The 40,607-nt window shown below is 60.2% G+C and carries 34 protein-coding genes and 1 tRNA gene; 11 read left to right on the top strand and 24 right to left on the bottom strand.

The annotated features are described in order from the left end of the window. Window positions 1-202: 202 nt before the first annotated feature. Window positions 203-1,393: a site-specific integrase gene (locus tag SGJ19_05085; GenBank protein ID MDZ4779607.1), complete on the bottom strand. Its 1,191-nt coding sequence runs from the start codon at window positions 1,391-1,393 to the stop codon at window positions 203-205. Window positions 1,394-1,714: 321 nt separating this feature from the next. Here SGJ19_05085 and SGJ19_05080 point away from each other — a divergent pair, with 321 nt between their 5' ends. Together SGJ19_05080 and SGJ19_05075 are read left to right on the top strand one after the other, a co-directional pair. Beyond that, window positions 1,715-1,942 carry a hypothetical protein gene (locus SGJ19_05080; GenBank protein MDZ4779606.1) on the top strand — a complete coding sequence of 76 codons (228 nt, stop codon included), beginning with the start codon at window positions 1,715-1,717 and terminating at the stop codon, window positions 1,940-1,942. After that, a complete protein-coding gene (locus tag SGJ19_05075) occupies window positions 1,939-2,145 on the top strand; it encodes a hypothetical protein (protein ID MDZ4779605.1) in 207 nt (68 codons plus the stop codon). Before SGJ19_05080 ends, SGJ19_05075 begins: the two co-directional genes overlap by 4 nt. A 4-nt stretch (window positions 2,146-2,149) precedes the next feature. Here SGJ19_05075 and SGJ19_05070 read toward each other — a convergent pair whose 3' ends face one another. Further along, on the bottom strand, window positions 2,150-2,884 hold the full coding sequence (locus SGJ19_05070) for a winged helix-turn-helix domain-containing protein (protein ID MDZ4779604.1): 735 nt from the start codon (window positions 2,882-2,884) through the stop codon (window positions 2,150-2,152). A gap of 413 nt (window positions 2,885-3,297) precedes the next feature. Between SGJ19_05070 and SGJ19_05065 the strand changes: the two genes are divergently transcribed. From SGJ19_05065 to SGJ19_05050, 4 genes are all read left to right on the top strand, one after another. Continuing rightward, the gene (locus tag SGJ19_05065; GenBank protein ID MDZ4779603.1) at window positions 3,298-3,687 is read left to right on the top strand and encodes a hypothetical protein; all 390 of its coding nucleotides are present in this window, start codon (window positions 3,298-3,300) and stop codon (window positions 3,685-3,687) included. 92 nt (window positions 3,688-3,779) lie between these two features. Next, window positions 3,780-4,397, top strand: coding sequence for a hypothetical protein (locus tag SGJ19_05060; protein ID MDZ4779602.1), 618 nt, complete (start codon window positions 3,780-3,782; stop codon window positions 4,395-4,397). Continuing rightward, window positions 4,394-4,891, top strand: coding sequence for a hypothetical protein (locus SGJ19_05055; protein ID MDZ4779601.1), 498 nt, complete (start codon window positions 4,394-4,396; stop codon window positions 4,889-4,891). Before SGJ19_05060 ends, SGJ19_05055 begins: the two co-directional genes overlap by 4 nt. Before the next feature lie 182 nt (window positions 4,892-5,073). Beyond that, window positions 5,074-6,810 carry a hypothetical protein gene (locus SGJ19_05050; protein MDZ4779600.1) on the top strand — a complete coding sequence of 579 codons (1,737 nt, stop codon included), beginning with the start codon at window positions 5,074-5,076 and terminating at the stop codon, window positions 6,808-6,810. Window positions 6,811-6,848: 38 nt separating this feature from the next. On the opposite strand, the gene SGJ19_05045 is transcribed toward SGJ19_05050, so the two are convergent. From SGJ19_05045 to SGJ19_04985, 13 genes are all read right to left on the bottom strand, one after another. Beyond that, on the bottom strand, window positions 6,849-7,079 hold the full coding sequence (locus SGJ19_05045) for a hypothetical protein (GenBank protein ID MDZ4779599.1): 231 nt from the start codon (window positions 7,077-7,079) through the stop codon (window positions 6,849-6,851). A gap of 108 nt (window positions 7,080-7,187) precedes the next feature. Next, entirely contained in the window at window positions 7,188-7,844 is a 657-nt protein-coding gene (locus SGJ19_05040) for an HK97 family phage prohead protease (protein MDZ4779598.1), read from the bottom strand. Window positions 7,845-7,853: 9 nt separating this feature from the next. Beyond that, window positions 7,854-8,396, bottom strand: a complete 543-nt coding sequence (locus tag SGJ19_05035) for a hypothetical protein (protein MDZ4779597.1) — start codon at window positions 8,394-8,396, stop codon at window positions 7,854-7,856. Then, window positions 8,396-9,700, bottom strand: a complete 1,305-nt coding sequence (locus SGJ19_05030) for a phage portal protein (protein ID MDZ4779596.1) — start codon at window positions 9,698-9,700, stop codon at window positions 8,396-8,398. Before SGJ19_05030 ends, SGJ19_05035 begins: the two co-directional genes overlap by 1 nt. A 31-nt stretch (window positions 9,701-9,731) precedes the next feature. Beyond that, window positions 9,732-10,286, bottom strand: coding sequence for a hypothetical protein (locus tag SGJ19_05025; GenBank protein MDZ4779595.1), 555 nt, complete (start codon window positions 10,284-10,286; stop codon window positions 9,732-9,734). Then, entirely contained in the window at window positions 10,286-10,627 is a 342-nt protein-coding gene (locus SGJ19_05020; protein MDZ4779594.1) for a P27 family phage terminase small subunit, read from the bottom strand. Before SGJ19_05020 ends, SGJ19_05025 begins: the two co-directional genes overlap by 1 nt. Window positions 10,628-10,972: 345 nt before the next feature. Further along, a complete protein-coding gene (locus tag SGJ19_05015; protein ID MDZ4779593.1) occupies window positions 10,973-13,297 on the bottom strand; it encodes a phage/plasmid primase, P4 family in 2,325 nt (774 codons plus the stop codon). Then, a complete protein-coding gene (locus tag SGJ19_05010) occupies window positions 13,294-13,578 on the bottom strand; it encodes a hypothetical protein (protein MDZ4779592.1) in 285 nt (94 codons plus the stop codon). Before SGJ19_05010 ends, SGJ19_05015 begins: the two co-directional genes overlap by 4 nt. Before the next feature lie 79 nt (window positions 13,579-13,657). After that, the gene (locus SGJ19_05005) at window positions 13,658-13,945 is read right to left on the bottom strand and encodes a DUF1580 domain-containing protein (protein ID MDZ4779591.1); all 288 of its coding nucleotides are present in this window, start codon (window positions 13,943-13,945) and stop codon (window positions 13,658-13,660) included. A 110-nt stretch (window positions 13,946-14,055) separates the two neighbouring features. Beyond that, a complete protein-coding gene (locus SGJ19_05000) occupies window positions 14,056-14,694 on the bottom strand; it encodes a hypothetical protein (GenBank protein MDZ4779590.1) in 639 nt (212 codons plus the stop codon). Window positions 14,695-14,853: 159 nt separating this feature from the next. After that, window positions 14,854-15,198 (bottom strand): hypothetical protein, encoded by a 345-nt coding sequence (locus SGJ19_04995; protein ID MDZ4779589.1) that lies wholly within the window; start codon window positions 15,196-15,198, stop codon window positions 14,854-14,856. A 109-nt stretch (window positions 15,199-15,307) separates the two neighbouring features. Continuing rightward, entirely contained in the window at window positions 15,308-16,528 is a 1,221-nt protein-coding gene (locus SGJ19_04990; protein ID MDZ4779588.1) for a site-specific integrase, read from the bottom strand. 120 nt (window positions 16,529-16,648) lie between these two features. Beyond that, a tRNA-Asn gene (locus tag SGJ19_04985) sits at window positions 16,649-16,721 on the bottom strand. A gap of 277 nt (window positions 16,722-16,998) precedes the next feature. Here SGJ19_04985 and SGJ19_04980 point away from each other — a divergent pair. Together SGJ19_04980 and floA are read left to right on the top strand one after the other, a co-directional pair. Next, the gene (locus SGJ19_04980; GenBank protein MDZ4779587.1) at window positions 16,999-18,105 is read left to right on the top strand and encodes a formylglycine-generating enzyme family protein; all 1,107 of its coding nucleotides are present in this window, start codon (window positions 16,999-17,001) and stop codon (window positions 18,103-18,105) included. Between the two features lie 358 nt (window positions 18,106-18,463). Further along, complete coding sequence (gene floA / locus SGJ19_04975) at window positions 18,464-19,492, top strand: flotillin-like protein FloA (protein ID MDZ4779586.1); 1,029 nt, start codon at window positions 18,464-18,466, stop codon at window positions 19,490-19,492. A gap of 113 nt (window positions 19,493-19,605) precedes the next feature. Here floA and SGJ19_04970 read toward each other — a convergent pair whose 3' ends face one another. Then, entirely contained in the window at window positions 19,606-21,444 is a 1,839-nt protein-coding gene (locus SGJ19_04970) for a hypothetical protein (protein ID MDZ4779585.1), read from the bottom strand. 280 nt (window positions 21,445-21,724) lie between these two features. Further along, window positions 21,725-22,918, bottom strand: a complete 1,194-nt coding sequence (locus tag SGJ19_04965) for a PQQ-dependent sugar dehydrogenase (protein MDZ4779584.1) — start codon at window positions 22,916-22,918, stop codon at window positions 21,725-21,727. A 406-nt stretch (window positions 22,919-23,324) separates the two neighbouring features. Here SGJ19_04965 and SGJ19_04960 point away from each other — a divergent pair, with 406 nt between their 5' ends. After that, entirely contained in the window at window positions 23,325-23,810 is a 486-nt protein-coding gene (locus SGJ19_04960; GenBank protein ID MDZ4779583.1) for a response regulator, read from the top strand. Here the strand turns inward: SGJ19_04960 and SGJ19_04955 are convergent. The 4 genes from SGJ19_04955 to SGJ19_04940 all read right to left on the bottom strand — a co-directional run bounded on the left by SGJ19_04955 (window position 23,789) and on the right by SGJ19_04940 (window position 30,698). Further along, a complete protein-coding gene (locus SGJ19_04955; GenBank protein MDZ4779582.1) occupies window positions 23,789-24,328 on the bottom strand; it encodes an STM4011 family radical SAM protein in 540 nt (179 codons plus the stop codon). The genes SGJ19_04960 and SGJ19_04955 overlap by 22 nt on opposite strands. 6 nt (window positions 24,329-24,334) lie before the next feature. Then, a complete protein-coding gene (locus tag SGJ19_04950; protein MDZ4779581.1) occupies window positions 24,335-27,055 on the bottom strand; it encodes a response regulator in 2,721 nt (906 codons plus the stop codon). Between the two features lie 324 nt (window positions 27,056-27,379). After that, window positions 27,380-27,706 (bottom strand): DUF971 domain-containing protein, encoded by a 327-nt coding sequence (locus tag SGJ19_04945; GenBank protein ID MDZ4779580.1) that lies wholly within the window; start codon window positions 27,704-27,706, stop codon window positions 27,380-27,382. Between the two features lie 127 nt (window positions 27,707-27,833). Then, on the bottom strand, window positions 27,834-30,698 hold the full coding sequence (locus SGJ19_04940; GenBank protein MDZ4779579.1) for a matrixin family metalloprotease: 2,865 nt from the start codon (window positions 30,696-30,698) through the stop codon (window positions 27,834-27,836). A 373-nt stretch (window positions 30,699-31,071) separates the two neighbouring features. Between SGJ19_04940 and SGJ19_04935 the strand changes: the two genes are divergently transcribed. After that, complete coding sequence (locus tag SGJ19_04935) at window positions 31,072-36,441, top strand: beta-propeller fold lactonase family protein (GenBank protein MDZ4779578.1); 5,370 nt, start codon at window positions 31,072-31,074, stop codon at window positions 36,439-36,441. A gap of 19 nt (window positions 36,442-36,460) precedes the next feature. On the opposite strand, the gene SGJ19_04930 is transcribed toward SGJ19_04935, so the two are convergent. The 3 genes from SGJ19_04930 to SGJ19_04920 form a co-directional block, all read right to left on the bottom strand. Continuing rightward, on the bottom strand, window positions 36,461-37,645 hold the full coding sequence (locus SGJ19_04930) for a hypothetical protein (protein ID MDZ4779577.1): 1,185 nt from the start codon (window positions 37,643-37,645) through the stop codon (window positions 36,461-36,463). A gap of 234 nt (window positions 37,646-37,879) precedes the next feature. Next, window positions 37,880-38,443: a hypothetical protein gene (locus SGJ19_04925; protein MDZ4779576.1), complete on the bottom strand. Its 564-nt coding sequence runs from the start codon at window positions 38,441-38,443 to the stop codon at window positions 37,880-37,882. A gap of 10 nt (window positions 38,444-38,453) precedes the next feature. Continuing rightward, window positions 38,454-39,026 (bottom strand): sigma-70 family RNA polymerase sigma factor, encoded by a 573-nt coding sequence (locus tag SGJ19_04920; protein MDZ4779575.1) that lies wholly within the window; start codon window positions 39,024-39,026, stop codon window positions 38,454-38,456. A gap of 418 nt (window positions 39,027-39,444) precedes the next feature. Between SGJ19_04920 and SGJ19_04915 the strand changes: the two genes are divergently transcribed. Beyond that, the gene (locus SGJ19_04915; protein MDZ4779574.1) at window positions 39,445-40,377 is read left to right on the top strand and encodes a hypothetical protein; all 933 of its coding nucleotides are present in this window, start codon (window positions 39,445-39,447) and stop codon (window positions 40,375-40,377) included. Window positions 40,378-40,607 lie beyond the last annotated feature (230 nt).

Raw genomic sequence — 40,607 nt, 5'->3', positions numbered from 1 at the left:
GTCTTGCCGTCGCAAGTCTCGGTCACGAATCCGCGGAAGGGAAAATGAGCACTACACTTTTCGACCGACCATCGGTAACCCGCCAAGCGCTGCACTCTTCGAGCGCCGTTTACAATTCTGCCTTGCCAACCAAATGCACCGTTTCGCTTCAAGCATTAGTTGTTGGTATCGTTCCATGAGTTTGCACTCCCTTCTGGTGATTCTAGCCGATTGTCATGACAACCTTGATTGCGCGAGCGGCATCAGTTTCTGCGTAATGCTCCGTCATTGACACCGATCGATGTCCCAAGATCACCCGGGCGACCTCAGTGCCGAAAAGCCGCTTGTACTCCGTCGCCGCGGCATGTCGAAGTTGGTGCGGATGCCAGTGCGGAACTGTTGCTTTCTTACACGCCCGAGCAATCGCTTTAGCGTAGCTCGGAACTGTGTAGTGGTCCGCGGGCTGCCGCTTAGGATTCGCCTTTGGTTTCCGCGCCAATTGACTTGGTGTCCGGCCGCGCTGCCTGGCGTCTCTGGCCGCTCGGCGTTCCGCGTCACGCTGCACTTCGGCTTCGGCCGGGGAAAACAAATAGGTATTGGCGTCCCCTTTAAGAAACGCACGAACGATCTCTTGCGCCTGAGGACCGAGATAAATTTCCCGTGCGTGCCCACGCCAGGCATTCTTATGCTGAACTGGTCGAAAGACCCAGACCGTCCCCGAACGGTCCAACTCCGTACCGCGCATTGCCAGCACTTCCCCAGGACGTGCGCCGGTGAGTCGTTGTAAACGAATCATCGCTGCCACTTGCGGGCGCACGAGCGGCAACACGGCGTCGACGTCGACGTCGGGTACGGGCTTTACATCACCCGTTTCCTTTGCGTCCGAACGTCCCTTTTGAAGTCCTTTCACGCACTTTAGTCCGTGATAGATGTTGGGTTTGACGAATTCGTGCTGGCACGCCCATTGAAAACAGAGCACGACGCGTCGCACCGCTCGATTGATATTCCCCCGGCTCCAGCCGCGCTCAATCATCGCCTGTCGGACGGCTTGCAGCTTGAGCGGCCCGAAGTCGTTGGCGTTCGTCGAGCCAAAAAGCTCGCGCAGGACTCGGAGAGCCTGACGGATGTTGTTGACTTCGTGGGTTGGTGATCCATCCGAGCGGCGATAATAGGTCTCGGCATGGCGGAAAAACCGCGCCGCCAGCTCGGTAACGGTCACTTCGTCAGGCTTGTCCGCTGAGCATGGAACCGCTGTACCGATGCGCGCTCGATCGGCCAGCAATCGGTGGTAACGCTCCCAAGATTCGGGAGAGTCGTACATCCCCAGGTAGTGGTCGCGCCCATTGATGCGGACCACCGCGAGATTGCGGGGCTTGAAGTGCCGATATTTCGGCGGCGAGAACGATTTCGGCATGGGTGCATACTCCGTCGGACCGCAAAGTAGTACATGTACTACTGATTCACGGTCGTTTTGAGCCGCACTGCCTACGTCGGCAGGTAACACAAAAGCTTGTTTCGGCAGGACTTACGTCCAGCTCCCCCGGTAGGACTCGAACCTACGACAAAGCGGTTAACAGGGAGACTCTGACGAGCGCCGAAAACTCTGAAAGAACCTTGATTTCAAGCATTTTATCAACATCAGCGCCTTTTGCAAACCAGCTCGCACCGTGTTATAAGTCCTTATTCGATAGCGGTACGGAGGGCGTACCGCGGTACATTCCTGGAGCATGGCCCAATGGACGACGAATCGCTTCGAAAGCAGCAAATGAACATCGAGTCGCGGCTCGATCCGACGCGGCCCGAATACGTCGTGATGCTCCAGACCATGCCCGATTCCGGTCCTCAACGGTTGCTTGTCCACTACACGGCGATCGACGATCTCGTTCGACTGTTGCAAAACTTCAAGCAAGAAATTGAAGTGGAGCTAAAACAGAGTGACGATCAGCGGCAACTGGGCTTATGAGTTTGACTGTTGACCAACGCAACCGCGACGTACGCGACCCGCTCGAAGCCATCATCGCCCGATGCCAAGAATCGTCAGATCCTCCGGCGCTACTGGTAGAGCAACTGACGCAGCTACGCGGCGAGTTTGATCGAGCCGACCTTGCGCGGATGTATCGCGAGGCGGTGCGGCGATTGAGGCTCTATGAAGATTTGCGATTATAGCCAGTCATTCGGCCAATCTGCTTTGAGCCAAGGACTCTCGAAGCTCGTCCAATGAATACGGTCTTCCCTTTCGCCGGTGTGCCATTGAATGACAATTCGCACAAAGCACGACCAAATCAGTCGCTGCGTCAACCTGTCTGGGGGATTCAAGCTGGCTAATCGGGTTCAAATGATGAACTTCGATATACCCTTCTCCGAGTTGGCCATACGCAACGCTGAAAGAAAAACCACATGCCATGCAATTCACGCCATGAATTCGAATTGCAGCGGCGCGTAATTGCTGATTGCGCTCGTAAGTGACCGTCCACACCAACTTGTGTTCGCCCTCGATCGCAACGGAACTCAGCGGCATCTTCTCAATATTGGCTGACGAGTAAAGATTCACTTGAACGACGGCCGCCGCATCTTTCAACCGCACATGCCGACCGTCGCTGCTGTTGATCGCGCCAGCTGCAAGATGCATTGCATACTCGCGGCCACTGTCAGTGATAGCCCATAGGTTCCGCGTTCCCTTTGCACAACATCCTTCCAGCGAAAGGTGATGCTTTGTGTACGCAAGTTCATTGCGCCATACGACTTCTGGGCGATTGTGCTTTAGTTCTTTCTGTCGGTTGGTCAACTTCATGAGTTCAAGATCCGCAACCGCGTCGAGCACTTCCTTCTTCGTGCCACTGCCACCAATGTGCAGCAATGCCGCGAGTAATGCGAGCCGATGCTCGTCCTCCTTTCGCAATTGCATGTTTTGTGCTCCCCTGGTTTTTTCCAAAGCCATTCTGAGAGGAATCTATTGGCATCTGACCAATGTTTGCAAACATTCTTCCACCATGTTATAAGTCTTTGGTTTTGGGCGGTGCAGAGAGCATATTGCGGTGCAATTGTGGTCGGCAAGCAAACTAAACCAGGATTCAGGCGTTCCTTATGACAGCGATTCAAGTGAACGACAATCCGGAACGGCTAGCAACCCATGAGGCGGGGCACAGTGCAATGCAATGGTTCGTGGGTTGGGGACCGCTACTAGAAATGATTCAGATTAGGATCGTTGGCGGACTCGGGTCAGACCCTCGGATGTTTGCGACGCCTCCAACAAGTGCGGAACTACTACAGTCGTCCGTGGTGAAAAGTCGACTCTTGGTTCTCTTTGCAGGAGCCGTAGTGTCCGACATTCGTTACAGCACCGACAATGCCGAGTTTCGTGACGATTGGATTGAAATTCTGTTCGCGGCGCGAGTCCATCTTGGGTTAACCACAAGTTCATGGAACCCAAAGGATCGCTGGAGCGTACCACATATGCCAGACGTGAATAGACTCGTTCAAGAAGCACGTAAGAAGACGTCTGAAGTTGTTCAGACTGATGGAATTGCATCTGCCATTGATGCTGTAAAGGACGCGCTGCTCGAATCACGTCCAAATAGTGACGGATTGCGCACGCTTCCTGGCGAAGAAGTAGTTGGCCTTTGCGTTGAGGCATGCGGCGCAGAGTTTCCTCAGGACAATCAATGGCGACGTTGGATTGACGGCACCGACATTGCGGCGGCCGAATGATTGATTAAGACACTTTAGTTTCTCACCGTTCCCTTGCCGCAGCCAGCGAATTAGCGCAGAATGTTCGGAACTCTTATCGGAACGGAGAAGCCATGTTAGCCGTAGTGGCCTGCGCAATGTTGCTCATATCGCCTCAGTCGATGAAGCCGTCCGAATGGCCGGACGACTACCGCGAGTGTGTCGAAGCTCACACGCAAGCGTATGTTGCGGGCGAAAAGCAGAAGCTCAAAGACGTGACGTCGGAAGCACTGCGCAATCGAGGCAGCAAGGAATATGCCGAGCGACTCAGAGTACTCAAACGCCGAGTTAAAGCAGTCTCCCGCAAGAGTTTCTACGTTGAGCCCAGTTTGTGGAATGACAAACCACTCAAAAAGGGCAAAATGGGAGTGCTTAATCTGTCGCTTGTAGTGCAGCAGGTCATCGACGAGCAATCGGCTCTGCTGTCGCCCATTAGCACGCAAACTTACGCTGACGTGATTGGCTCCGGTCCAGCCCAGCAAGGAAACTTCGTTACACGCCAAAAAGAAGTAGTTGGCAAACCATTCATGTTGCGCGGAATTGACACTGATGAATGGACCGACGGCGACAGAATCAAGCCGATTCGGGGCGCGTATCGAGTCGAGGGCACCGAGACGTATGACACGGCAATCGGTGGAACTAGCACGGTCTTCGTTGTAAAACCAATCGAGCCAGCAAAGGCCGACAAATGACCCGCCTCATCCGCTGCACTCACAAGTCGCTATCGCTAATGCTCCGGCAGCTGACGGCCGCCATGTTGGTTGCGTGCTGCCTGGCCGGATGCACTGACAACAGGAGCAATCCGCCGCCTGTGACGGTGCCAACAGACGAGATTAATATCAGTCCACCCATCAGCCACCTCTCGCTCGACGAACTCACTGCGCGGCAAGTTGAGGCAGTCACCGCTTGCCGTATGCTGTTGAAACCGGTTTTTGCCGCAGAGGGCCGTACGGCGCTCGCCCTGACAACAGTCGCAATGCGCGGCAGTGCGAATGGAGATTTCACGACTCGTGTGGTATGGGAAGGCACTGGCTTCGTTGATGGGCATCCGTTCTACAGCCAATTCTGGCACGACATGCGAGTAAATGACTGCGGCCGTCCCGATTGGGGCCTCGCATATCTGGAAGTGGAGGGCCAGCTATCGAGCGAATACATAATGCCCTTGGTTCCACTGCGCGGCGACTGAAAGTCTCGCGGTGCGCTGACCGAATGGAGAGTGCTACTTCATTCGTCAATATAGCAGAACCGAATGACCTCACAACATGCTGTTGCGCAATACCAGCTGGAACTACTCGCAGCACAACTAACTTGCAGTCGCGATCGGCGAATGCCAACTACGCCACCCGGCCCTCAAATGTGCAATCTGCCATGAACAACCTTGATCTTCGAATTGCTCCATATCTTTCGTATGCGGAAGTATTCAAGACAAGCGCAACGACGAGAGACGTCGTAAGCACCGTTCGTTCCGTTCCTCGTCGTGAATTGCTTCGCGCTATCTGCGTGATGTCACGCTACCTATACTCGCCAGCAGCCAGTGATGCTGATCAGCAAATTGGCTGGGCGCGCCAACTGCTGCCGCCCGACTGGGCAAATCAAATCATAAAGCTTCGTGAAAGCGGGGCACGGTCGAATGCAATCATTTTTCATCGACGTGCGTTGTGGCTCGTTTTGCAACTGTCCGTCCTTTGCGGCGACGACGGCGCTGACTTCCCAAACAAAGCGGATGCAGAACGGCAAGTAGCGAAGGCTATGTTCATGGCGAGCGACCTGTTGAATGAGCTTAACGCAAGCTTTCAAAGGTCGCTGATCGATGTCCCTCCATTGGAATGGATGATTGCTGTCGTAGTTCCGCTACTTGATTTTTCGAGTACTCGCATCAATGTTGAGGTAGTTGGCAGAGCCTGCCTGCTTTGGGACGAAGTCCTGAACGATACTGCCTTCATGCGGCGAGCCAAGCGACTCGGAGTGCCAAGTGCGCATGACGTATTCCAAAAGGAGTTTTCATTTTCATTGGCGGCTCTGCTTCGTTCACTTGTCGCAGTCTTCACGAAGTTTGCTGGGCACCATGCGACTAAAGTAGCTTCGCCAATTCTCTTTGAGTTCAAGTACGAGAGCGACGCCGGCATATCGGAGGATGAATGGATCAAGAGCCTGGGGATGTTATCGCAAACCCCGGACGACCTTGCACTTCAACTGCTTCGAAGCAGGCAGTCGTGGTCGTACGATGTTACACCGCTTTCTGAACGTCCTCTGATCGAGGTTGAGGCAGGTAAGTATTGTTGTCCGGACTTAAACCTACTCGCCCACGCATGCATCGACCGTGTCTATTACCTGCTGCAGCGTGCCTACGGAAAGCAGTTTGGCGCGTTCATCGGCGTAATCTTTGAGTCGTACGTCGAGCGTGTCCTCGCTGAGTTCTTGCCCTGCGATGGGCCTCTACGAACGTTTTTGCGTCGTCCGCGCTTTCAAGGTTCAAAGGATGAAGCAGCTGACGGAATGCTGCTTTGGCATCATTCAGTCGCGGTGATGGAATACAAGGCGTCGCTTCTGACAACTCGGCAACGTATGGCAAACTCAACAGCCGAAGTGCTGCAGGGCATTGGCTCCATCGGTGCTGGAACATCGAGTTCCGACAAGAAGGGCGTCGTCCAGATTGCAGCAAATATCCGTAGGCTTCTTGATGGTGAGCATTTCATCCAAGTCCAAAACGATGGGTACGATTTGACGGCCGTGCAGCGCATCTTTCCAGTGCTCGTTTGTCTCGAAGAGAGATTGTCGCCAAACGCAGTTCGACGGTGGCTACAGAGTAAATTTTCGGAGGCGATGGGAGAATATGCGTCGGATCACCGAATCCAACAACTGATTGTGTTGACGATTGGCGATCTGGAACTGTTGACGATGATATCGCATGCACGGCCAATCGAGTCTCTGCTTTGGGACTATTCATTGCACCTGGTGGCCGAAGCGGATAATTTCACGGGTACTTTCTATCAATATGTTCTTCGTAATCTAAAGAATGAACTCGACCTGGACAAACTGCTCACCAAAAAGTACTTTCGTAAGTTTGGCATTTCACCTTTGCCGATCGATGCGGAAGATGCTTAGTATCGACAGGGAGTGGCATGTACTTAGCCCAACGGAGGTCAACGCTTCATCAACATTCGTCCTGCGTCAATGGCAAGTTGGATAGCGCCGCGCGTTTCATTGAGCGCCACCCGGTGGTAGTCTTCGCTCAGGTGCTTGTCGGACATTTCATCTTGCTTGCGCAGCCATTCTTCCGCTTCCAATAGCCGCGCACGAGCAATCAAGAGTAAATTGCGGGCGCGCTGGTTTTCCGGAGGCATCGTTGCGCTCTCTTTCAAGAAGGCGATCATTGCATCAGTTCCTGAAGTGTGACCCGAAGCGCCTCCGCTTCGTCGAGTAGGTGGCGAGCGTTGGCGAATTCCGCATCGGTCAAATCGCGATACTCGGCCTCTGCCCGTTCAGCCAAAGAACGGAACCGAGACAGGCGCGCGTCGATAGATCGCTTGAGACTTTGCAGTGTTTGTTGGCTTGCTTGGGGCATATACCTTTCCCGTGAGTTTGGCAATTGTCGCCCGCGCCATGGCGAGCGTGGTGCGCCTGGCGGGGCGAACGTAGGTTTCGCGACATGCTGGCCACGTCACGAGCGACACCTCATCAATCCAGGCCCGGCTGATGACGCGCGTCGATTTGCCGTTGACGACTTCCCAACTGTCTTCCAGGAAGTCGAATCCGATGGACATTTGTCGTAAGTCGCCACGTTCGACGCTCGTCCAGGTATCACGCCCGATCGCTGTGTTAGGCAGCTTGATGGAGCAACACAATCCCTGACTGGATTCCCACAACTTGAGCGTCTCGGCACTCTGCCGCCCGAGAAGCTTATCGCTTTCGTGCTGCAGAAGTGCCACGGCGTCGCAGCGCTTCGAGCGCAGGCATTCGGCGAACGCGCCTTTGCGGAAGAGAAGTTGGTGCTTGGTACGGGGAATCATCACGTCATAGCAGGTCGCCAGACCGTCGAGGGTCATCGGCCGCAACTCCCCCTCCGGCTCGCCAGCGGGGCGAGCCTTCGGGGAAATGCCGCGAGTCTCCGGAGCGGAGTTGTAGTACAGTTTTTCCACGGGCGTCTCCTAAGTGATGTGGAAGTAGGGCACGACGGGTTGACCCGGGTCCGGCGGCACGCGAGAGAATTGCGGTACTGGGCGCGGAGGGGACAACGCCCGGTCGATGTCGTCGGCAAACAGTCTCGGGTTCGCGGCCGAATGTTGGTTGGCTTGGCCTTCCAAAGCAGCAATCATTTGCCCCTCGTGCGCCGTCACCCGGTGTTCGCGCTCCAGCGCCCTCAACTTGTCCCGCGTTTCGTTGATCTGCGTAGTCAGTCGTTCGCAATCTGCTTGATGCTTCTTGCGGCGGTCGGCCACGTCCGCCAACGACTGGCGATACGAGCGCTGACGTCCCCACGCCTCCACGTCGGCGTCGATCGCCTCGGTGGGAATTTCGAGCAGGTTCATCGCGTCGACCACTTTTGCCGTGTCGGCTTCGCTCAGCTTCTTGCCGTCGTGGCTTTGCTGAATAAATTTCCGATAGGCTTCGAGGGCTTCACGTCGTTGTGCTTGACGGCGCGATTGCACGGCTTGCGTGACGGCTTCGGTCGACTTCGTTGCGGGACTCATTAGGACCTCCAGGAAATGGCGCTCGCCGCGTGACCGTTCGCACCATGCGAATGGCCATTCTGGCGAGTCGGTTTGTCGATCACTTTGGGTTTCTTGCTTTCGTCCGCTGCTTCCATGTTCATGGGGGTGAGATACACGTCGCCTTGCGTGCCGATACCATCCATGTTTTCAAGGGTGCGAATGTCGTTGGCGCTCAACCAGCCGCCCTGTCGTCCCGTCATGTACGCGGCGTAGCGTGAGTTGATGTCGCCGCGCAACAGCACTTCTTGCTTGAATTCGCAGTACAAGTCCGGGTCCGCAATCAAGTCGCGTTGAATTACTTCTTCCCAGCGGCGAATCCACGGCAGAAGCGTGAATGTCACGAATTGCAGTCCCAAGTTTTCGACGTTCGAGAATGTGGCGTGCGACAAGTCGCCCAGCAGGTGCGGCGGAATCCGCGTCACACGGCAGATTTCCTCCACGCCAAAGCGGCGGGACTCAATGAACTGCGAGTCTTCATTCGAAAGACTGATCGGCGACCACTTCATCCCGTCCGTCAGCACGGCCACCTTATGGGCGCTGTCTGCGCCGGCGTGAACTTCATTCCAACTGGTGCGCATTTGGCTGGCGGCCTCGGGCTTCAAGGGGCCGTCGCAACTCAGAATGCCGCTCGGTCGCGCGTTGTTGGCAAAGAACTTGCCAGCGTACTTGTCGAGAGCGATGTTCGCGCCGATTGCTTCCCGGGCCATGGCCACCAGTGACATGCCGCGAATGCCGTCCCAGGTCATGCCCCGCAAGTGCAAGACCTCGTCCGATGTGAAGCGGTGTACCTTTTGGCGGGCGTCGCGGAACGTGTACACGGACTCGCCATTCACTTGCTCGATGGTCACATGGTCTGGATGCATCGGCACGATGGCGGCCGCATTGCCAAACTGGTCACGAAGCACCGCCGCAATCCCGTCGCCCCGTAGCAAGGCGTGGGCGGTCAATTGTTCGATGCATTCAAACAATGTTTGACGGCTGTTCGGTTGTTCGGTGATGGCTCGCAACGTCGGAGCATAGACGCGCTGCCGGCTGCCGTCGGGGCGACGTTCAAATACGTGCAACGGCATCGACGCGACCGATTCGCTGATGACCTTCACGGCCGCGTAAACCGCGCTTGTTTGCAGCGCCGTAGAAGTTGTGACCGTCTCACCGCTCGCTGCTCGGGAATAGTCGCCCAGCAAGTTGTAAAACCAACTCCCGCCGCCCAATCTCAAGGCGTGTGTGCTGCGTTCCTCGACGGCCGGCGGTCGGCGGAACCATGAGCGAAGCGAATTGAGCATTGCGTTTATCTCCTGATTGATTGAAGGTTTGTTAGAGCGGTGCGTTCGTTGATCGCGCCCACGCTTTGGCGTCAAACTTCTTTTCGTCGAATTCCCGTTCCTGCCAGTCAGCGGGCAGCGCTGCGATGAACTCGCGTTCGGCGTCCGTCAGCAGCCCCAAGCGTTCGAGGTACGTGGCCTGGTCTTCGTACAGCCGGCCAAAGTCCGCCTTGATGCACAGGCATCTCGGCAGCCCGAAGTAAAGCTCATTGCAACTTGCGTAGTACGCTTCACGATCTTCCACTGGCATGCTGGCTGCGATGCGGTCCAAGTGGGCTTGCCGCTCGGGGTCGTCGAATGGGTGTGGCTTGCCGTCTGCCGGTTGCCTGCGCTCCGTCGCTTCAAACTTCCACCACGCCCACGGCCGTTGCCCCGGGCATTGCTGAATGAATGCCGGCAATAATTCGTCTTTCATTGCCTGCCACGCCTCGCGCCAGTCGTCTTCAGTCTTGAACGAACCGAAGAAGTCGTGGCCGCTGGCGACCGCGTAGTATTCGAGTTGCGTGTACTGCGAGCGATGCTTGTTGCGACGTCGAATGGATGGCATTAGGCCCTCGCTCCTGCAAGTCGTGGCGGTCTGGCTTCCGTCGGCGGTTCGCAGTCGAGTACCAATTCGCGAACCAGTCGGGCAAACGCAATCCGGGCGTCGCGCTCGATGCCGACGCAAGGGTGTGCGCGGGGTTGGCCGTGTTTGTCGTTGAAGGTCAACCCCTCGGTGGCGATTTGTTCCCGCGCTTGCTGGCACCGGTCCCATGCCTCACAGGCGGCTTGCAAGAGCTTCAGGTGATGCGCCTCAAATACGAAGTCGCCGAGTACCTTCCGCCACCAGGCTGCCGCCTCGGGGCTCAGGTGGGCCGGCGGATCGGCTGTTTTGCTTGGTCTGGTCATTAATCAGTTCCCTTTTGAACCGGGGCGGCTGTGAAATGCGCTCGCCTCCCCCGACGTATGTAGGCCGTCAGGCTGTAGAGATTGAACGTCCTTTACCCATCTTCACATGCTGCGCCTGAGCTTCCGCTTCCAGCGCTGCCGCCAGCGCCACTTCGTGGTCGCTCAACGGCTGCCATACTGCATGGCGTCGAGGGTCCGGCGGCTTCCGGTTCCGCTTCGGTGCCGTCACGGAGGGAACGGAACCTTTTGATTGTGTTTTTGAAAAGTGTTCCATGTGCGTGTGTGTGGAATAGTTTTCAGAAATAGGGTCAGAAGGTTCCGCTGGTTCCGTAAGGTTCCGTTCACTCAGAATTCCAGCCGGCTCCGCAGGTCGACGCCTCGGTAGTGGGTGCCGTTGTTCGTGTATCGCTCGATGCCGCGTTCGGTAAGCTTCCGGCCGAATCCGCGCTGACTCATCACATACTCGCCAGATGCGTCCCCCCACGCCCTATAGTCCGCGTACAAATCGCTGGCCTTGATCGTGCTTGTTGCGTTTAGATCGCACCGCTCAGCGAGGTAATCCCCAAACACGTCCATATCCGCCCGGTACTCGCTGGTCGCCGCCAACACTTCCGCCGGCTCATGCAAGCCGTAGTCCAACCAGTCCCGAACGCCTTGCAGCGCCCAATTGAGGATGCCGCTCAACTCACCGAGCAACTTCTCCGGCAACTCCTGGTCTTGTTCCTCTGGCGGGATCGTGACCGAGAACGGAATCAACTTGATGCGCCGCCAGACGCCGACATCGTTTCCACGGATGACGGGCCGATGATTGCCCGCCACCCAGATGTGGTGCTGGGGCCAGAATGTCCAAAAGTTCTCATACATGCGGCGGGTCGTGATTGGGTCGCCGCCGGTGAGCATCTTGATCGTGGCCTCGGCGAAGCGTCGGCCGTCGTCTACCTCGATGGCGGACACGAATCGCTTGCCGAATAAGCTAGCCGTTTCCACCGGATGCCCTCCGCCTTGCGGTTTAACGAGCAGTAACTCCGGCGGCGCGTTCAGTCCGTAATCGTCGCCCATCAACCGCTTGATGGTGTTGAGAAACACGCTTTTGCCGTTGGCACCGACGCCGTAGCAAAACAACAAGCAGTGATCCCGCACGATGCCGGTAATCGACATGCCGACGGAGCGCTGAAGGAAACTCACCAGAGACTGCTTGTTGTCCATGATCCGATCAAGAAACCGCAGCCATTGCGGACACTCGGCCGCCGGGTCATAAACCACCGGGGCCAGCTTGGTGAGCAGGTCATCCCGACGATGCGGCTGTAGCTTTCCGGATCGCAAATCGAGGGTGCCGTTTTCGACATTCAGCAACCACGGCTGCGCGTCCAGTTGCTTGGGGAGCACTGGCACGCCCGGCTCACTCTTCGCAAGCGCCAGCGCGTTGCGGATGCCGTTCGCGGAATTGCTAGCTCTGGCGAACGCCGTGACGGCCTGCTTGAGTTGCTCGGCGGCACCTTCCGTCTTATTGATCTTGGCGACTTCATCCCATTGCTCGGCGGCTTCCGTCTTCGCCAGCGACTCGATGACGCGGCGTTCGTCCGTTTCCCAATGCCGTCCATTGAATACCAGCCAACTTTTCCATGGATCACAGTACACGACTCGCATTCCGTATTTGGCGATGAATCGTCTCGCGTTCGCAAGTTCCGTGCGGGCATCGACGAAGTGGAGGGATAATTTGATGTCTGAACTGCCCGTCGACGTTTGCTGTTGCGGCGCATCATTAAGCGACTTGCCGCGAATTGTTTTCTGCTCGGCATCACGCAGCCTTAACAGAATCTCCGCTTCGGTGAACTCACTCGGGAACGGCACCAACCGATGAACTTCTGCCACAAGACGGAACGCGTCGCCGTCGGGCAGGTCCATTTCCACGGCAATGATGCAGACCTTCAGCAGACGCCGGCTGCCGTCGTTTTCTTCGCCCGTCTTGATGCTGATTGCCCGTTTGAGCGCTCGGCGAAAGCGATCATCGCTACCGGTGCCGGGCTTGGGGCTTTGTTGCGGCTGAGCTTTAGCACTATGGGCGTGCTGAATCTGTTGAACGATTGCGTCGAGTTGCTGCTGAGCCTCGATAATCTCGGCGTGCTCGGCGTCAACGACGTGGCCTGTCAGGGCGAAGTATCGCCCCTGATCGTAGGTTTCAATTTCGATTCCATCGACGGCGGCCTTGTGTTTGATGCCCTCGGGCAGTTTGCCTTTGACGATCAACTTGACGCCGGTGCCGGATGGCGAAATCTCGGCGTAGCTCTTGATCGTCGCCAAGATTTGCAGCGCCGTCGGGTGCAATTCTCCGGTGTCTGCGTCGCGACACTTGTCCAAGTCGATGCCGGCGTATTCATCGTCGGCCGAAAACTCGAATCCGATACCAGCGAAACGTTGCGGGTCCGCAAGATAGGGATACCAGCATTCTTCAAAGCGATGCCACGTGGCGGGATCGTCACAACTTGCATTGCGCCGGTTCACTGGGTCATATGGCATCTTGCGAGGCTTCGCGCCGTTCTTGCCTGGCAGCGCCCGCCAGCCCACCCATTGCTCGCGTTGCTTCAACTCGGCGGGGATGGAATCCCCGTTGACCTTAAGCCAGTCCGGCGTCGCGCCGTTCGTCGTGTGTCCGTTCGTGGCTGCAATCATGCCCGGCCCGCCTCCTCTGCCGTCGCCAGCATCGAATTCCAAGCCTCGATGGTCGGCACGATGCCCAACAGTTGACGGAATCGCCAGACGTTTTGAACGAGCTTGCGGCGGTCAAGAATCACAGCCGTCGGCAGATCGAGACAAAACTCCACGTCGCCCACGGTGCCGGTGATGATGCCGCCACCGGGGAACCAAAGGATGCGCGTGATGCGCAGTTCGGCGGGAATGACACAGCGCGTTGGTTGCTCGGGCGGGTATGTTTCGGTAAACTTTGTTTGCACGGTTCGTTCTCCAGTTCTCAAGCAAACACACGGATCGTGACGCCCCGGTTAGCCGCCGGGGTTTTTTGTTGAGCGCCGACTAGATGCCAGCCGCTTCGCAGTAACTGGTTGCAGCCGCGATCTCGCGGCGACGGGTTGCCGTAACGATGGCCGGCAAAGAGGGAGTGGAGTTGCTGCGCTGGATGAAGCGGTCAATCGCTTCATGGCTGGTGAATCGGCGACCGGCGATCATCAGCGATTCAAGCTGATTGCCACGGACGCCTTTGAGCACCCAGCGCCAGACCGACGCCAGAGAGGGTCGGCCGGGGATAATCGCCGCCGCTTCGGCGATGGAGAGAGGGGTCTCGGCGGAAAAGTCGATTGCCATGTCGCACGCTCGCAAGTGGATGACAGTAAGAGCCAACACATGCGATTGTGCGAGTATTTCTCGGAATGTCTAAGTAAGCACGGGTATGTTGCTGGGTAAGTATGGGTAGCCTAGAGCGGATACCAACCGGCACCACGTTTGTCGCCCGTCGCGTGAAACTTGATTAGCGTTAGTCCGTTGTTGAGTTGTTTCAAGGCACTTCGCAACCGTTCCCCGTCGGTGTCGTCGGACAGCGGGCTTAGCGCTGTGTCTGGCCATCCAAGTTCTTGGAAGCCATCGAGAATGGGCACCAGTTTGGCCGCACTGATCTTAACCTTGCGAATGACATCGCCACGAAATGTCAGCTCTCCGATCGATTTGCCTTTTTTCCACTCGGGCCTTTCCTTGGGGGCGTCATTGGGCTTCTCTGAAACTGTCCCGATGGCCTCTAATCGCAGAATAAGGCCCTTGCATCGCAAAAGTCGAATCTTCAATGAATTATCGGAAGTGAGCGGCCAAAGGCGTTCTGTCGGCGGAGTCAAAAAAGCATCGTCTCTTGCATGCCAGAGTTCACTGAAGACATGCAGTTCTGAAGTATCGATTTCTGGGGCCAGCCTTGCCGCTAGCTCAATTGCCTTGAAGGTAATCCAACTGAATCGTTGCGGGCGAGAGTGTTCCTCAGGTGACCATGCGAAATCACGGGCTATTTCATCCCATTCGCCAAGTTCGCGAAGAAGTTCTTTCCATTCGTCGCTTCGATACCAACCCATCGTTCATCATCCCTTTGTTGGACCGGCCGACCGATCGGCACCACGGCGGATGATGTTTCCGCAGCGCCGATCGGCCACGGGGATCATGACTTCCCCTAGCACGGCAAGATTCGATTCATTGGCAATTGGCAGGGATCAAGGACGCGATTCTCGACATCGCTACTTGTGCTTTCCCTTGCCCATGTTCGCTTTTTGCTCGACTCTCGAAGGCTTCTTTTCCGCTTTCGGTCTGTCTTGCTCTTCCTTCAATTCTTTTCTCAGTTGCACGAGTTCCTTATTTGCTTGCTTGATGTTTGCCTTCAGCGTGGCGAATGCATCTCCGTAACTCGCTTTGCCATGAACGCCGTGTGCTCCACTTGCCAAGATTCGCTCGTCGGCCGATGTCAGGGGCGACTTGGCGTTGTTGTTTTTCCATTTCGCCAGCAGATCCTCTGCCAACTCGATTTGCGTTTCCTTTGCCTTGATGTCATTCTCGAACTTTTCAATCTTCTTCTTGTCACCCATCTGAGTCTCCCTTCAGCCCCAAACGCTTGCCCTGACCGTTGAAACACGGTCAACCGAGGAAAGCCGGAAATGTTATGCTCCTCCGCCGTGCAAAAGTCAAATATTCGGCTCAACCAATTTGTCCCATGACCTCGACAGCCTGCTGTCGATCCGCTTCCGCATAGATCTCGGTTGTGAATGCCGTAGCGTGGCCCAGGACGATTCGAGCCAACTCCACGCCATGGTCTCGCCGCAACTCGGTGGCGCGACTGTGCCGCAATTGGTGCGGATGCCACGCCGGTACGCCAGCTTTGATGCACGCCCGCGCGATTGCTCGGCAATATGAATGCACCGAATAGTGGTCCCGTGGTGCGCGTTGCGGGTTGGCCTTGCAAGTTCTCACTCGCTTCGGCGTCGAGGGCCGACGTTTGGCTACTCGCTCAGCGTCCCGCAGTGCTTCCGCTTCACGCGGCGAAAACAGGTAGGCTTGCAAGTCCGTTTTCAGATACGGCCGCACCACGTCCTGCCCAGCGGGTCCGATAAAGATTTCTCGTCGATGCCCACGGTGCGCTGTCTTGTGCATAGTCGGACGATACGCCCAGACCTTACCGCTCACGTCGAGGTCGCGACCACGCATGGCGATAATCTCACCGGGACGCGCACCCGTGAGTTGTTGCAGCCGAATCATGGCGGCCACGTGCGGACGCACGATTGAAAGTACGGCCGTGACGAATGCTTGGGGCACAGGCTTCACCGGGTCGCTTTCCCTCGCACCGCTCCGGCCCAATCGAAGTCCCGCGACCGATTGCAGGCCGTGAAACACGCCCGCCGGAACCAACTCCTGAGCCACGCCCCACTTGAATAGCTGCTTGATGCGGGCGACGGCGCGATTGACGCTGGTTCGGCACCATGGGCGACGGCCGTTATCACCCGGCGCAGCAGGCGGGCGGCCGTCAATCAGACTTTGGCGTACCGCTTGCAAGCGCAATGGGCCAAACTCTGCCGCCAACGTGCTGCCGTAGAGTTCGCGCACTGGGCGCAACGCCAGGCGGATGTTGCTGACTTCGTCCGTTGGGCTGCCATCCGCACGCCGGTAGTAACCCCGTACGTGGTCGTAATAGGTGGCAATTAACTCCGTGATTGTTACGGAGCGCCCAACGATGAAGCTGGACGACGGCGCGCTGTCCGGTTGGCTGGTGCCGAAGTGCTCGGCAATAAGCCGGGCATAGACTTCGCGAGACTCGGGCGAATTGAATGGCCCCAGGTAGAAATTGCGCCCGTGAATGGTCACGACGGCGCAATTGCGAGCCTTGTGACGACGGTACGCCGGAACAGACTTGGCTTTCGGCATGGTGCGGAACCTCGATTGACCGTTCGACGGTACATGTACCGTCAATCAAAGTCTTTCAGAGCCGCACTGCCTACGTCGGCAGGTAACACAAACGCTTGTTTCGGCAGGACTTACGTCCAGCTCCCCCGGTAGGACTCGAACCTACGACAAAGCGGTTAACAGCCGCTTGCTCTACCAACTGAGCTACAGGGGATCAAAAGAGATTCAACATCTTAGCTCCTCATTTACTCGTCGGCAAGGTCGGGCCAAAATCGGTTGGGAGGCTCCGACGGCGGGCGACCGACCCTGGCGGAGCGACTGCCGATCGCACGGGCCTCGCGGCCGAAATCCCGCGAGCTCGGCTGCCATGCCGGAAATCGGATCGCGGAAGCGATTGCCTAGCAACTTGCACGGATATCGGCCAAAATCATGGCTGCCAACGGTTTTGCATTTTCTTGACGCAGTTCGTTTCCAACCTCGCTAGGCGACCCGTGCGACAACGAATTGGGCTACTCGCGCTGTTTTTCTCCGCGTTCGCCGTGGTGTATGGCTATTCCAATTGGAGTGCGCCGAGCGATCAAGGTTCGCCACGCGCCGACGATGAGCCGGTCCGATCCTTCGAGGGCGACGGAACGCCGTCGGGTGATGCGCCACCGGGGATGGTCTGGGTGCCCGGCGGGGAGTTCGCGATGGGGACGAATTGGGCGGACGCTTGGCCCGAGGAGCGGCCGGAACATCGCGTACGCGTCGGCGGATTTTGGATGGACCTGACGGAGGTGACAAATGCGGAGTTCGCCAAGTTCGTCGACGCGACTAGTTATGTCACCGTCGCGGAACGAGCGCCGGTGCTGGAAGAAATCATGAAACAGGTGCCGCCCGGCGTCCCGCCGCCGCCGCCCGAGACGCTCGTACCGGGCTCGCTGGTGTTTCATCCGACGGCAATCGCGGTGCCTCTCGATGACTACACGCAGTGGTGGAACTGGACGCCGGGCGCGAATTGGCGACAGCCGGAAGGGCCGGGCAGCGATCTCAAGGGCCGTGAAATTCATCCCGTGGTGCAAGTCTCGTGGGACGACGCGAAAGCTTACGCCGATTGGGCTGGCAAGCGATTGCCGACCGAAGCGGAATGGGAGTTTGCAGCACGCGGCGGGTTAAGCAAGAAGCGCTTCACCTGGGGCGACGAGCTGTTGACTCCCCGCCACGCGAACATCTGGCAAGGCGAGTTTCCGTTCACCAATGCCGAAGCTGACGGCTACTATCGCACGGCGCCGGTGAAGTCCTTTCCCGCCAATGGATACGGATTGCATGACATGGCGGGTAACGTCTGGGAATGGTGTGCCGATTGGTATGATCGAAAACTGTATTCGCAGCGCGCCGCATCCGGCCTCGTCGACAATCCTCAAGGGCCCGCTGTGCCGCCGACCGATCCGGCAAACCCACAGGCATTTGCCCCGCAACGTGTCCAGCGGGGAGGTTCGTTTCTTTGCTGCGATCAATACTGCTCGCGGTATCGCCCCAGCGCGCGGCATGGCGGCGCGCCGGATACGGGCATGTCCCATGTGGGTTTTCGGTGCGTGCGTTCCGCGACGGCGAAGTAGCGCAGATTCGCGTACTGAGCTTCCCTGCCACCGTTTTCGGATGCGATCCGCTGGTTCACGGCGGAGACCTACTCCAACCGTGGCGAAAAAACCGCTATGCTGACGACGTTCGCGGCGTTACCACACTTGCCCGTAGCGCCAGCGAGGGAGAATTGACGTCGGTAATCGCTTGACGTGAACGCCAAGCCAGCCTTCCGTTTCGCCAGGATCGCGCTCGATCGTTAGCGTGCGGTCCGCTTGGCGTATTCGATTAGGCGATCACCAACGTTCTCTCCCCCTCGCTTGCGCTACGGGCTGGTGTGACGCATTTCGGCGCGCTCTCGATAGTTACATCAAATTCAATTGCAGGACTACTTTCATGCTCGCCGCCGCTCAACAGGTTTCGCTGGTGCTGTTGGCTCAGGACGCTCCCGTCGCGGAAGGCAGCAATTTCTTGTGGTATCTGCTGGGCGGGGCGATCCTCGCGTTCTTGTTGTTTGTCCTCTGCCTGCTGCTGCTGATTTACGGCGGCATCTGGTTTCAGGCCTATATGTCGAACGCCCGGATCAGCTTCCTCAGCTTGATCGGCATGAGCCTGCGGCAGGTGAACGCCCGGCTGATCGTGCAAACGAAGATCATGGCCATGCAGGCCGGCATCGCGGGTGATCCCGACACCGGCATCACCACACGGCGGTTGGAGGCTCACTACCTGGCAGGCGGCAACGTGATGGGCGTGATCCGGGCGCTCATCGGCGCGCACCGCGCGGACTTGGACCTTGATTTCGACCGCGCCGCAGCGATCGACCTGGCCGGCCGCGACGTGCTTGAAGCCGTGCAGACCAGTGTCAATCCGAAGGTCATCGATTGCCCCGATCCCCGCTCCGGCAAAAGTACGCTGAGCGCCATCGCCAAGAACGGCGTGGAATTGAAAGTCCGGGCGCGCGTCACCGTCCGCACCAACTTGCAGCAACTCATCGGCGGAGCGACCGAGGAAACGGTCATCGCTCGCGTCGGCGAAGGAATCATCACGTCGATCGGCTCATCGACGAGCCATCTCGACGTGATGGAAGGCCCGGAAGTGATCTCCAAGGCGGTGCTAGCCCGCGGACTGGACGCACAGACGGCGTTTCAGATCGTCTCGATCGACATCGCCGATATTGACGTCGGCGAAAACATCGGCGCCCGGCTGCAAGCCGATCAGGCGGAGGCCGACATGCGGGTCGCCCGCGCCAGGGCGGAAGTTCGCCGCGCCAACGCGATTGCGTCGGAGCAGGAAATGAAGGCGAAGGTGCTGGAAAACCGCGCCATCCTGGTGGAGGCCGAAGCCGGCATCCCCATGGCCATGGCCGACGCGTTCCGCAAAGGGAATCTGCACAACGCGGGGATGGATAACGGCGGGGCGCGGTAGCGCATCAACCTTGGAGCCGGAAGCGTTCGCGCCTAGAGCTCGCGGTAGACGACGTCTAATCTCGCGCACTCCGGTCGCTTGCGCCCCCGGCTCTATCGCTAGGATATCGCTCGTTACTTTGCTTCGCTCACAGGCGGTTTCGGCACTGGCTTCGATTCAGCCGGGGCACCGCCGGAAAAGCCGCCGCCCTGGGCGATTCCGCCGGGGCGTTTGATCTCCAGTTGTTGCAAGAGCGCTTCGATTTGGTCGTGGATCGCGTTTGTCGTTTGAATCATTAGAACGTTGTCCACAACTTGGACAAAGTTGCGGCCGTCCTTTCGTTGCCAAGACGTTGGCTCGACAACGCGTTGTAGCAGTTGTGCTACCACTTGGACATCTTTGACTCGATCACCGTTGCTGAGTGTGAGTTCGTAGGGTCGTAGGCTCAGCTCCACGGCGGCGTCGCCCAATGGCTGATCCTCAGGCGATGCTTTCTGCGCGGCGCTGACGTTCCGCAGGCGTGCGAATAGGTCGTCGATCTTGGCGTGAACCGCTTCTGTCTGGGAAATCACGAGGCCCTGGAACTCAGGAGCGTAGCTGATTGATCCGGTACCGCCGACGTCGACCCAAGTTGTAGATTCAACGGTCGAGGTGACGGTCTCGACGATTTCCTCCGTTGGAGTGGGCGGAAAATAGCCGCCTCCCGCCGTTGGCTTTCCGTTCGCTCCGCCTCGCGACTTCGGCGTTTCCTTCTTACTTGCGTCATCAGCCGGCCGCTCGTCGGTGCGCGGCGATTTGTTGCCGGCGATAGACTCCGGGGAGCCAAGGAACGAGGTCGTACCGGCAACAGCCGTGGCCGTTGTCACGACGCCCGATGCAATTTGTCCTTTCTTCGCCTGCAGTCCCGCCGCGCGTTCCTCGGCTTCGACCAGATCTTTCACCGGATAGATCCGCGTGATGAGTTGACTGTCCACTTCCTCGGGCGTCGTGATCAGCAGCACTTCGTCGCGGACGACGTACGTCAACTCGATGCTTTTCAACATGAGATTAAGCGCGTTCGTCAGCGGCACGCCTTCGACGTCGATCGTCACCGGCGAGTCGTGCGTTACTCCAGCGGAATCGAGCGATGCCGTGTCGAGCAACACCGGCAGCTTGTGGCTTTCCTTGAGATAGGCCACGATGTCGGACAATGGTGATTCCGTGAATTGCAACGACGTCGCTTCGGCAAGAGCCCGACGGACGGCCTTAGTCGAACTTGTTTCGTTCGTGCCGACGTCGATCGGCGATTGAAACTTGCCTTGGCGATGGTTCGCGTATGCGGTCTCCAACGACTGCATGAATTGGCCGACTTCCTGCTGGATGCTCCACGATTGGGCGACGATCATGCCCTCATCGAGAATTTGAATCGCTCCCATCCCGCCCACGTCAGTCCAGGTCGTGGGTTGGACATGCGTAACCACCAATTCCACAAGGCCGTCTGCGTCACGACTGCGTTTTCCAAAGCCGTCGGTGACGTAAATGAAATGCCGCGCGTCATAGACTTCTCGCACCAGGCGACTATCCACCTCCTCCGGCGTCGTAATCAACAACACGCCGTCCTGAAGGCAGTACGTCAGCTCGATGTTTTTAAGCATCAGGTTCAGCGCGGAGCGCAGCGTCACCCCTTCCACGTCAATCGTGACCGGCGTGTCCGTCGTGACGCCGGCCGTGTCGAGGGCCGCGGTGTCGAGTTGAATCGCCAGCTTGTGCCGCTCTTTGAGGAATTCCACGATTTCGCTCAGCGGCGATTCCGTGAACTCCAGGCTCGTCACTTCGCCCAACGCCGTTTCGATCCGCGCTTCGAGCGCCGCCGCGGTGGGGGGCGCTTCCGCGGCCGGAGGAGCGCCGCGCTGTTGAGCCAAGGATGATCGACCAGCGGTCGATACACAAATCGCCGCGACGAGCGCGCAGCCATACCACGAGCGTGCCATCATCACTTCCCTCCAGTGTTCCAAGCTGTGCGCCTAGATTCGCCCCGGGCGAGAACCGCCCAGGGACCAAACAAACCTAGGCCGGGAAACGAACGCCTCTCTGGGGCGTGAGTCTAACACCCGTCGGGAGGGAATAGCAAGCTTTTTCGCGCCCGGAACGGCCGCAGATGGCGACGGCACGCGTAGATAAGCCCAGGGAAGGCCGGCGCAGTCGTCGGTAATGGTACGACTCGCTGAGGCCTTCCCTGGGCTTGGAGTAAGCACAGTTTACAACGCAGTCGAACTACTTCGTCGTCGCCTGCTCGAACCAGTACAACTCGCCGCGGTTGTCCGGCAGGACGGTCATGTAGTACGTTTCGCCTTGCTCGTCTTCGCCGAACGACATCACCGGAGAGACATTGCCGGGGATTTCGTGGTTGCCGTTCAACTTGTTGGCCGCCAGATCGTAGTCCAACGCGTAGACCTTGCCGGTGACGTAATCCGCAAACAGGTATTTGCCGACCAGGTCCGGAACCAGTTTGCCGCGATAGACGTTGCCGCCGGTGATCGATTTGCCGTGATCGTGGTGGTACTCGTAGATCGGGTCGATCAAGTCCGGCCGGGCTTCGACGCCCTTCTTGCCGAACGGATGCTGGCCTTCGCGCACGCTCCATCCGTAGTTGCCGCCGCCGACGATGATGTCGATTTCTTCCCAGATGTCCTGGCCCACGTCGGCCGCCCAAAGGGCGTTGGTTTCGGGATCGAACGCCATCCGCCAGATGTTGCGGATGCCGTAGGCCCAAATCTCACCACGGGCGTCGGGCTTGTTGACAAAGGGATTGTCCTTCGGAATCGCGTAGTTGAGCCCTTCGTCCTTGTGATCGACGTCGATCCGCAGCACTTTGCCAAGTACCGTCGCCAGGCTCTGGCCGTTGCCGTGCGGATCGCCGCCGGCGCCGCCGTCGCCCATGCCGATGTAGAGATAGCCGTCCGGACCGAAGACGATCGTGCCGCCGTTGTGATTCCAGTAAGGCTGCTCGATGCGGAGGATTTCTTCCTCCGACGCGGCGTCCGCCTGGTTCGGGTCGTCCTTGGAAACCGTGAACCGGGAGATCACCGAGGTGTGCGGCGCATCGGTCGTGGTGTAATAGACGATGACCTGGCCGTTCTCCTTGTACTTCGGATGAAACGCCATGCCGAGGAGGCCTTCCTCGTTCTCGTTGTTCTTGTAGACCACGCGCGATTCGATATCGAGATAAACCTTCGGCGCCTTGGCCTGCTGGTCGTTCTCGAACACGTAGACCTTGCCCAATTGCGAAGCCACGAACACGCGGTTGGTGCCGTCGCCGGCGTGGGTCAACACGATCGGGCGGACAAAGTCCAGATTGGGAAACGCCCGCGCACAGACGACCTGCGGCGGGGCGGCCTGTAACGGTTGTGCGCCGCACATCGAGAGCGCGACGCCGAACAGAATCAGCAGGGTGGAAAAAAGACGCATGGAATCTCGTGGCTCCGGTCGGCAAGTGAGTCGGTTACGATTCGGGAAGACGGGTAGGATACCACGTGGCCAAGCCCGTTTCCAACGGAAGTCTGGCGAACGTGTGAGCCACGACGCCATCGAAATCAGGACGTGTCCAAGCCCAGGGAAGGCCACCATCGGCTTTGCCAATGGAGAAATCTCCGAGGGCCTTCCCTGGGCCTCGCGCGCCGCGGCGGCCGTTGGTGCGGCCGTCACCTCCACACTGTTGCCGTAAACTATCCACCCGTTGGGGGTTAAGAAACGAGTAATCGCCGAAACATAGTGGGCCGATTGCTTGACACTTCGCGGCATCCGACCAGAATGAAAGCAGAGTCATGGATGACCGTTGAGGCAGAGCGGCACACTTTTGAGCGGGGGCAGACTCGTGGCGCGACGCAACACTGGCATGCAGGTGATGAACGAGTTCGGGCGACCGATCTCCATCCTCATTGCCGACGACGACCAAGGGGATCGAGACTTGACGCAGGCCGCACTGGCCGACGCCAGGCTCCAAAACGACATCTTCTGTGTCTCCCATGGCGAGGAGCTCCTCGATTTTCTCCTCCACCGCGGGGCCTACACCGATTTCTTCCAGGCGCCCCGTCCGGGACTCATCCTCCTGGACCTGAAAATGCCCGGAATGGACGGCCTGGCGGCGCTCGCTGAGATCAAGCAGCACTCAGAACTGGCGCGGATTCCGGTCGTCGTGCTGACCGGCAACTGTTCCGACGAAACCCGGGCGGCGTGCTACGCGCTCGGCGCGAACCACTTCATCGCCAAACCGGTGACCTTCGAATCGCTGGTGGCGATGATGAAATCACTGGGAAAATATTGGTTCGCCGTCTGCCGTCAAACGTCCGCGGTGGTGTAACCTGCCGGCACGCGTTCCAACACGCCGTCGCCGAAGGACTGGTACAGCTTTAAGTGCTCGAGATGCACATGCCCGATGTGGCACCCGCACGTCTCGTTTGGGCAAGGCGCTGGGACGAGGTGCTGTTCGAAATTGGCGGCGTACAGATTGTCAAGGACCCGATCGACGAAGTGGCAGCGGCGAATCCAGCCGTCGCCATCGACAGTAAACACGTCGCGCCCCGTGCGGCAGGTGCGCCCCCGGCTCGCGTGCCGCGTGTTGTTGATCGGGAATAGCGGGTCGATTTGCCGGAAGGCGTCGACCAGCGCCTCGTCATAGTTGTCCCCCTGCGATTTGTAGGCGTTGATCCAAAGATAAATGTGTCTAGGCAAAGCGGCGCGAAGCTGCTCGATCGCAGCGCGATGTTCCCGTAAGCCGACGCAACCCACGCTGTAACGGACGCCGTGCTCGTCGAGGCGACGACATTGGCCGAGAAACGCGGCCAGCGTGGTTTCGTCCGGGTGAAACGTACACCACAGTCCAAACTAACGGCTCGCTTGAAACGGCGTCAATTCGTTCACCGAACGCTCGGCGGAATGGCCGACGCGTTCCAGTTGAACTGCGACGGCGTCGATGCCGGCCGCGAGGTCTTCTCGCGTGTCCGTCAATGCGCCGGATTCCAAGAGCGCCGCCGCCCGCGCGATTTCCGTGGCCGAGACGTTGCTCGCCATCCCTTTCAAGTGATGCAACAGCGGCCGGAGTTGATTGCGGTCGTTCATCGCCACCGCTTCCCGGGCTTGATTCACGACTTCAGGAGCGCGCGCGATAAACCGTTCGATCGTCGCCCGCGCGAGTACCTCGTTCCCCAAGCAGCGTGCGATCAAGGCCTGCCAGTCGATCGGGTTCAATCCGATGGGATCGACCGGCGATTGCGCTGACGGGGTTGGCACGCATTCCACGCGTGGCGCCGGGTCCATCGGCGCTGTCTCCAAGGCAATTTCGATGGCACGTGAAAGCGCCAGCGGATCGACTGGCTTGGTCAAGTAGTCATCCATGCCCGCGTCCAGGCAACGTTGTCGATCTCCTTCCACCGCATTCGCAGTCAGCGCGATGATCGGTTGTCGTGAGATTCCGTGTTCCTGCTCGTGCGCGCGCCACGCACGGGTCGTGTCAAACCCGTCGCGGATTGGGATCTGGCAGTCCATCAAGACGACGTCGTAGCCACCCGCCAAGAGTCGATTGAACGCGGCTTCGCCATCGGCCGCGACATCGCATCGACAGCCGGAGCGATTGAGAATTTCGCGGACCACCATCTGATTGATTTCGTTGTCTTCGACCACCAGCACGCGTGGCGGCTGTCCGGCCTTGGTCACCAGACGCGGAACAAAAAATGCCGGCGCCGCGGGTTGCGGCGTCTCGGCGCGCCCCCCGGCGGCCAGCATCACGAACGCGTCGAACAGCCGCGATTGCCGCACCGGCTTCGTCAGGCATAACGAAATCGGCGCGTCGTCGTCCTCATGCATTTCCTCCGGGACCGCGGACGAACTGAGCATCAGTAGCGGGGTCTGCCGGTAACTTTCGCGGCGGCGAATCTCTCGGGCGAGCGTACAGCCGTCCATGCCTGGCATGTTGTGATCGAGGACGATCATCCCGTACGGGCGATTGGAGCGGTCGGCGACATCGAGCCGTCCCAGGGCCTCGAACGGGTACTGAATGCACTCGACGTCCAAGCCCCACGCCTGGCACTGCTCGCGCAGCACTTCCAGATTGGTCGGATTGTCGTCGACAGCCAAGATGCGCAACTCGGCAAGTTCTACCGGCATCGTGCGGCGCTCCGCATGCGCGGGAGACGCTTCGAAAGGCGCCAGGCACCAGAACGTCGACCCTTCGCCAACGCGACTCTCGACGCCGACTTCGCCTCGCATGAGCGCCATCAGATCTCGGCAGATCGCCAATCCCAGACCAGTGCCGCCATAAGTCCGAGTCGTCGAGGCATCAACCTGCGTGAAGGCATTGAACAGCCGGTGCATACGATCGGGCGGGATGCCGATGCCGGTATCGCGGACCGCGAAGCGGACCGCTTCGCGGCCATCGCGCAATGTGCCCAGGTTGGCCTGCAAAACGATTTCGCCTTGCTGCGTGAACTTGATGGCGTTGTTCATCAGGTTGACCAGCACTTGTCGCAGCCGGTCGGGATCGCCTCGCACGGCGCTCGGCACGTCCGGTGCTACGGAACAGACGAGTTCCAAGCCTTTCGCGCCGGCGCGATCGGCAAACATCTCCGCCACGTCCTCGATTAAGCTAACGAGATTGAAGTCCAAATGCGCCAGTTCGATCTTGCCGGCTTCAATCTTGGAGAAATCGAGGATGTCGTTCACCACGCTCAACAGCGCTTCGGCGGACGATCGCCCCACGCGAGCATAGCGGGTCTGGCGCGTATCAAGGTTCGTCGCCGCCAGCAATTCCAGCATGCCGATCACGCCGTTGAGCGGTGTGCGAATCTCGTGGCTCATCTTGGCCAGGAATTCGCTTTTCGCTTCGCTGGCCGCCAAGGCATGCGTGGCGCGGCGCTGCAGGTCTTCGACTTCCTTGCGTTGCGTAATGTCCTCGACCATGCCCTCATAGTGCGATAGTTTTCCACACTCGTCGTAGACGGCCCGCGCGTTTTCGGAAATCCACACCACGCCGCCGTCGCGCGCGTAGACCTGCGCCTCGAAGCCGCGGACGATGCCATGTTCCGCGATCTGCGCGATGAATCGCCGCCGGCATTCGGGATCGACGTACAACCGCCGGCCGATATCGTTCATCTCCTGAATCAACTGCTCCGACGAGTCATAGCCATAGAGTCGCGCCAAGGCTGGATTCGCCGCCAGATAGCGGCCGTCGGGCGTCGTCTGAAAGATGCCTTCTACGGCGTTCTCGAAGATTCGCCGGTATTTCCGCTCTGCTTCGCGGAGGGCGACGATCGCTTGCTCGCGCGAGTGAATCTCCGACTCGACGCGGCGCAACACGCGGTTGTAATCGGCCACCATGCGACCGTTTTCCACTTGCGCGCCGCGCAGGGCCGACTGCAGCGAAGCGTCGTCCTCCGATGGCAACTTCAGCCGCCGCATGATCACGTCCAAAGCCTGCTCCGCGTCGCGGACTTTACCTCGCCGCCGAGCGAATTGCTGTTGCGCCAGGTTCAAAGCGAACTGCAGTAACACGACGCTGGCCGCGCAACCGAGCGCGATCAACAAGTGTGCCGGCGTGATTTGATGGGGCATCGTGGCGGACTCCCTGCGACACAACCCGATCGTCGCCGCGCGACGCCTCGGACCGACTCGGCAAATAGATGTTCATCAAGGATGGTGCGAGCACTTTGCGAGACTGGCTTAGAAGGCACGGCGTGGACCCGATCGTCCGCCATTGACCGAGGCACGCCAGCACGTAACTAAACTGGGGGCAAGGCAGTCGCGCGAAGCACGTGGGAAACCATAGCATATGCCAGCGCAGGACTTGGCATTTCTCTTCGGTTCGGCGCAACGCACGCGCGGCACAATCGTTGCCACCCGCCCTGTGAGCCGGTCACGCGGAACATACGGCCGCGATCAGGCGGAGACTTCCACGCCAAGTTCGCGCAGATGCTCGAGCGTGAAGATGCCCGTATCGTGGCCATCGCTGAATTGCAGCGAGTACGCATAGTCGCCGACCGGGTCCATGCCGAGCAATCGCAAGGGCTGCGTCTCGGCGGCCGTGAGCACCGGAAACAGGGGCGCCGCCGCCGGCGCTTGCAGCCGCTTTTCGCGGCACGTGGCGCACGGGCAGGCGTCGCGTAATTCACGCACGCTATAAGTGCGCGCGTGCCCGTCGTTCCAGGTAATCCGCAACAACTGCGGACCGACAAGTTCGAGTTTCTCAGGCCGTGGCATCGACATGCCCGCCATCCTAACCCGAAGCGCGAGCTTAGGGGAGAGGATGAGGTAGGGAGATGAACGCCAGCTTAGCGGCTGCGTCTACTCTTCGCCGCTAAGTACACCCGCATAGAGTTTGATGCGGAGATACTTAAAGCCGCACCGCCAAGAGCTTCTTCTTCGCCACAAGCGTGCTCTGAGCCAACGGCAGATCGGCGGCGTCGAGCCACTCGACGAGCGCCAAATCCCAAACCGCACTGCCGCGGGCCATCGTTCCCGGTGTCACCGACGATGACGCCAAACGCGCCGCCATCGGCGCCGGCGCGGATGCGCCAAAGTTGTTGCGCACCGCGTTGAGATCGGCGATGCCAATCGACCCATCACCGTTCGAGTCGCCCAGCAAGATAGTCGCGTCGCCGCCGAAGTTGTTGCGCACGAGGTTGAGATCGCTGACATCCACGCTGCCGTCAAAGTTCACGTCGCCGGAGAGGGTCGGCGTCACATCGATCGTCACCGTAGTCGACTGCGATGCCAAATGTCCAGCGAGCAGCAAATCGAAACTCAAGTCGTCGTCCGTGGCGGACGCCTGATGAATCTCCACTGCCAATACGTTTTCGCCGGACTCCAGCAACTCCACCGGGATCGTGAACACGACGAACGCGTTTTCATCGTCGACTTGGGCCGCGGCGTAGTCATCGTGGGCGGCGTCGTTCTGCAGGTTGTCGTCGCGATAAATCTCCACACCGTTCAAGTAGATGGCCGCCGCGTCGTCGCGTAGCACTTCCGCCGCCAGGCTCAAGACACTGGCGGAATCTTCCAAGGTGAACGTCTTGCGGAAATACGTCGTGGCGATGCGCGCTTCCGCTTCGCCGGATTCGACGGTCGTCCCTTCGTCGTCGTCGCCATAACCCAATTGGGCGCGACCGAGTTTCCAACCCTCTTCGACAAACGTCGGCTCGAACCAGGTCGTGCCCAAGTCCGTACCCGTGTCGAGGTAGCTCCAACTTGAGCCTGGCGCCACGAACGTCGCCGCGGTGCGCGACGTGGCGCGATAGATGAACGTATCCTCGCCGACGAATCCCGGCAGCGGCACGTATTCGATGGCGCCATAGTCGTCGAGCGTCAACGTGCCATGTGCCGGTTCGACGAGCACGTTAATGTCGAGCCCAGTACGGTCCGAGTCTCGATCGTTGGCATTCGGATTCGGCGTCACGTCGCGCGTGACGGAAAGGGAGAGATCGAAGCTCAGATCCTCGCTCGTGCCGTTCGCCTGATGCATCTCGACGGCGAGCACATTCCGACCTTCGCGCAGCGTGCCCGCGTTCAGATTCGCGGCGTTGATCGTGGAATTGACAAACCGGGTTTCCGCAGAGCCCGAAATGCTGGTGGTGGCCGGAGTCAGATAGTCGTAGGCGACCGGCATATTCGATCGCAGCAACAGCGTGCCATTCAAGTAGACCGCCGCGCCGTCGTCACGCAACAGCGCGAGTCGCAGTTCGTCGACGCGGGCCACGTCCTTGAGTTCGAACTCGTGGCGGAAATACGTCGTGATGAATTTTTGCGCCGAGTTCCCGCCGAAACCGACCAACGATTGCTCGTCGCCGTCGCCGTAGCCCAATTGGGCGTTACCGGCGCTCCAGGAACTGTCGTCGAAGTCCGGATCGCGCCAGGCCAGGTCTTGATTCGTGCCATCGTCCAAGAACCGCCAGGACGAGCCGGTTTCCACGACGCTTTCGGCGGGAATCCCCGTCCGCAGCGCATCGCCCGTCCGCACCGTATAGGCATCCGGTAGGGCGACAGGTAAATCCAAGATCGGCCGCACGGTGAGCGTGACCTGAATTACCGATGATTCGAATGTCCCGTTGCTGGCGCGGTACGTGAACGTATCTTCGCCGAAGAAATCGTCGTCAGGCGCGTACGTGAAGGTTCCATCCGCGTTGAGCGCCAACGCGCCATGCACGGGACCCGTCGCGAGCACGGCGACCAAATTGAGACCATTGGGATCGGAATCATTGGCGAGCACCGACGCGGCGGCCGCCAGCGAAACGTCTTCATCCAGCGAGAATGCATCCGCGACGCCCGCGGGCTCGCGCGGCAGCGGCGTCACAAAACCGATGCCCATGCCATAAATCGCGCGGATGCCGTTGATATCGTCCGGCAACAAGAAACCGGTTCCCGGCCCGTCATATCGCGAGCCGTAGAACGCATTCATGATTGCGTCGTTGTCTTCCTCGTGATTGAGGCCGAGCGAATGGCCCAACTCATGCGTGAGGACTTCGATGATGTCGATCGAATTGAATGAGCCTTGCGTCGACCAAGTGTCGCCGGAATCGAGATGCACGTCGCCGGCCAGACCGGAGCCATCAGGCAGATAGGCATGCGCCAGGACGTTGTTACGGCCGTCGATGGCGTGATGTCCGAAACGAATATTCGGGCGATTGAAACCGCTATAGCCGGCGTCGACCACGCCGGGCCCGGAATCGAGCACCTCTGTGAATTGAAGCGGAGCGTACCTGGCCCACAGCCCGAGGGCCTCTTCTACCGCGTCGTAAACGGCCGTGGGGGAGAGCGTGCCCCCTAAATCGCTGGTGAGTAGGTTGCTCAAGCTGTACGTGATATTGACCGGATTGCCCAGGCCGCCGGGCTGACTCCATTTCAGGTTGGATTTCACGAACTGCGTCGATGCGCCGCCCACGAGCGCGTCGGCGCCATATGCGGAACTCTCCAGCGCCGCCTGACAGAGCGGGCAACCACATCCGCCGCCATGGCTGGAGTTAGCGGGCGCTGAGGAATCCCCAGCGGAATCCGTTCCCAAGGGTGGCAGCACCGTCGAATCGGCCTGCACGAAGCCGGAGAGCCCGCCGCAAAGTGGGCAGCCGCAGCCGCCGGCGTGTGCGGCGGGGGACGACTCGGAGTTGGCGGCGCCGGTCGTCGGCAAGGTCATGCTGAACAACCAGCGCGTCTCCAAACGCTCGACCAAGCGAACGGGGCGACCGTGTCGCGACCTGCCTCTCATGCCTGCGCCTCATCCTTCCGGGGGGATCGCCTACGAGAAGTCCCGGGGCAACACGCGAGACCGCCCTAGGGCGATGATCCGGTATGCCCGAGAGGCCGTCAAGCAAAAAGTCGAGCGAAGGGCGCTAAGTGACAAGCCAGTGCGGCGCAATAAGCCCAGGGAAGGCCGCCATAGTCGTCGGTGATAGCTACGACTTCGAGGACCTTACCTGGGCTTGGGCGTCTAATTTTGCGCCAGCAACGCCAGCAGATTTCCCAAGCGGTCTGGCCCAGGGGATCGCTTTTTGATAACCACTGCATGCCCCAAAGTCCGTTTCTTCGCGGCCGCGCTGAGATTGCGCGGTTGGCCCCCTGGCAGTGAGAGGATTCCCGGCATGGAAGCCAAACGTCGCCAACGCATCAATTCGACCCGCCGACGTCGCTGCCAATTGGAGTCCCTGGAGCGGCGCCGCGTGATGGCGGTGGCCTTCGCGGACGATTTTCCGAACGCCGCGCTCGACGGCACGAAATGGTCGATCATCCAAGGGCCGACCGCCGATACCGCCGGCCTGGCCGAGCCGACCGCGCCCTACTCGCTGCGCTTCGACCGTCACCCCAGCGGCTCGGACCTCATCACTTCGCGCTTGATCAATCTGCAAGGCGCGGACAGCGCTACGGTCAGTTACTTCCATCAGCGCACCGGCGGCGGCGACGCGCCCGGACCCGGCGCGGACCTGGTCCTGGAATACCGCGACGCGGCCGGCAACTGGATCGAGGCCCAGCGCCAACTCGGTGGCGGCCCGAACATGACGACGTTCGAACTCGCCGCGTTCGTCGTACCGACCAACGGGCTGCACAGCCAGTTTCAGTTTCGCTTCAAGAATGTTGGCGAAAACGTGCTGTTCGATGATTGGTTCGTCGACGACGTCCAAGTCACCACCGGCGCTGCGGAAGTGCGCGGCAAGCTCTACATCGATGGCAATCGCGACGGCAAGCGCGATCCGGAAGAACAACCGCTCGTCGGCTGGACGGTCTACCTCGACACCAACGGCGACGGCCGCTACCACGCTAGCGAACCACACGCCACGTCCGCGAGCGACGGCTCGTACGTGATTGCCAACCTGACGCCGGGCCCTTACAACGTTTCCCTTGTGCCTCAATCGTCGTGGATTCCTTCCGCGCCGGCATCCTTGGGCGAAGGATTGATTTACGCAGGTTCGCGCACCGACGGCTCCATCGGCACTGACAAACTGGGAGGCGCCTGGTCGGTGACATCGAGCATCGACGGACTATTCATTTACGCAGCGTCATCCGGCGACGATTCCCTGACCGTCTTCCGGCGCGACCCGATCTCCGGCGATCTTTCCGCGATTCAAACGCTTGCCGATGGCGTCGACGGCGTCGACGGACTTGACAGCGCACGCAGCGTGATTGTCAGCCCCGACGGCAACATGGTGCTGGTCGCCAGCTCGAATGACGACGCGGTGGCTGGCTTTATCCGCAATTCGGCGACTGGTTTGCTCACTTACAGCGGCCAGGTGCGCGATGGACTGCAAGGCGTCGATGGCCTCGACGGCGTGTGGTCTGTCACGATGAGTCCCGACGGGCTCGACCTGTATGCAACCGGCACGAATGACGATGCGCTGGCTGTGTTCCACCGCGAGGATGCAAATAGCGCGTTCGAGTTCGTGGAACGCAAGAAGGACGGCGACGAGCTTCCGCAGGACCCGCCAGGTGAGGGCCAACCACCGCCGACTCCCATTTACCTGGACGGGCTCGACGGTCCGCGCGGCGTCGTGGTCAGCCCCGATGGCGAAAACGTCTACGTCGCCGGTTCCAACGAGCATTCCATTGTTGTTTTCTCGCGCAATCCGCTCGACGGCAAGCTCACCCACGTCACGACGTACAAAGACGGTCAGGACGATCTTGTGGGGCTGGGGGGGGTGTTTACGTTGGCCATGTCCGCCGATGGAAAATTCCTGTACGCCACGAGCGTGATTGACAACGCGCTCACCGTGTTGAATCGGAACGACGCGAATGGCGAGTTGTCGCTGGTGGAAATGCACGTCGACGGCCAGGCGGGTGTAAATGGTTTGGATTTTGTCTCCGCGATCGCGATCAGCAGCGACGGCACGCATCTCTACACCGCGGCCAGCGACGACAACGCGATCGGGGTGTTCCGGCGCGACACGTATACCGGCAAATTGACATACGCGCAAGCCCTGGTCGACGGCCAGGAGAGTTCCGACGGACTGATCGGCGTGCGCGGCGTGGTGTTGACTCCGGATCAGCGCCATCTCTACACGGCGTCGTCGTTCGATCACGCCGTGAGCATGTACCGCGTGCCGCCGGTTTACCGGCTCGTCGCACGGAGCGGCGTGCCGGAAACGAATCGCGACTTCGGTCAATTCGTCGCCGCGCCGGTCTGGGACGGCGGCGGCGGTAACGCGAATTGGAGCACCGGCGCCAACTGGGCCTCGCAAACGCCGCCGCAACCGGGCGACCGCTTGATCTTCGCCGGCGACGTCCGCCCGACGAACGAAAACGACCTGGCGGCCGGCATCACGTATGGATCGGTCACGTTTGCCGCCAGCGGCTTTCAGTTGAACGGCAATCGCATCGTCGTGCGCCCGCTCGATACGCTCGCCTGGCTCAACATCGCTGGCACGAACAACGTGGTAATTCCCTGGACGCTGGGCGGCAACGTCGCGGCGCGGATCGATTCCGGCGCGCTGATCTTCACCGGCCAGACCGATACGGTCGGCTACGAATGGACCATTGACACATTACTTGGTACATCCGCCACGGTCGGCGGGCGCGTGGTCGGCGCGGGCGGATTGCGCAAGCAAGGCACGGGCAAGCTCGTGCTCGATGGCACGCTCGCCACGCTCAACATCTATTCCGGCACGACAACGCTCGAAAACGGCATCGTGGAGCTGCGCGGCGACGGGCGCTTCGGCGATATCGCCGTGGGCACGATGATCGGCGAGAACGCGGAGCTTCATTTGCTGACCACGGCGATCATCAACGAGCCGCTGATCCTGGCCGGATTGATCCATGGCATGAACGGGGCGCAGCTCAACTCGATCATCAGCTTCGACGCCGGCGCACGCTTCGAGGCCACGGCGGACGACACGCTGTTCACGATCGGCGGCGCGGTCATCAACGACGACAATGGCGAGCTGCAATTCTCCGCCGAACAACAATCGACGGTGCTGCTGCTCAAGTTCACTTCCGACTACGGCGGCCCCACGTTGTTCACCGGCCACGGCGTGATGCGGCTCGGGCAATCGAACGTCATTCCCGACACGAGCCGGCTGACCATTGAAACCGACACCGCTTGGGAATTGAACGGCTTCGGCGATACGATCGGCGCACTCACCGGTGGCGGCGGTGTCGTGTTGGGCGCAGCGCGCTTGGTCGTCAACGGCGGGCAAGGCCTGACGTACAGCGGTCAAATCAGCGGCCCCGGCGGCTTTTCGAAGACCGGCGTCGGCATCATGACCCTTTCGGGCATTCAAACCTACACCGGCGCGACGTTCGTCGAGGGTGGAGAACTCAACGTCCTAGGTGCACTTGCGGCCGGAAGCGCCGTCACAGTGCGCACGACAGGCATCATTTCCGGCAATGGCACGGTCGGCGCCGTCGCCGTCGAAGCCGGCGGCAAGCTGGCCCCATCGCCGACACTGGCGACGCTCAAGACCGGCGCGCTGACGGTGGCGACGGGGGGCGTCGTGGAGTTGGAGATCGTCGGCGGGACGGCGGATCGTCTGCAGGTCACCGGCACAGTGAATCTCACTGGCGGCTCGTTGGCCATCATCGCCACGACGCCCGCCACGCTGAATCAATACGTTCTGGTGGACAATGACGGCGGCGACCCGATTGTCGGCACGTTCGCCGGCATGCCGGAAGGGACGGTGATCAACGTCGGCGGCGCCACGGCTTACATCACCTACCACGGCGGCGACGGCAACGACGTGGCGCTGGTCACTTCCGCGGCCGTGTCGGGCCTCGTTTACGATGACGTCAACAGCAACCATCGCCGCGACGACGGCGAGCCGGGGCTCGAAGGTTGGACCGTGTATGTCGACGCCAATGGCAACGGGCAACTCGATGGCGCCGAGATTCGCGCCGTCACTGGCAGCAACGGCCAGTTTACGTTGATCGGCCTCACGCCGGGCGTGCATCGCATCAGTGAAGTGATCAAGCCCGGCTGGACGCAGAGTGCGCCGGACATTTCCGCCACGTCAGTGCTGCGCTTCGTGCAGCAGCAACGGGACGGCGTGAGCAGCGTGGAAGGACTCGACGGCGCCTGGGGCGTGGCCGTCAGCCCCGACGGCAAGAATGTTTACGCCACGAGCGTGATCGACGATTCCCTCGTGGTCTTCCGCCGCAACGCCGCGACCGGCGAGTTGTCCTACTTGGAAAAGAAGACGGACTCCATCGACGGCGCGGACGGCCTGGACGGCGCCGTCGGGCTCGTCGTCAGCCCCGACGGCAAGCATATCTACGTCGTCGGCGTGGGGGACAACTCCGTCACGCTCTACTCGCGCAGCGATTTCGACGGCGCACTGACGTTCGTCCAAAAATACCTCGACAACGCCCAGGGCATCGACGGCGTCGCCGCGCCGCTCGGCGTGGCGATCAGTCCTGACGGACTCCATGTCTTCGTCACCGGCAACGGCGACAGCGCTTTGGCCGTGTTCAGCCGCAACGCCGCGGACGGAAAACTGACTTTCTTCGCACGCATCAAGGACAACGATCAGAACAACGGCAAGCCGGTGGACGCGCTGTTCGGCGCGTGGAACGTGACGGTTTCACCGGACAACAAGCATGTCTATGTAACCGCGAACGTCGACGACGCCGTGAGCGTGTTCGAGCGGAATGCAACGACGGGCGAACTGAAGTTCCTGCAAACGGTTCGCGACGGCGTCAGCACGGTCAACGGCATCGACGGCGCGAGCGGCATTTTGGTCAGCCCAGACGGCTTGCAGGTCTACGTCACCGGCGATGTGGACGACGCCGTGGCGATCTTCCGACGTGATCCCACGACGGGGTTACTGACGTTCCTACGCAAGCTCTCGCAGGCCGACGGAGTGCCGGGCCTCGACGGCGCGGCGTCGATCGCGACGAATCCGGAAGGTACCGACGTCTACGTGGCGAGTGCCTTCTCCGATGCCATTGTCGTCTTCGCGCGCGATCGCGCTACGGGCGACCTCACGTTCGTCGAATTGCAAGCCGAAGGCACGGCCAACGTCGACGGTCTCGATGCGGCCCGGGCGGTGGTCGTTTCGCCTGATGGCCGCCACATCTATGGCACTGGTCAGAACGACGACGCGGTGGCGGTGTTCAGTCGCGACGTAAATTATTTCCTGACTACGGTCGCCGCGGGCGGCCAAAGTACGGCACTGAGCTTCGGCAATTACCGCTCTAACGGCGGGAGCGGCGTTCCCGGCGATACCGACGGCGACGACCAAGTCACGATCGCAGACTTGAATAACGTCCGCAACTCGTTCGGCACGCCCGGAGGCCCAGGCGACGCCGACGGCGACGGCGACGTGGACATCGCGGATCTCAACGCCGTGCGCAACAATTTTGGTAGCGGCGGATCGCCCGCGGCCCCGGCGCCGATAATTGCGGATGCACTATTCGCCCGCGTGGGAACGCAGCGGGAGTTGCCGGCATCAACGATCACGCCTCGCCGCAAGCTGCGCGCGTGGCGCGCCGCTTGGGACGAGGCGTTGGAACGAATCGATATCAACTAAGCGCGTCGCGGCGATGGCGTTAGAAGCCGCCGCCGCCGAAACCGCCTCCGCTACCGGCGCCGCCCAATCCGCTGCCGAAGAATCCGTTGCCGATTCCTTGCGCGGCGGCCTTTTGCTTCGTGGTGACGAGAATGCCGTAGTCGCGGATGATAAAGCCGATGTCATGCGTGTCGGCGACCGCCGTGAGCACTTCTTTCCACGTCAGTGCGTCGCTCTTGAGCGACAGCGTAATCTGAAAGTTCATCTCGCCGCCGGCGTCGTCGAACGAGTGATGATCCACGATCACCGGCACCGTCGCCAGGTCGGTAACGATCATCGCGAAATCATTTACCGGCATTCCGTCGTAGGCTACCGGCCCGCTCAGTTGCTTGAGTTGCTCATCGAATTTCGAGGCCGGAGCGGCTGCCTCTGGGTCCGTGCCGCCGACTGCGCCTTCCACGGCCATAGCGCCGCCGCCCGGTGCCATCATGCCCGCGCCGCCGCTGCTGATGCCCATAGGGCCCCCGCCGCCAGAGAGCCCGCCACCGCCTGGTTGTGGCGTGAAGTTCGCTGAGAAATCGATGTGCGACCTTGCGCCGGTGCCAGTGTCCGGCCAACTCGCAGAGTAACCGCCGAGCAGGAATTGCAGCGACGTTTCGCTTTTCATCACCGCCTGCTTCGCGGTCAGCAGTTCCTCGGCGCTGATCGTTGCCGCCTGGTGCCGGGCTTCGGCGCTCTTCAACGCCTGCAGTTCGAACTGCCACTGCTTGTAAGTCTCGACGACGCTGCCGAACACTTTGTTCTTGGTCAGGTTCTCGGCCATCTCGGCCTGACGGCGATTGGCCGCGGCGAGCGCAATCTCTGGGTTCCGCTTGATGGCGCGTTCCAGCGCTTCTTCCAACGAATTCGGCGTGCCTTCGTTGATGATTGCATTGACGTCGTCGGCGACGGCGACGTACGAGCCCGCTCTCGTAGAATCCGGCAAAATGCTATAAACGCCCGACGATCCCTGCACTTGAAAGTCGCCGACACTGCCGCCGCCTTGCGAGCCTGCTGGGCCGCCACTGAGTCCGCCGCTACCGCCGCCGGACGCATCAGCGCCGGCACCGGTAACCGTACCGCCGTCCGAGGAAGTGCCGCCGCCTGCATCGCCGCCAACTTGTGCGACGGCGCTCGGCGCGGCGAATAGCGTAAGGGCGAGACCAAGTGCGCTGCTGTACTTCATGAGATTAACTCCGTTCGAGTTCCGTGATGAAAGGTGAATTGGAAATAACGGTGGGTGCCTGGGGCAGGGGCACAACGAAGAGCGAATCAACGTCCACCGCGCTGGGGCTTCGTGCGACTTGATTGGTCAATCGAACGATGCCCCAGCCGGAGAGGTCAAAGCACTTGTTCCGATGCCCCAGCCCCAGGCACCGGCGGTTTCTGTTGATCCGAGTGTCAAACCGTATCGCCATGCCTACGGCGTCTGCCGGGCGTTTTTCAATTCCGCCAGCAACCACGTATCTTCCGGCACGACGGCCAGTTGCTCGGGGGTGTCGGCGAGTTCCAAGACTTGTTGGTAGCATTGCACCGCGGAGCGCAGATCGTTGCGCTCGCGCAGGTACAAGTCGCCGGCTTGTTTCAACAACTTGATTTGTTCGTCACGCGGGGCGCTGGCCACGCGGTAGCGCAACAACTCCGGCGTCACGCGGCGCGCCACGGGTGGCGGCGACGGTTTCGTTTTTTCCACGACCGGCGGCGGCGCAACAGTCTGTACCGCTACCTGTGGCGCTTGATTCGACGACTGATCCCAGGTTCGGAATCCCAACCAGGCCGTGGCCATACCTGCGGCGTAGGCCAGTCCCCAACCGGCGGCGCGCGTCCAGCGCCGGCGTTGAGTGCGCTTCACCACGACTTGCGTGGTCTCGGCGAGCAATCGTTCGCGGAACGCCGCCACGTCGGCCGGCATGGCAAACATGTGCGCGGATGCGGCGACGCCCTCCGCCAGCGGCTCTTCGTTTTCTAAGTCTTCTCGATGCATGGCAGGTTCCTCAACGATCTTCGGTCTCGCCGCAAAGCTGCCGGAACGCGTCGCGAAAGGCGGCCCGGGCGCGGCTCAACAACGATTCCACGCTCTTCGGCGTCGCGCCCCATTGCGCGGCGATCTCCGCCGTCGGCAATTGTTCTTCGTACTTCGCCCGCAACACCGCCTGATGCGCCGGCGACAGCGCCGCAAACGTCAGCGCCACGCCGTCTTCTAACTCATAGGCCGCGGCGTGACTGATTTCCTTGGCTGTCACCTCGGACGCATCCGACAGCGGCGCCGTCCGGCGATACGCTTCGCGCCGCCGTTGGTTTCGCAACTGGTTTTCGGCGATGCCCTTCAACCAGCCCTCGAAGCTGCCGCGCGTGGGATCGAATTCGCCGATCGCCCGCGCCGCCTTGAGCCAGGTTTCCTGGACCACGTCCTCCGCCCACATTCGATCGCGCCCCGACCTGTGCAGCACATAGCCGTACAGCGCGCCGAAATGCCGATCGAACAACGTCCGCCACGCCCAAGCATTCCCCTCCAGCACCGCCGCGCGGAGTTGCGCCTCATCGCGTTGTGCATCCGGGTCCGGCATCCGAAGCAAGGTTCCGAGTAAGCCAGTGTGTTCCCTGTTCCTACTGTTCTATGGTCGCGACGGAGGGAAAGCATGCGGGGCAGTTTGAAGTTTTTAGTCCGAGTTTGAAGTTTTCAGTTTTCAGTGTTCAGTTCTTCCGTCCCTCGCCTCTCACTTTCACCATCGCTTCACTCCGTCCCCCTCCCTCCTCTCCCTCTGCGTCTCGGCGCCTCCGCGGTTCAAACCGGCTTTCTCCCCTCCGTGCTCTCCATGACCTCCGTGGTGCACCCCGAATTCGCCCGACTTCCCTCATGCGACCCTAATCCGCCGGCCGAAGAATCCCTAGGACCGGTAGATTTTGACCGGCCGTTACAGTCGCCGACCGTCCGCAGGGGGGCATTCCTGCCTGGTCGGTCAGGAATGCATTGCGGGAGGCCACATGCGGGAAACCCACTGCCCGGCTGCCTTTGCGCGCACGGCTCAAACGCCGCAGCGCGCGCTAGGACGGCTGTTCGTCGCCTGCGTAATCCTCTGCGCCGGGCAGGCCGCCCGTGCCCAGTTCTCGCTACTGCCGTTCGCCGGCAATAAGGATCCTAATCAGGCCACGTCCAGTCGGTCCGCCCGGCAGGAAGCCGTGAAGGCGATCCCCTGGAACCGGCTCGATAAAAAAGCTACCGAGAAAATCAACTCGGTGATCGACGATATCACCATTTACCGCCGCCTGGCCCCGCAAACGATCGAGTGCGATCCGGACCTCTACCTGCACCTGGTGGAAAATCCGGACCTGGTCGTGCGGATGTGGGAGACGCTGGGCATCAGTTCCGTCGCCCTGGAGCGCGAACCGGGCGGCACGTTCCTGACCAACGATGGCGAAGGGACCAAGGGCCGCGTCGAATTACTGCACGCCAGCGCCGGCACGCACCTGGTCTACGCCACGGGGCGCTACGAAGGCCCGATGTTCCACCGCGCGGTGCGCGGACAAAGCGTACTGCTACTGCGCAGCGAGTACCTGGATACCGACGGCGAGGCGCCGCGGATTCGTTGCACGCTGGACGTGTTTGTCCGGCTGGAACACGCGGGCGTGGAGATGTTGGCGAAAACATTCCAACCGCTCGTCGGCAAAGTTGCCGATCACAATTTCAAGGAAACCACGGCCTTCATGGGCAGCCTATCGTACACGGCGGCTTCGAACCCACCGAAGGTCGATCGCATTACCAGCCGCCTGGAGCGCGTGCCGCCGTTGGCGAAGGCGCACCTCGTGGAACTCTGCGACCGGATTGCCGTCGAGGCGACGTTGGCCCGCAACGACGCCGCCTCGACGCGGGGCGGAAGGGAAGTGAGGGTGTCGGACCGGACGACGGTGAGAGAATAAGCTCCCACTAGCCCGTAGAGGCTGTGAGTTGATTCCATTGCCGGACGGTGGCTTGTGATCGGGCGGTGTTTTTTTCGTGGTGGCGGGAGGTTTTGTTTGGGTGTGGCTGTTTGAGTAGAGTTGCTGGTTGATGGTGTTGCGGATGGTTGCTGCGACCTGGCGGCCGGAGCGGTTGCTTTAGGCGGTGCTGAGGGAGAGGACGAGGTCGAGCATTCTCAGGAAGTTGAACG

Source organism: Planctomycetia bacterium (genome assembly GCA_034440135.1).
Lineage (GTDB): Bacteria > Planctomycetota > Planctomycetia > Pirellulales > JALHLM01 > JALHLM01.
The sequence above is the reverse complement of the archived record's forward strand: the minus strand, read 5'-3'. Positions and strand labels throughout refer to the sequence as shown.

Excerpts from the sequence above, each read along its gene's own strand:
- SGJ19_04935 (MDZ4779578.1), top strand. The coding sequence starts at position 31,072 with ATGGAAGCCAAACGTCGCCAACGCATCAATTCGACCCGCCGACGTCGC.
- SGJ19_04920 (MDZ4779575.1), bottom strand. The coding sequence starts at position 39,026 with ATGCCGGACCCGGATGCACAACGCGATGAGGCGCAACTCCGCGCGGCG.
- SGJ19_04940 (MDZ4779579.1), bottom strand. The coding sequence starts at position 30,698 with ATGAGAGGCAGGTCGCGACACGGTCGCCCCGTTCGCTTGGTCGAGCGT.
- SGJ19_04930 (MDZ4779577.1), bottom strand. The coding sequence starts at position 37,645 with ATGAAGTACAGCAGCGCACTTGGTCTCGCCCTTACGCTATTCGCCGCG.
- SGJ19_05055 (MDZ4779601.1), top strand. The coding sequence starts at position 4,394 with ATGACCCGCCTCATCCGCTGCACTCACAAGTCGCTATCGCTAATGCTC.
- SGJ19_05085 (MDZ4779607.1), bottom strand. The coding sequence starts at position 1,393 with ATGCCGAAATCGTTCTCGCCGCCGAAATATCGGCACTTCAAGCCCCGC.
- SGJ19_05080 (MDZ4779606.1), top strand. The coding sequence starts at position 1,715 with ATGGACGACGAATCGCTTCGAAAGCAGCAAATGAACATCGAGTCGCGG.
- SGJ19_05075 (MDZ4779605.1), top strand. The coding sequence starts at position 1,939 with ATGAGTTTGACTGTTGACCAACGCAACCGCGACGTACGCGACCCGCTC.
- SGJ19_05045 (MDZ4779599.1), bottom strand. The coding sequence starts at position 7,079 with ATGATCGCCTTCTTGAAAGAGAGCGCAACGATGCCTCCGGAAAACCAG.
- SGJ19_05000 (MDZ4779590.1), bottom strand. The coding sequence starts at position 14,694 with ATGGGTTGGTATCGAAGCGACGAATGGAAAGAACTTCTTCGCGAACTT.
- SGJ19_05070 (MDZ4779604.1), bottom strand. The coding sequence starts at position 2,884 with ATGCAATTGCGAAAGGAGGACGAGCATCGGCTCGCATTACTCGCGGCA.
- SGJ19_04915 (MDZ4779574.1), top strand. The coding sequence starts at position 39,445 with ATGCGGGAAACCCACTGCCCGGCTGCCTTTGCGCGCACGGCTCAAACG.
- SGJ19_04925 (MDZ4779576.1), bottom strand. The coding sequence starts at position 38,443 with ATGCATCGAGAAGACTTAGAAAACGAAGAGCCGCTGGCGGAGGGCGTC.
- floA (MDZ4779586.1), top strand. The coding sequence starts at position 18,464 with ATGCTCGCCGCCGCTCAACAGGTTTCGCTGGTGCTGTTGGCTCAGGAC.
- SGJ19_05060 (MDZ4779602.1), top strand. The coding sequence starts at position 3,780 with ATGTTAGCCGTAGTGGCCTGCGCAATGTTGCTCATATCGCCTCAGTCG.
- SGJ19_04945 (MDZ4779580.1), bottom strand. The coding sequence starts at position 27,706 with ATGTCGATGCCACGGCCTGAGAAACTCGAACTTGTCGGTCCGCAGTTG.
- SGJ19_04990 (MDZ4779588.1), bottom strand. The coding sequence starts at position 16,528 with ATGCCGAAAGCCAAGTCTGTTCCGGCGTACCGTCGTCACAAGGCTCGC.
- SGJ19_04965 (MDZ4779584.1), bottom strand. The coding sequence starts at position 22,918 with ATGCGTCTTTTTTCCACCCTGCTGATTCTGTTCGGCGTCGCGCTCTCG.
- SGJ19_05005 (MDZ4779591.1), bottom strand. The coding sequence starts at position 13,945 with ATGGCAATCGACTTTTCCGCCGAGACCCCTCTCTCCATCGCCGAAGCG.
- SGJ19_05035 (MDZ4779597.1), bottom strand. The coding sequence starts at position 8,396 with ATGAGTCCCGCAACGAAGTCGACCGAAGCCGTCACGCAAGCCGTGCAA.
- SGJ19_04950 (MDZ4779581.1), bottom strand. The coding sequence starts at position 27,055 with ATGCCCCATCAAATCACGCCGGCACACTTGTTGATCGCGCTCGGTTGC.
- SGJ19_05015 (MDZ4779593.1), bottom strand. The coding sequence starts at position 13,297 with ATGATTGCAGCCACGAACGGACACACGACGAACGGCGCGACGCCGGAC.
- SGJ19_05050 (MDZ4779600.1), top strand. The coding sequence starts at position 5,074 with ATGAACAACCTTGATCTTCGAATTGCTCCATATCTTTCGTATGCGGAA.
- SGJ19_04995 (MDZ4779589.1), bottom strand. The coding sequence starts at position 15,198 with ATGGGTGACAAGAAGAAGATTGAAAAGTTCGAGAATGACATCAAGGCA.
- SGJ19_05025 (MDZ4779595.1), bottom strand. The coding sequence starts at position 10,286 with ATGCCATCCATTCGACGTCGCAACAAGCATCGCTCGCAGTACACGCAA.
- SGJ19_05020 (MDZ4779594.1), bottom strand. The coding sequence starts at position 10,627 with ATGACCAGACCAAGCAAAACAGCCGATCCGCCGGCCCACCTGAGCCCC.
- SGJ19_04970 (MDZ4779585.1), bottom strand. The coding sequence starts at position 21,444 with ATGATGGCACGCTCGTGGTATGGCTGCGCGCTCGTCGCGGCGATTTGT.
- SGJ19_05030 (MDZ4779596.1), bottom strand. The coding sequence starts at position 9,700 with ATGCTCAATTCGCTTCGCTCATGGTTCCGCCGACCGCCGGCCGTCGAG.